Genomic DNA, 45,344 nt, shown 5'->3' with positions numbered 1-45,344 from the left:
CCGCGCACCCCCCCCAGAAAAGGCCAGGGTCTCCCCCCCTCTCTCTCCCCCCCCCCCCCCCCCCCCTCCACCTCCCCCCCCCCCCCCCCCCCCCCCCCCCCCGCGGTCCTCCTGCGCGAGGCACGCGGCGAGGGCGGGAACGCGCAGGAGGCAGGCCGGTGCGGTGGCGGCCCGGAAGGCGTCGATCGCACGCCGGGTCATCGGCAGGCCCAGGCGCAGCAGAGGCGGGTTCGCCGCGCCCGGGATCCCGCCGACGAAGGCCGCAGCGCGCCAGCCTAGGAGTGGTGGCTCCGCCGGGCCCGGGAGAGGTCGGTGCCCTGGTCCTCCTGCGGCGCGTACGGCCGGGGGTGGGCGTCGTGGGCGTCCTGGTGCGGCGGCGCGGGCCACGGGGACCAGGGCTGCGACTGCGGCGACCGCGAGGCGTCCGACCGGTGGCGGGTGGCCGGCCGGCCGGTGGGGCGTCCGGGGCGCAGGGGCCACCACAGGCCGCGGCCGAGGAGCGTGGCCAGGGCGGGCACCAGCACGATGGACAGCAGGAACGCGGAGAGCAGGATGCCGAGCGCGGTGGCGAAGCCGATCTGCTGGGTGGAGGGTTGCGGGGTCACCGCGAGGCTCGCGAAGGAGCCGGCCAGGACGAGGCCCGCCGTCGCGATGGCCGGGGCGGTGTGCCGCAGGGCGCGCGCGACCGCTGCCCGGGGCGGCCCGGGGTGGTCCATCTCCTCCCGGATCCGGTCGCTGATCAGGATGTTGTAGTCGGTGCCGAGCGCGACCACGAACAGGAACAGGACGAGGGGCAGCGTGAAGTCGACGCCCGGCTTGCCCATCGCGTGCTGGAACAGCAGGGCGGCCGCGCCGAGGGTGGCAGCGAAGCCGAGGCCGACGGAGAGCATCAGGACCACCGGTGCGAGCAGGCTGCGCAACAGCAGGAGGAGGATCACCCCGATCAGTGCCGCCGCGACGGGGAAGACCAGCCTGAGGTCGCGGCCGACCGCCGTGGAGACGTCGGCGAAGACGGCCGGGGTGCCGCCGACGTGTGCGGTCAGGTCGGCGGGCGTGCTCTGGGCGACGGCCGCGCGGATCGGGCCGGAGACCAGGTCGCGGGCCCGCTGGGACTGCGGGTCCTCGGTGAGGACCAGGTCGATCCGCGCGGCCTGCCGGCTCTCGCTCAGGACCGGCTCGGCCACCTGGCCGACGCCGGAGACCCGGGTGAGGCGCTGGGCCAGGCCGTCCAGCGCGCCGGGGGAGAGGGGGCCGGCGTTCTTGGTCTCGACGTAGACGCTGGTCGGGTCCGCCACGCCGGCGGGCAGGGCGCGGGAGATTTCGAGGGCGGTGGTCCGGGACGCGGTGCGCGGGCCGCCGCCCAGGCCGTAGTCCATCCTGATCCCGGCCAGCCCTCCGGCCAGGGCGCCCAGGAGGGCGAGCGAGGCGAGGACCACGGTCAGCGGCCGGCGGGCCACCAGGCCGGCGAACCGGGCCGCGGTGCCGTCACGGGGTTCGGACTTGAGGGCGCGAGAGGGCCAGAAGAGCTTGCGTCCGCAGGCCGCGAGCACGGCGGGCATCAGGGTGAGACTGGCCAGCAGCATGACCAGGACCGAGACCGCGACGGCCGGGCCGAGCACCCGGAACTGGCCGAAGCTCGCGACCCCGAGGGTGGCGAAGGCGGCGACGATGGTCAGCGCGGCCGAGGTGACCGCGGTGCCGACCTTCTGACCGACCTCGGCGGCGGCGGAGCGGTGGTGGCGGTCGGGTCGGGCCCGAAGCTGCTCGCGGAAGCGGAACATCAGGAACAGGAAGTAGTCGATGCCGATGCCCAGGAGCACCACGCCGATGAGGCTCGGTACGGAGGGGTCGAGCTTGATGCCGGTGAGCAGCGCGGTGCCCACGACCGCGCCGCCGGCCACGCCGCTGACGAGGGCCACCGCGATCAGCGGCAGCAGGGCGGCCAGGACGCTGCGGAACACGAGGACGTGGAGCAGCACGATCAGGGCGACGGAGCCGGTGGAGGCGATGGTCGCGAGGGTCTTCCCGTCGTCGGCGGAGTCGACCTGGTCCGCGAGCGGGCCGGTGAAGCCGGTTCGCAGGCCCTGGGCGGCGAACTCCGCCCGGGCGCTGTCCCGGAACGCCCGGAAGGTGCTTTCCAGGCCCGGGTCGGCGGGGTTTCCGGTCAGGTTGGCGGTGAGCAGCTCGAAGGTTCCGTCAGGTGCCGCCATGGCCGGGCCGACCTGGGGGATCTGCGAGTAGTCCCGCTGGAAGGGCGCCGCGTCCTCGGGCTTGGGCATGGTGACCTTGAGGCGGCTCAGGCGATTCGCCCCGGCGTCGATCTGCTCCCGGTCCGCGGGGGTTAGCGGCCGGCCGTCGGTCCGCGCGACCAGGACGGTCACCGGGTTGGCGTCGGGCTTCGTCCCGAAGCGGTCGTGGGCGATCCTCGCGGCGGCGGCCGAGTCGTAGCTCTTCGGCAGGAAGTCGGCCGTCTGGGTCTGGGTCACCCGGTAGATCAGGGTCTGGCTCAGGACGGTCAGGAGTACTCCCAGGACCGACCATACGGCGATCACCTTCCACGGATTCCTGGTGGAGAATCCGGTCAGGGCGCGGATCACGATGTCCTCCGGCTGTGGTGCTGTGGCCGGGGGGTTCCGGCACGTCTCCAGCGCATCACGGCGCACCGGGCGTTCTCGTCCGAGCGGGGGAGGAGAACACCGTCAGGACCCGGGCCCGGTCGACGGCCCCGACCAGGACCAGGGGCCTGGTCGGGGATCGGTCCCGGGTGCCTGCCCGGGGCCGGGAGCCGTTGCGAGAATGGGCCGCGGACGCCGTCCCCCCGGGGACCGCGGGCCGTTGCGGGAACGGCCCACGGCCCACGGCCCACACCGTGGCACGTGATGACAGATGACAGATGACGGATGACGGTCGCGGTGAACCGGCGAAGGCCGGCGTCGACCGGCCACGGAGAGGACCAGCACCAGCATGTCGACGCACCACCGGCCCCTGCCGCCGTCGCCGAGCGCCGACGGCCTGCCCTGGACGGCCAGTGACGCGCTGTTGGCCGTCGGGGCGGCCGTCCTGGACCTCCTCGGCTACACGATCGGCGGTCCGGACGGAAGCCGGCCGGTCTCCCTGACCGCGCTGGTCCTGCTCGTGCTGGCGGCCATGCCGCTGCTGACCAGGCGCCGCTACCCACTGGCGTCACTGGCGGGTGTGCTGGTCCTCGGCCTGGCGCTGAACCTGAGCGGGCCGGTGCCGCAGCACTTCAACTGCACGCTGTGCGTCGCGCTGTTCGCCGTGGCCCGCTCCCGCGGCATCGCGGTGGCGGCGCCGGCCGCCCTGCTGGCAGCCGGGGTGCCACTGCTGGGCCAGGGGCATCCGCTGCCCCCTCCGGCGGGGGACGTGGCGGTCAACCTGCTCGCGGCGGCGCTGGTCGTCGTCGCGGCCGAGGTGCTGAAGCGCTGGCAGCACGAGATGGAGGTCAGGCGCGGTCTGCTGGCCGACCGCGCGGTGGCACAGGAACGGCGCCGCATCGCACGGGAGTTGCACGACATCGTGGCCCATCACATCACCACCATGCAGCTGATGGCCGGCGGTGCCAGAGCGAACCTCGGGGGTGACACCGAGGTGGTGCGCGAGGCCCTGGTCACGCTGGAGCGCTCCGGGCGGACGGCGCTGCGCGAGATGCGCCAACTGCTGGACGTGCTCCGGGCCGGCGACGCGCCGGACGAGGCGGACGGGGCGCCGTCCGCGCCGCAGCCCGGTGTCGGGCACCTCGGAGGGCTCGTCGAGGAGTCCCGCAGGGCCGGTCTGCCCACGGAGTTCGCCGTCCTGGGGCAGGAGCGCCCGTTGCCGCCGAGCACCAGCCTGGCGGTGTTCCGGATCGTCCAGGAGTCCCTCACCAACACCCGCAAGCACGCCGGCCGGGCCCGGGCGCGGGTCCAGCTGGCGTACCACCCGGACCGGGTCACGGTCGAGGTGTCCGACAACGGCACCGCCGCGCCGGCCGACACCGTGGTGGGAGCGCTGACGGGGGCGGGCGGTGCGGCCGGACCGAGGGCGGGACGCACCGGGTACGGTCTGATCGGCATGCGCGAACGGGTCGCGCTGCAGGGCGGCAGCTTGGTGGCCGGCGGCGTCGACGGTGGTGGCTTCCGGGTGGTGGCCAGCCTGCCGGTGGCGCCGGCCGACGGAGAGGAACGGCTCGGATGACGGGGACCGAGGAGCGGATCAGGGTGCTGATCGCGGACGACCAGCCGCTGGTGCGGCGGGGCCTGGCCCTGATCCTGGCACCGGACCCGGCGTTCGAGGTGGTGGCCGAGGCGGACGACGGGCAGCGGGCGGTCGAGCTCGCGCACCGGCACCGGCCGCACGTCGTGGTGATGGACATCCGGATGCCGGTCCTCGACGGGGTCCAGGCGACCGAGCGGATCGCGCGGGAGCTGCCCGGGTGCCGGGTCCTGGCGCTGAGCACCTTCGACATGGACGAGTACGTGGTGGCCGCCCTGCGCGCCGGCGCCTCCGGGTTCCTGCCCAAGGACGTCTCCCCGGAGGAGCTCTCGGCGGCCGTGCGCACCGTGCACACCGGGGAGGCGGCGGTGGCGCCGCGCCTGCTCACCCGGTTGATCTCCACGTACGTCACCACGCCCCGCCTGCCGCGGTCGCCGTCGCCGCTACCGGTCTCCGACCTGGGGGAACTGACGCCGCGTGAGGTCGAGGTGTGGCAGCTGCTGGCCACCGGCCTCGACAACGCCGAGATCGCGTCGGCGATGGGCATCAGCGTCTCCACGGTCAAGAACTACATCACCAGCGTCTTCGCCAAGCTGAGTGTCCGCGACCGTGCCCAGGCGGTGATCGCGGCTTACGAGTCGGGCCTGGTGGAGGCCCGGCGCACGAACCAGGCGGGCTGAAGCGCAGCAAGGCGGGCCCCGGCGGTCACGGAGTCGTGGTGTTCCGTGACTGCCGGGGCCCGTGGGGCTGCCGCCGTCGTGGCCGGCCGGACCGCCCCGGGACCGGTGCGCGGCGCGCGTCAGCGGCAGAGGGCCGCGTCCAGCGCGTCCGCCATGTGCTTCACGCCGGCCTCGTCCGGGATGGCCGTGACCGTGATGGCGGCGGCGCGACCGTCGTCGGTGACCCCGTCGCGGGAGCGGTAGCCCGCGGTGGTCCCGCCGTGGCCCCAGAGGAGGCCGCCGCAGGAGAGCGGCTTGCTCTGCAGGCCCAGCCCGTAGCGGACGCCCGGGCCCAGGAGCTCGGCGGGGACGGTGGTGCGCATCTGGGCGAGCTGCGCCGGGGGCAGGAGCCGGCCGCCGAGGAGCGCGGTGAAGAACGCGTTGAGGTCGGTGTTGGTGGAGACGATCGCCCCTGCCGCCCACGCCGCCGAGGAGTCCATCTCGGTGTAGTCGATCGGAGGCGTGTCCGGCGAGCCGCGGTAGTAGCCGTGGGGGTGGGCCTCGTGGAGGGTGGTGTCCCCGGGTGTGGGGAAGTAGGTGTGGCGCAGGCCGATGCGGTCGATGACGCGCTTGGTGATCTCCTCGCCGACGGGCCGTCCGGTGACCTTCTGGATGAGGAGTCCGGCGACGACGTAGTTGGTGTTGCTGTACTCCCAGCTGGTACCCGCGGGGAAGCGGGCCTTCTGGGCGAGGGCCGCGTCGAGGAGGTCGCGGGGCTCGAAGTAGCGGTACTGGATCGTGGTGAAGTCCGGGAGCGCGGGGGTCTCCATGTACTCGGGCAGGCCGCTGGTGTGCTGGAGCAGCTGACGGACGGTGATCTGGCGTCCGTCGATGCCGTCGCCGCGCAGCAGGCCGGGGAGGTAGGTGTCGACGGGGGAGTCCAGGCCCACCTTTCCCTCGGCGACGAGCTGGAGGACGACGACGGCGGTGAAGGGCTTGGTGTTGCTGCCGGCGCGGATCTGGCCGTCGACGGGGACCTTGGCTCCGGTGGCGAGGTCGCCGACTCCGGCGGTGTAGGTGCGGGTGCGGCCGTCGCGGCCCTTGACGGAGGCGAGCGCGGCGGGCAGGCCGTCGTCCTTGACCAGCGCGTTCAGGCTCGACTGGACGCCGTCCGGCCTGCCGCCCGCGAACGCCGCGGTCGGTGCCAGGGCCGTGGCCGCCACGACCCCGGCGGCCAGGCAGGCCACGGCCGCCGCCAACCCGCGCCGGCCGGGGCCACGTCGGTGGGTCCGGTGGTGCTGTACGTGCTCGTTCATGGAGGAACCGTTCATGGAGGAACCGTTCATGGAGGAACTCCTCTGCCGGAGTGGGCAATCGGTGGGATGCGCGGGTTCCGCGCGCGGGTGCGCGCAGAACCCGCCGGTCGTATTGGTGCGGACGCTCAGGCCCGACTGGGGAGGGTCAGCGGCACAGGGCGGAGTCCACCGCCGCCGCCACGTGCTGCTCGGCCGCGTCACCCGGGATCACGGTCACCGCGATGCTGGCGACGCGGCCGTCATCGGTGGCGCCCCCGGCGGTGTAGTAGCCCGGAATCGTCCCGCCGTGGCCCCAGTACAGGCCGCCGCACGACAGCGGCCGGGCCGCCAGGCCCAGCCCGTAGCGGAAACCCGGAGCGACCTCGTCGGCGGGGACGGTGGTGCGCATCTGGTCGAGCTGGGCCGCCGGGAGGAGGCGACCGCCGAGCAGCGCCGCGTAGAAGCGGTTGAGGTCGCCGGTGGTGGAGACGGCGGCGCCCGCCGCCCAGCCCCAGGACGGGTCCAGTTCGGTGTAGTCGCGGAGCGAGCCGTCGGCGTCCCGGTTGTAGCCCTTGGGGTGTGCCTCGTGGATGCTCATGTCCCCCGGCGTGGGGAAGGAGGTGTGGCGCAGGCCGACGCGGTCGATGACGCGCTTGGTGATCTCCTCGCCGAGCGGCCGCCCGGTGACCTTCTGGATGATCAGGCCCGCCATCAGGTAGTTGGTGTTGCTGTACTCCCAGCGTGCGCCCGGGGCGAAGTGGGCCTTCTGGGCGAGGGCCGCGTCGAGGAGTTCACGCGGTTCGTAGTACCGCGTCGGGTCGGTGAGGATCGAGCCCTTGTCCACGTAGTCGGGCAGACCGCTGGTGTGCTGGAGCAGCTGACGGACGGTGATCTGGCGTCCGTCGATGCCGTCGCCGCGCAGCAGGCCGGGGAGGTAGGTGTCGACGGGGGAGTCCAGGCCCACCTTTCCCTCGGCGACGAGCTGGAGGACGACGACGGCGGTGAAGGGCTTGGTGTTGCTGCCGGCGCGGATCTGGCCGTCGACGGGGACCTTGGCTCCGGTGGCGAGGTCGCCGACTCCGGCGGTGTAGGTGCGGGTGCGGCCGTCGCGGCCCTTGACGGAGGCGAGCGCGGCGGGCAGGCCGTCGTCCTTGACCAGCGCGTTCAGGCTCGACTGGACGCCGTCCGGCCTGCCGCCCGCGAACGCCGCGGTCGGTGCCAGCGCCCCGGCCGTCATGACCCCGGCGGCCACGGCGGTCACGACCGCCACCACCCGGTGTCGGCTGCCCCGGCGGGAGAGCGGGAAGCGGCTGTGCATTGCGTGCTCGTACACGAGAGGACCCCTCCGATGATTGGCGCCGGTGGTTCGGCGGCCTCGATCAAGAGGACCATTCGCGGGCGGGGGAGTTCGTCCGCACCCGGGACGAGACCGCGCCCGGGAGCGGGCTCCGGGAGCCGCCCCCGGCCAGGACCGTACTCCTGGGCCACCGGTGCCGGTCGGCCTGCCCGGCCCGGCCCCCTGCGGCGGTGCCCACTCGTGGAAGCCGGGCGCGGATGGCACGATGAACCGGCCGCCACCGGGCCGGGGTTGGGGTCTTCCCGGTGGCAAGCCGAGCGTCCAGGAGATGAGGCCCATGCCCGTTGCGCGGATCACCCCTGGTGACTTCCCCACCAGCCCGCTCGCCCTGCGCTTCGCCGACCCCGCCCGGCAGGTCAAGGCCCGTGCCTTCGCCGGCGAACAGGCCGAGGCCGCCACCGAAGCGGCCGGCATGCTGGCCCGGATGTGGCACGCCGCCTCGGACGGGCCGGCCCGGGTGGCCGCGCTGGCCACCGTCCACGCCCACCTGATCGACTGGCGCTACCGTCTCGCCGTCGCGATGGGCCCGCCTCCCCCCAACGGCTTCCCCTTCGACCCGGAACGCTTCCGCACCCCGATCCGGGAGGGCGACACCAACTACGACCGCCTCGGCGACGTCGGCCGCCTGCGCGAGGGCGCCCGGTGGGACGAGGCCACGCGCACCTACACCGCGGGCCTGGCGACCCCGGCCTGGGAGGCCATGCTGCGCTACGGCCGCCTGGCCGAGCGGCGTTTCGCCACGGAGGGGGTCCGGGGCGACGTCCTCCAGAACCGGGTGCTCCTGCCGGACGGGCGGCGGATCGCCGGCAACCGCCTGCTGCGGGGCGAGGCCGCCCGCCGCATCGACGCCGAACTCGTCGCGCGCTACGCGGCCCGGGGCGTGGACACCTCCCGGCTCGAACGCGTCGGCAGCCCCCTGTACACCGCCACCCCCACCCCCCGGGACGGCGCCGCCCTGCACCGCGCCGCCCTCGACCTCCTGGCCGGCCCCGGACTCACCACCGGGGACTACCTCCTGGCCCGCTACCTGCTCTTCCAGGCCCCCCGGACCAAGAAGGGCAGCGACGCCGTGACCCGGACGTTCATCGTCGCGGTCGGCGCCGTCGCCCTTCCCGGCCGCGCGCCCGCCCTGCCCGAGGACATCGACCTGCGCTGCTACGTCCTGGGTTGGCCCCCCGGCTGAGCCGCGGTCCACGCGCACCTCGGCCGGCAGCGCTTTCCGTCGACGGCGTCGAGTCGCGCGGCGTCGAGCCGCGCGGCGCGTCGGGGCGCTCCCGGCGAGCGCGCCCCGGCGTCGCACGGGACCGGATCACCGGCAACGCCACCGCTGCCGTGACGCGCGAAGCCCGCGGATCCACGCCGGCTGACCGGCCGTCGCCGGGCCCGACCGAGCGGCGCGGCCGGAGCCACCGGACAGGGGTGGCTCCGGCCGCTGTTCACGCCGCGCCGAGCAGGGCCGCCAGGGCGGCGGCCGTCTCCGGGTGCCGGCCGAGCAGCGCGACGCCCCGCGGCTCCTCCGGCGCCGCCCAGGAGCCCTCGCAGCCCAGCAGGGCCGCGAGCGCGTCGGCCGTCTCCCGGTGGGCCAGAAGCAGGTCGGCTCCCCGTCCGGCGGCGGCCTCGGCCCGGGCGGGCGCGGGGGCGGGCGCCGGCGCGTGCCAGGGCGGGACCCAGGTGTCCAGGTCGGCCAGGCGGCCGGGGAAGATCCGGCCGGCCTCGCGGGTCAGCAGCGGCGCCAGCTCCGTCCCGCTGGTGCGCAGCGTGGCGATCAGGGTGGGCAGCCACGGCAGCAGGACGGGGTCGGGCAGGCGGGCGAAGGCGTTGGAGACGGCCTCCACGACGATGTCGACCAGGCCCGGGACCGGCTCCAGGGCGTGCAGCAGTCCGCTGAGGTAGCGCGGGTAGGCGGGCAGCATCAGCGGGTTGCCGAGCAGCGCGTCGCAGCGCTCGCGCAGTTCCTGCCGGGAGAGCCGGCCGAGGTGCACCTGGGCGCCCCACAGCAGGGCGGCCTTGGCGGGTTCCTCCGGGTGGGACTGGGCGACGGCGAGTTCGAGCTGGGTGCGGTCGCCGCCCAGGGACAGGGCCAGGCCCTCCATGCCGAACAGGAACCCGAGCGTCGCCGCGACCTGGCGCACCGTGGCCGTCTCCTCGGTGAACGCCGTCGGCAGCAGGGTGCAGTAGTGCGCGTACCCGGTCTTGGCGAACCGTTCGATCCACTCCGGCAGTTCCGGCTCGTTGGTGCGGTAGTACGCCAGCAGCTTGCGCGCCCGCCGCAGCACCTCGGGGGCGCCGTCGACGCTGCGCTCGCCGGACAGCACCTCCAGGGCCCGGGTGCCGAGTTCGTCGGCGAGGCGGCGGCTGCCGAGCAGCAGCGTGGCGTCCTCGACGGTCCGCAGGACCACGGCGGTGGTCGCGTCGGCGGCGTTGGCCTCGCGGCGCAGCCGCTGTTCGAGGACCTGCTCCAGGCTGACGCCCTCGTAGCCGAGTTCGATCAGGGCCCGCTGGTGGGTGCCGAGGGCGAGGTCCCAGGACTCCTGCACGGGCTGCTCGCCGAGCTTGCGCTCGCCCATGATCGGGCGGGCGGCGCCGTGCGGGAGCAGGTGGCGCAGCATCCACAGCACGTCCGAGCAGGCCGACAGCCGCGGGTCCGCCCTGATGTCCAGCAGGGCCCGCTTGACGCCCCGGGCCTGGAGGTCGAGGCCGAGCGGGGCGAGGCGGTCGTGCACGTCGCGGGCGAGCGGGGGGAGGGACTCGTAGCCGACCCGGCCGATCCGGTCGCCGCCCATCATGATCTCGACGAGGCGGCGCACGTCGCGCCGGCCGGGGACGCGGTCCTTCTCGATGCAGGTGACGGCCGCGTCCAGGAAGTCGTACGGGGTGGGCTTGGCCCGGTCGCGCATCCCGGCGAGCAGGATGGACGTCTCGTACACGGCGATGGCGTCGGCGGTGGAGGCGAGGTAGCCGTTGCGGCGGGCGGCGCGCACGATCTCGACGGACCAGCCGAGCAGTTCCTCCTGGTCGAGGCGGTCCAGGACGGGCGGGCGCCGCAGGAACCCGGACAGCATGTCGGCGGCGTCCGCTTCCGTCGCCGGGGCGGGGGCCGCGGCCTTCCGCGCCCGGCCGGCCTTGCCGCCGGCCTGGCCCTTGAGCCGGTAGGGCTGCACACGGGTGCGCTTGAGGTTCTTCTCCCACTGGGTGGCGGCGATGGACACCGAGCCGCCCTCCAGGCCGAACTGGGCCTCGATCGCCGCGTGGCTGGAGGGGATCAGGCCGTACTGCCACTCGGTGGCCGTGCGCGCCGGGATGGTGAAGGAGCCGGAGGAGCCGTGGACGCCGAACTCCTCGACGCGGCTGGCGGCGTGGAAGGCCCCGCAGACGTAGACGCTGTCGGCCGGGTCGGCGCCGGTGGCGGCCAGGTGCTCGCGGATGCGGGTCCACATGTACCGCTCGCGGTCCTCGTCGATGCGGACCCGGTCGGCGTCACCGGGTGCCAGGCGGCGGAAGAGGCTGCCGATCAGGAACATGACCTGCCGGTAGGTGGCGTGGTCGGCGTCGCCGAGCGGCAGCTCGACGTACTGGTGCCACCACTCCGACCAGTGCCGCACCTTGCCGTGGCGCAGCAGGTGCCGCTCCAGTTCGGCGAACCGGGGCCGCAGGTCGCCGAGTTCGACGCCGACCGCGTCGCCGTGCAGCGCGGCCTCCGGCTCGGCCGGGGTCGCGTCCGGCTCGGCGGGGGCGTCACCCGGCGCGGCCTCCGCGCGGGGCTGCCACTGGAAGACGTGGTCGCAGGAGCGGTCGACGAGGACCAGTTCGACGCCCGGGGTCTCCAGCGCGTACGCGATGGCCTGGTACTCGGCGGAGGCCTCGGTGATCGGCGCGACGACGGACAGCGGCGCCCAGTCGGCGGGGAAGCCGTCGATGCGGGTGGCGAACGCCTGGACGGCGACCGGCAGCCGGCAGTTGCGCAGTTCGGTGAGCAGCGGGGCCAGGTCCTCGCAGAGCTCCAGGAACACCGTCTTCGGCTGCTTGGCGCGCAGCCGGCGGGCCATGGCGGTGGCGGAGGCGGGGGAGTGGTGGCAGACCGGGAAGATCTCCAGCGGTTCGCGCAGCGCGCGGTCGACGTCGTCGACGAGGCCGTGGAGGATGCCGTCCAGCGCGCCGGGTCCGTCGGCGAACGCGGCCGCCGCGTCGTGGAGCTGGGCGCGCAGCGCGTCGAAGGTCCCCTGCTCGGCGGGCACCGGGGTGGTCACGTCGTTCACGCGAGCGCCTTGAGGGCGTTGAGGCCTGCCTGGTGGAACTCCGGCCACTCGCCGCCCTCCTGCTGGCCGCGCGGGCCGACGACGCCGGTGAAGTACTTGGTGAGGATGGCGGAGTCCTCGGGGGCGCGGCGGGCGAGCGAACCGACCAGTGAGGAGCCGAGGGAGCGGGCGGTCAGCGTCCGCTCGCCGAAGAAGTCGCTGTGCAGGACGGCGTCCTCCAGCACGCCGATCTGCTCGGCGGTGGACAGCGCGGACCCCAGCTTCTCGTCCTCGCCGGCGGCCTGCTGGGCGGCGTCGCGCAGGTCGCCGAAGCTGCGCAGCAGCACGTCCAGCAGGGTGGGCGGCACGTCCAGGTCGAGCTGGTGGCGGCGCAGCAGTTCCGCGGTGCGGAAGCGGACGATCTCCGCCTCGCTGGCCTTGTTGGTCACCACGGGGATGCGCACGAAGTTGAAGCGCCGCTGGAGCGCGGAGGACAGGTCGTTGACGCCGCGGTCGCGGCTGTTGGCGGTGGCGATGACCGCGAAGCCAGGCTTGGCGAACACGGTGCCCTCGGGGCCCTTGAGCTCGGGCACCGACACGTACTTCTCGGACAGGATGGAGATCAGCGCGTCCTGGACGTCGCTGGTGGAGCGGGTGAGCTCCTCGAACCGGCCGATGGTGCCGGTCTCCATCGCGGTCATGATCGGGGAGGGGATCAGCGACTCCCGGGACTGGCCCTTGGCGATCACCTGGGCGACGTTCCAGGAGTACTTGATGTGGTCCTCGGTGGTGCCGGCGGTGCCCTGCACGACCTGGGTGGAGTTGCGGCACACGGCGGCGGCCAGCAGCTCGGCCAGCCAGCTCTTGCCGGTGCCGGGGTCGCCGATCAGCAGCAGGCCGCGGTCGGAGGCCAGGGTGACGACGGCGCGCTCGACGATGCCGCGTTCGCCGAACCACTTCTGCTCGATGTCGCGGTCCAGGCCGTCGGAGCGCTCGGAGCCGAGGACGAACGTGCGGATCATCTTGGGGGACAGCCGCCAGGTGGACGGCTTGGGGCCGGTGTCGACGGATTCGAGGTAGTCGAGCTCGTCGGCGTACTTGATCTCGGCGGGGGCGCGGAGCAGGTCGGACATGTGGTCGCCTTTCTGGGCGTGCGTGCGGGCGGGCCTGCGTGGGTGCAGGCGGGTTCGGATACGGGGTGCGGGACGCCGGGCGCCCGCCGTCAGGTGAGGAAGGTCTTCAGCTCGTGGACGAGCTTGCGGATGTGGCCGGAGATCACCGGGGTGCCCTGGTCCTTGAAGCGCTCGCGGAACCACGGGTTCACGCTGCCGCGGCCCGAGCTGGTCACCGACCCGACCGGGATGAACTTCGCCCCGGAGCGGTGCACGGCGGCCATCTGGGCGAACAGCTCCTCGCCGCGCCACTCGTAGAAGTCGGAGATCCACACCACGACGGTGTTGCGCGGTTCGGCGATCCTGGGCTGGGCGAGGGCCATGGCGACGGTGCCGTCGGTGCCGCCGCCGAGGTCGGTGCGCAGCAGCGCCTCGAACGGGTCGTGCGCCCACGGGGTGAGGTCGACGGCGCGGGTGTCGTAGGCGATCAGGTGGACGTCGACCTTGGGCAGTCCGGCGAAGATCGAGGCGAGGATGGTGCAGTTGACCATTGAGTCGACCATCGATCCGGACTGGTCCACGACGACGATCAGCCGTTGCGGCGTGGTCTTGCGGGCGGTCTGCCGGTAGTAGAGGCGGTCGACGTAGAGGCGCTCGTCCTCCGGGCTCCAGTTGACGAGGTTCTTCTCGATCGTGCGCTTGAGGTCGAGGTTGCGGAACACGCGCTTGGGCGGCACCGAGCGGTCCAGCTCTCCGACGCTCGCCTTCTCCACCTCGGTGCGCAGCACCTCGGCGACCTCGTCGACGTAGCGCCGGATCAGCGCCTTGGCGTTGGCGAGCGCGGTGCCGTCGAGGTTGTCCTTGTCGCGCAGCAGCTGCTCGATCAGCGACATGCTCGGGGTAAGCCGGGAGGCGAGCGCGTTGTCGGCGAGGACCTCGCGCAGGTGCATGCGCTTGACCAGGTCCGCTTCGAGCCCGGCGAGTTCGGGGCCGATCTGCGGGATGAGCGTGGAGAGGTCCGGGCTCCCGGTGCCTCCGCCGGTGCCGGTCCCGGCAGCGGTGCCGGCGCCTCCTCCTCCGGTGCGCAGCCCGCCCGGCTTGCAGCCCAGGGCGCGCTCCAGCCAGGAGGCGTCGGACTGCCAGGCGGCGAGCTGTCCGGCCGTCACCGTGCCGGAGCCGGTGGCGAAGGTGTTGAGGAGGACCTTGGAGACCAGCGCGGCGCGGCGCACCTCGGCCGCGCGGTCGCGGCCGGTGGCGTCGGGGTGCGGGACCATCAGGCCGTCGAACTCGGCGGCCAGCGCGGGGTGGCGCTGGACGACGGAGTCGAGGGAGACGCGGGGGTCCAGCAGGGTCGCGGGCAGGCCGATGTCCTCGGTGACGGCCAGGGCGGCCGACTCCAGGGCGGGCTGCTCGGCGGGGTCGAAGAGGCGGGCCAGCAGCCGCCAGTACAGGAGTTGGCGGCGGTTCTCGTCGCGGGAGGCGTTCGCGGTCTCGGGGCCGCCGGGGGTCGCGGGTATCGGGTCGTTCACTTGCGCAGCAGCTTTCCGGCGCGCTCGCTCAGCACGGCCACGGTGGTGGCGGCGGCGCTCTCCGCCTTGGCGCCCGCCTTGTCGGTGGTGCCGCCGGCCCACGCTCCGGCGTGCACGGCGACGGTCTGGCGCTTGACGGTGGTCTCCACGGCGAGGGGCTGGAGCACGAAGGCCCCGGCGTCCCACCGGAGCAGGCCGATGCACGCGGTGGAGGCGGCGACGGCCTTCGGCGTGAGCGGCCCGGCCTCCGGGAGGCGGCCGGTGTCGACGGCGACCTCGTGCCCGGCCAGGGCGAAGACGGGTGCGCCGTCGGCCTCCCGGGCGGTGTAGCCCTCCAGGAAGACGGGCTCGGCGAGCCGTACCGGGTGGCGCTCCAGCGGTGCGGGCGGCGCCGCCACGGCGGTGGGCAGGACGACGCGGGCGGTCGCGAACGGGTCGGCGCTGACGCCCGGCCGGGCGAGGTCGTCGCGCCACAGCAGGTCGCCCTCGGCGGTGAGCGGCATGTCCGTCACCTCCATCGCGAGGCCGTCGCCGAGCGCGGCGAGCAGGGACAGGCACGGGCGCAGCAGCTGCCAGATCCCGGCGCCGAGGACGCTGTCCGGCTTGGTGGCCGACACCGACGCCCGGACCAGGCGCGGCGCCGATCCGTCGGACGGCTCCAGGACGGCGTGGACCTGCGCCTGCGCGGCGGTGGCGTGTTCGTGCAGGTCGACGCCGAGCGGCAGCAGCCGGCCGGTGACGTGCTCCACGGCGGGCGCGCCGACGGCGCCGGGCGCCGTCAGCAGCACGGCCCGTGACCACAGGTCCGCCCAGCGCCGGGCGGGGACGCGCTCCAGGTTCGCCCCCGGGCAGGAGGCCGCCAGCTCGCCGGCGAACCCGTCGAGGAGCAGGGCGAGCCGGCGCAGCGCGGGGTCCGGGAGCATCGCGGAGACGATCGGGGCGGAGGCGGACACGAGGTCGTGGTCGAGGCCGTGCCAGCCGGCGCGGGCCAGGTCGGCCAGCCAGGAGCGGGCCGCGGCGAGCAGGTTCGGTGCGCACCGCTCGCCCGGCGCGGTGGCCGGCGACGGGGCGGTGCTCCGGCCGGTGGCCTCGTCGACGGCGCCGCGCAGCGCGTCGTGGGCCGCCCCGAGCAGCGCGGTGCGGGCAGCGGCCAGGGCGAGCAGGTGGTCCTCGTCCGCGGTGCCGGCGCGGGCCTTGTCCACGGCCTCGGTGACGAGGGCGGACAGCGGGGAGGCCGCGAGGGCCGCCGCGAGGTCGCCGAGCGCCTCCGCCTGGGCGGGCTGGGGGCGCAGCAGGCCGTCCGTCAGCACCCGGTCGAAGGCGTCGACGACGGCGAGGGCCTCGTCGAGGCCGCCGATCGGGGAGGAGAGGAGGTCGACGCGCATCACGCCACCGCCCGCGTCGTCGGGAACCAGTGCAGCTCCGGGACGGGCGTGGTGACCGGTTCGAACTCCAGGTACCGGAGGTGGTTCAGGAAGCGGGCGAACACCGCCGGGGCCGGGGAGGTCTCGGCCTTGACCGGGTGGGCGGCGGCCATGGCGCGGGTGAGGTCCGCGGCGCCGGGGGCCTCGGCGGCCTCCTCGGTGCCGGCGTCGATCCGCAGGTAGCGGGCGACGCGCTCGCCGCCGAACTGGAGCACCGCGTCGTCCACCAGGGTGACCAGGTGCTTGCAGAAGCCGCCGCGCAGGCCGCCGCAGGGCCGGTTGTTGTTGGTGCTGCACGAGAACTCGTGGCTGCCGGCGGCGATGGCGGACACGTAGACCCGGCTGATGTCCGAACCGCTGGACACCACGCCCTGAAGGCGTCCGTCGGCCAGCTCCACGAACGGGACCTTGGCGAGCTTGCGGGGGCGCGCGGGCGGGACCACCCGGGCCGTACTCGAATGCTCCCAGGCAGGCGAAAGCACACCGTCTCCTCAGGATTGGGGATGAACGCCGCTCGGCGGCGCTTCTGGTGAGGAACATAGCGGTGGTCACTGACAGCCCGCCGGTTCGGTCCGGGGGCGGCCCCGGGTCTCGCGGGCCTGGTCATGCCGCGTGCAGGCCGAGTTCCACCGCCGCGAGGACGGTGTTCGCCTGATGGGCCGCCTGGTGTGCCACCGGGATCCAGGTGGGGCGGAAGCGCCGCTCGTACGCGTCCGTCCACTCCCTCAGCAGGGCGTCGAGTCGCCCGGCCGCCGGCGCGGTGCGCCCGTCGGCCGGGCCGAGGGCGCGGCGCAGCAGGGCGGCGGTGCGCACCGGTAGGCGGTGGGACCACAGGTCGATGCCGTCGAGGCGGGCCTGTGTCAGAAGGCCGGGCCGCAGGAGGCGTTCTCCGCCGGCGCTCGGGTCCCACTGGTCGGAGAGTTCGCGTAGGGCGGTCAGCGGGGTGCGGGCGGCGCGCAGCAGGGGCGAGTCGGGGAGGTGGGGGCCGGCGGCGTCGAGGAGTTCGGTGATCAGGTGGCCGTGGTGGCGCAGCCGGTCGGCGCAGGCGCTCAGGTGGGCGCGGGCGTCGGGGGCCGGGCGGGCCGGGTCGGGGTGGGCGGCCCAGAGGGGGACTTCGACGATGAGGGTGTCGCCGCCGTGGCGCCGGGGGGCGAACCAGGGGGTGGCCAGGACGCCCGGGCCGGTGGAGTCGGGCGCGGTGGAGCCGGGCGCGGTGGAATCCGTCGCGGTGGAGCCCCGCTCGCCGGCCGCCGGGCCGCCGGGGGCGGTGAGCATGCCGGTGGTGCTCTCCTGGCGGTCGATGTCGTCGGGGTCCATGACGAACACGCCGGGTCCGGGCTCGCGCAGCCGGAACGTGTCGAAGGAACCGGAGTCGACGGGGATGCCGAGGGCGGCGGCGGACTCGGCGAAGGGCGCGGCGAGGCCGGGCAGGTCGCGGGTGGTCTGGACGAAGGTGCCGCCGACGTCGGTGGAGTGGAGGGAGAACTGGAGGCGGGGCCGGAGTTCGTCGATCAGGTCGAGGACGGCGCGGCTCTCGGGCAGGTCGACGCCGACCGCCGGGGCCCATTCGGGCTGCTCCTCGGCGGCGGGGCGGAAGAACGTCGCGAAGTACTCGGGCAGGGTGCGGGCGTGCCGGCTGTCCTCGGCGAGGTGCGCGCCGTCGGGGTCGAGGCAGAGCAGGAAGTTCCAGGTGACGGCGGAGCGGGTGGCCGGCCGGGCCAGGACGCGGTGGGCCAGTTCGACGATGCTCGCGCGGGCGGAGAACTCGTCGGCGTGGGCGCCGGCGACGACCAGCACGTGGTCGTCGCCGCGGCCCACGGTCAGCAGCGGCAGGGGGCGCCCGGCGCGGGAGGTGCCGAGCGTGCGCACGGAGCAGCGGTCCGGGTGCCGGGCGGCCAAGTGGTGTGCGCTGTCGGCGAGTTCGTCCAGGCCTGGGTAGCGGCCGTCGAGGACGGCCTTGCCCGCGGTGGTCGAAGCGTCGGTGAACACGGTGGCCTCCCAGGGGCGTACGGCGGTCCTGGGGTACCGCCTACCTCCTGGGCGCGGCCGTCAACCTCGCCCCGCCTGCCTCGCCGTCCCCTGCCCGAGGCCCCCGCCGGTCGGCCGTCCGCCGGGGGGCTACCGAGCGGTGAGGCGGTGGCTGAGGAAGTCCAGGTAGGGGGAGCCGTAGGCGTCCGCGAGGTCGTCGAGGTCGATCATCGGCGGGATGTCGATGACGGGCTGGCGCTCGACGAGGAAGGCCACCGTCTCGTGGATGATCCTGGTGTCGTCGACGTGGGCGTCGGCGATCTGCGGCAGGCCAAGGATGCCGTCGGTGACCCTGATCCTGGTCTCGGCCTCGGCGGCCCCCTCGCGGACCCGGACCAGGTGTTCGTGGTCGCCCAAGGGCTCGACCTGGATCTCGACTCCCATGGCAGTCTCCGCCTTCCGTTCCATGTGGTCCGGGCCGTCAGGCCGCGGCTGTGTGGATGCTAACGCCCGGTGGGCGCGGCGAGGGCATCAGCTGCTCGCCCGCCCGACCGGCGCGTCGGCGGCTGCGGCTGCGGCTGCCGCTGCGGCTGCGGGGCGGACGGGGAGGCCCGGTGCGGTGGCTCGGGTGGAACGGTGGGCAGGGGTCTCAGGGCATGGCGACGGGCAGGAAACGGCTGCGGCCGGCCGCGCCGAGCCAGATCGCGGAGGGCTTGGGGGTGCGGACGAAGGTCTCCCGGTCGACGGCGATCAGGCCGAAGGTGGGGGCGAAGCTGCCCCACTCGTAGTTGTCCAGGGCGCTCCAGTGGAAGTAGCCGCGCACGTCGACGCCGTCGGCCATCGCGGCGGCCATGCCCTCCAGCGCGCCCGCCGTGTAGGCGACGCGGCGGGTGTCGTCGGCGGTGGCGATGCCGTTCTCGGTGACGATCAGCGGCACGCCGGGCGCGGTGGCGGCGGTGTGCCGCAGCGCGTCGCCGAGCGCGCCGGGGTAGAACTCCCAGCCCATGAGGGTGCGTTCGGCGTCCGTGGGCACCGGAAGCGGTCCGTCGGGGCCGATCAGGGTACGGGTGTAGGCCTGCACGCCGAGCCAGTCGTCGCTGCGGGCGGCCTCCAGGAAGACGTCCTCCAGCGGACGGAGGTAGGCCTCGCGGGCGGCCTCGCCGCCGGGCAGCGCGTGGCTCACCTGGCTGGCCACCGACCAGCCGGTCCGCACGTGCGGGGCCCGGGACTTGACCGCCTCGACGGCCAGCCGGTGGGCCCGGATCAGGGCCTCGGTGGCCCGTTCGTCCGGCGCCGGGAGGCCGGCGGTCGGGAGGGAGAGCCCGGCCGCGTCGGCCTTGCCGAGCATCAGGTCGAACAGCGGGACCTTGAGGGCGACCATGTTGGGCTCGTTGACGGTGCAGACGTGGTCGACGCCCTCGGCGTAGACCGGCGCCGCGGCCTCGGCGTAGCGGGCGAAGAGTTCGCCGGAGTCGGCGGCGAGCCAGCCGCCGCGCCCGGCGAACCAGCGGGGCGAGGTGAAGTGGTGCAGGGTCACCATCGGCCGCAGGCCTCGCTCGTGGGCGCCCTCCACCATGCGGCGGTAGTGGGCGATGGCCGCCTGGGAGAACTGCCCGGGGGCGGGCTCGATCCGGGCCCACTCGATGCTGAACCGGTAGTCGGTGAAGCCGAGTCCGGCGAGCAGGTCCATGTCCTCGCGCCAGCGGTGGTAGCTGTCGCAGGCGTCACCGCTGGGCTCCTTGATGAGGCCGCGGAGGCCACCGGAGGTGCTCTGCTCCATCAGCCACCAGTCGCTGTTGGTGTTCCCGCCCTCGGTCTGGTGGGCGGCGGTGGAGGCTCCCCAGAGGAAGTCCTCGGGCAGGGTGGTGCGGTGGGCGGAGGGCACGGTTTCTCCTTGCGCGGTCGTGCGGGTCATGTGGGTCATGCGGGTCGTGCGGGTCGTGCGGGGCGGTTCCGGGGGTGACGGGCCGGGCCTCACCATAAGCGCGAAAACATGACAGGACAACGGTTTCGCTGATGAAAACTTGATGGCGAAAGGTATTCGGACCCCGGGCCGCGCCGTCCGTCCCGGTCGCCCTCCTCGACCCCGGCCGGAACTGACGGACCGTCGAACAAATCGCGGCGCCGCTGGTAGAAAGGAAGTCGCCGGCAGGGTCGACACAGGGGGTGGAGCCGGGGAGTGACGGCATCAGAACCCGGCCACGGGCCCACCGGCATCCGCAACGTCGTCACCGACAGCACGGTCCACTACCTGGTGCAGGTTGGCGTGCTCAACGGCGAGCTGCACCTCACCGTGCCGCCCCGCGCCGAGCCGCCGCCGACACCGCTCGGCCTCGCCGAGGAGCGGCTCGCCCGCAGCCTGCTGTACCAGTGGCGGGCCGAGGCCGACGCCTGGGACATGGCCGACCCCGAACCGCTGGCCGTCCGCTGGGTGCACAGCCGTACCGCGCTCGGGCCGGGGACGGAGCTCGGCGGGCGCGGTGACCGGGTCGGCACGATGGCGGGGGCCCTGCTCGGACTCGACCGCCGCCGCCTGCTGATCCTCGGCGGGGCCGGCGCGGGCAAGACGACCCTCGCCGTGCTGCTCACCCTGGAACTGCTCGCCCGCCGGCTCACCCGCGGCGAGGACGTCCCGGTGCCCGTCATGCTCTCGCTGGAGTCCTGGGACGCCGAGCGGGTCAACTTCCACGACTGGCTGATCGGCCGGATCACCGAGGACCACCCCGGTCTGCCCCGGGTGGACGGGCTCCACCCCGCCCGCCGGCTGGTGAGCGAACGCCGACTGCTGCCCGTCCTGGACAGCCTCGACGAGCTGCCCGAACACCGGCGGATCGCCGTGCTCGGCGCCCTCGGGCGCCAGCTGGGCCAGGAGGGCGGGGTGGTGCTGATCTGCCGGACCGAGCCCTACCGCGAGCTGGTGGCGACCCAGCGGGACGTGCTGCGGGTGGACTCGGCGATCGAGGCACTGCCGCTCGACCCGGCCGACGTCGCGTCCTACCTGCACCGCGCCCGGCAGCCCTCGCGCGCCGCGCAGTGGGCGCCGCTGCTCCACGAACTACGCTCGGCGCCCGACGGCCCGGTGAGCCGGGCGCTGTCGACGCCGCTGATGGTGTGGCTGCTGCGGCGCGGCTACGAGTGGGCGCCGGCGGACCCGGGCGAGCTGGTGGATCGCGGGCGCTTCGCGACGGCCTGGCAGGTGGAACAGCACCTGCTCGACCGGATCGTGCCCGCGTCCTTCCCGCCGCTGCCGCCGGCGCCCGACCGGCTGCATCCGCCCCGGCGGTGGGAACCGGACCGGGCGCGGGCCTGGCTCTCCTTCCTCGCCCGGCTGATGAACCGCCAGCAGACCGCCGAACTGGCCTGGTGGCGGCTGTTCGGCGCACCGCTGCCGCGGGTGCTGGCGGCGCCCGCGCTGATCGCGGTGGGGATCGCCCTGTCGGTGGTGTTCGACCTGCTGCTGCGGTCCGTGGGCCCCCGCCACCCCGTCGGCCTCGGCGTCGGCGTCGGCCTCGGCGTGGCCCTCGCGGGGGCGGTCCGGACGGCCGGGCAGGCGTGGTTCGGGGACGAGGCCTCGACGCCCCGGCGGCGGGCCGATCCGCTGCGCTTCGCCAGGGCCCTCCGCTCGGCCGGCCGCAACGGGAGACTGGGCCGGGCCTGGCGGCTCACGGTGGTGATCGGCGGGCCGCCGGTGATCCTCGCCCTGGGCCTGTGCCAGCTCCTGGCACCGGCGACGGGGGGAATCGCGCTGGTGGGGGCCGTGCTGCTGGCCGCCTACCTGATGATCGTGCTGGCGGCCCCCTCGGACACCGTGGACGCGGCGACCCCCGACGCGCTGCTGCGCTCGGAGCGGACCTCGGTCCTGGTGACGACGGCCGTCCTCGCGCCGCTGCTCGCCCTCGGGGTCGGACTGATGGACTGGTCGCGGGCCCGGACCTACCAGTACGCCCAGGTGGACTGGACCTACGCGCTGGCGACCTGGTGCGGGGCCGGCGCGACGTTCCTGCTGCTCAGCCCGTGGAGCCGGTGGCTGCTGGCGCGGTGCTCGCTGGCACTGGCGGGCCGGCTGCCCTGGCCGCTGATGACCTTCCTGCGGGACGCCCACCGGGCCGGCCTGCTCCAGCGGACCGCCGGGACGTACCGCTTCCGCAACCTGCGGCTCCAGCAGCACCTGGCCGCCAGGCCCGGGCCGGGAGGCCACACCGGTCCCGGGGGCCCGGGGATCCCCGCTCCCCGGGTGGCGCCTGGCGGGGCGACGCCGGACGGGGCGGCGTCGGGCGAGGTGCCGCCGGGCGGGATGGCGTCGGGCGGGATGGCGTCGGGCGGGGCGACGATGGCCGCGACCGACCCGCTCGGCCTGACGTCCCTGCCGCCGGCCTCGACCTGGCGGGGCGTCACCGTGCGGCGCGAGCCGGGATCGTACCTGCTCAGCGGCCGGATCCGCACGGTCATGCTCGCGCACTGGGGCCCGATCGGTGCCCTGCTGGGCCTCCACCTGGTGCGGACCACGGTGACCGGCACCTGGGACCGGTTGGTGTCCTGGAGCCCGATAGCCGCGCTGCCCGCCCTCGGCGTGCTGGTGATGCTGATCAGCCTCCTGCCCCGGCGGCGGATCGAACTGCACGTCACCGACACGTTCATCGCCGCCCGGCGGGGCAGGCACCGGTGCCGCTACGAGTGGCGCGACGTGGACGAGGTGGCCGTCCGCCGGGTGTACGTCCGCGGCCGTGACGTCCGCACCCACGGTCTCCACGTCCGGCTGCGGCCGGGCGCGCCCGTTCCCCCGGAGCGCTACCGGGGGACGGACGGGTGGTACCTGGTGCAGTCCATGGGCATCGGCCGGGCACTGCCGCCGGACCTCGCGCAGGCGCTGGCCGAGCTCGCCGGCGGCCGCTGGCGGCCGTAGCGCGGGCCGGGGTCCTCACCCCGGCCCGCGTTGGCAGCACCGCCTCCGATCGGGCGGTACCGGCTACTTGACGGCGCGCAGCGCGTTGACGACGCCGTGGCCGTAGAAGCCGTTGACGCGCTTGCCGCCCGCGCAGATGGCGTCCGCGGTGCCGGCGCCGGTCCCGTCGGTCCCGGCGGTCCCGCCGTTCCCTGCGGCCGGGGCGGTCGGGCATCCCGGGTTGTCCGCCTGGGCCTTGAGCATGGCCTGCAACTGCTCCGGCGTCGCGTTCGGATGGGCGGACTTCAGCAGCGCGGCCACGCCCGAGACGTGGGGAGTGGCCATGGAGGTGCCCTGCTCGTAGCCGTACCGGTTGTTCGGCAGCGTCGACAGGACGCCGCCCGAGCCGGACGGGGTGTCCGAGGCCTGGTACTGGTCCCCGCCCGGCGCGGCGACGTCGATCACGCCGAGGCCGTAGTTGGAGTAGTACGCCTTCGTGCCCTTGGCGCCGGTCGCGCCGACCGTGACGACGCCCGGCAGCTGCGCGGGCAGGTCCCAGCACTTGTGCGGGTCGACCGTGCGGCTCGCCGGGGTGGAGTCGTTGGGGCTGCCGCCGTCGGTGAAGCCGTCGGAGGCCAGGTCGTGGTTGGCGTTGCCGGCCCCGGCGACGTTGAGGGTGCCCTTGCGCCGGGCGTAGAGCTGGGCGCGGTCGACCGCGTCGATGATGGCCTTCTGGTCGGGGTCGTCCAGGCAGTTGTACTGCCACGGGTCCACGTAGTAGCTGTTGTTGGTGATCTGCACGCCGTGGTCGGCGGCGAACACGAAGGCGCAGACGACGCTCTCGGCGTAGATCAGCTGGCGCGGGGTGGGCTGGGAGACCGTGATGCCGGAGACCTTCACCCCGGGCGCCACGCCCGCGACGCCGATGCCGTTGCGGGCCGCGGCTATCGTGCCCGCCACGTGGGTGCCGTGGAAGTAGTCCGGGTCCACCGGCCGCCAGGCGCCGTACGTGGTGTCGGCCTTGCCGCTGGCGCAGCTCGCGGACTGCGAGGGGGAGAAGTTCGGGGCGAGGTCCGGGTGGGTGTCGTCGACGCCTGTGTCGATCACGGCGACCGTGACGTCCGCGCTGCCCGGGTTGATCCTCGCGGCCTGGTCCGCGCCGATCGCCCGCAGGGCCCACTGCTCGGCTTCGAGGGGCTCGGCGCCGCCGCCGGACGCCTTCGCGATGCTCGCGGCCTCGGCCTCGGAGAGGCGCCGCACCGAGCCCGCGTCGACCGCCCCCGCCGGGCTCAGCGGCGCGGTCCGGGTGGCACCCGCCGACTGCACCCCGGGCACCGCGCGCATGCGCTCGGCGAAGTCGGGGGTCGCCGAGTGGGCGACGATGACGCCGATCCCGTCGTAGGTGACGACGATGGTGCCGCCGGCCGCGGCGACGGCCCGTTGCACCGCTGCGATCGTGTGACGGTCGGTCCTGGTGTTGACGACGTACGCCAGGGAGTTCGCGCCCTCGGCCTGCGCGGCGGACCGCGCCCGGGGCGCCGCCGAGGCCGGCGCGGGCAGGGCTCCGAGCGAGGCGGTCAGCGACAGCACGATCGGTGCGGCCAGGCCGAGCCGGAGTAAGGAACCTATTCGAGCCATGTGCTCTCCACATCATCCGGGTGCGGGACCCGGCCGGGAACGGAGTGCCGGCCGGGCTGGTACGGGACGGGTGGTGCAGGAGTGAAGCTAACCCGCCGTCTCGCCGACCAGCAATGACCTTGCACGGACTCCCGGCGGCCCGGATCGGCCGGGGCGGGGACCCGTCGTCGACGCCGGGGCCCGGCCCGCTCGGCATCGGTACGGACCCTCCAACCACGCCGCTGGGACAGCGACTTCGGTGCCGGTCAGGCCGCCGAACAGAAGACGCTGGTGTCGTGTCGGCCGGTGCGCCCGGCATCGGCGCTGGCTATTCGGACAGCGGCCACAAGGCGGTGACGTAGAACGGAGATCGAGGAGATCGAAGGTTCGATCGCGGGAGCCGTGCCGGTATTCTTCCGATATCCCACCGAGAATGCGGGCTCATCAGCCGTGCTTCGTGAATACGCCGGCCGTGACCGCCCCAGACCGCCTGGCACGGCGTCAGGAGCTTGCGTTATTGTATGCCCGTTAAGTGGCGACGCGCTGATCTCGATTCCCGATGGCCGGCCACATCATGCCAAGCGATCCACGGAAAGACGAAATTCGACCATTGGCGCGGCGGCGAGGCCGGTGAAGGAGCAGACCGCACACCAACGGGCCTGCGAACATAGCGGGTTGTCGCCGCGGCCCCGTTTGATGGCGGGGCCGGGGCCGGGGGGCCGCATCGAACCTGACGCTGCTGCTCGCCCGCACGTGGCCGCCTCATCCGCTTTTCCTCGTCGTCGCATCCGCCAGTTGTGAAAGAGATTCCAGTGCCCCGTCGCAGCCGCCCCACCGCCATCGTGCTGGCCGCACTGCCGCTGCTCCTCGCCGGATGCTCCAGCGCGGCGCCGAGGGCCGGGGACGGCGTGCCGGCCGGATCGGCCGGCACGCCGTCGGCAAGTACACCGTTCGAATCCGCGTCCGCAGCTCCCTCCGGCGTACCGGTGCTCCAGTCGGCCAACGACAAGCCACTGCCGCTCGACCCCTATCTCCTGAACGCGGATCAACTGGCGACGCTCAGCAGCGCGCAGGACAGGCTGCTGTCACGCTGCCTGGCGCGCTTCGGTTTCAGTGACAACCACACACCCGTTCCCATGCGGCGAGACAGCGACGCCCCGAAGACCCGCGTCGACGGCCACTACGGGCGTCAGAGCGCGGAGTTGATGGCGAAGTGGGGCTACCACCCCGAAGGCGGGGCCCGCCCCAGCCCGGTCGCCCCGACTGAGCGGACGCAGGCGCCGTCCGCGGAGCAGCGGATCGTGCTGACGGGATCATCGGATGCCGGTCAGATGTACGGACGGGGCGGTCAGTCGATCGGCGGCCAGACGGTGCCCGATCACGGCTGCTTCGGTGAGGTGGCTCAGCAGCTCACGGGGGCCGTCGATGGCCAGCTGGGCGATGCCAAGGTCGCCCAGGACCTGAAGTTCGAGACGCTGAAGAATTCCCGGGACGATGCACGCACCCGTGCGACCTTCGCCAAGTGGTCGTCCTGCATGAAGGCCGACGGCTACGACTATCCCGATCCGCTGGCGGCGTCGGGCGATCCGGAATGGTCCAGGACCCCCATGCCGACGCAGCCGGAACTGCAGGTGGCCACCGCGGATTCGGCCTGCCGGAGCCAGGCCAATGTGGTGGGCGTCTGGTACACGGTGGACTTCGGCTACGAGGAGCAGGCGATTAAGGACAATGCCGCTGCCATGGCGGAAGCCAGGAAGAGCATCGAGGCCCAGCTCGCGGCGGCGACGAAGGCGCTGGCCGACTGACGGGCACCGGCCCGGCCGTCGTCGCGATGGCACCGTGACCGGATCGTCGTGCGCCCCCGTCCCCGCAGGTCAGCGGCTGGCCTGATGGCAGGATGAGCAATATGATGATCAATCAGATGAACGCCACACTTATTGTCTTTAGCGTCATATCAGGGAAGGATTTTCGATGCGTTTCAAGAAGGCCATAGCCGCAGTTGCCATGGCGGGCGGCGTCCTGGCCGGTGGGCTGGCCACCGCCGCACCTGCGACGGCTGCCTCTTGCCCCAATGCGCCGGGCGGGATCTGCCTGTACTACAACTCCGCGGCGAACGGCCACGGAGCCTCGGTGGAGGTCGAGATCAATGACTGGTCCTACCAGCCGTACACCTTCGCCTGTGACAGCCTGACCGGGAACTGCAACGGTGCGGGGCAGACCGCCTACAACAAGGCGGCTTCGGTGAAGAACTTCAGCGCCCACGCCTACGTGGTGTATTACAACAGCGGCTGGGACTGCAGCTACGCCTGCCAGACGATTCCCAGGGGGACCTTCCCCGACCTGAACCCGACCATGAAGAACAACAACGCTTCGGGGCAGTGGGTCTTCTAGCCGATACTGCCGGCCTCGCCGACCCCTCCGGCGTGTGACCGCCGCGCAGAACGCCCTCCTCCGGGTCGGACAGGCCGATGGTGACGTCCACCTGGACGTCACCATCGACGGTTTCCACCTGCTGCTCGACAGCGCCCCGCCGAACGCGGCCCCGAGTCACGGCCCCGCCGGCCCGCCTGCCTGCTGCCCGGCCTCACCACCCGGCGCCGTCCGGAAGCCACGCCATGGCGCCGCACGGTACCCCTCGCCGCGGTCGGACGGTCGGCACCGCACGGACGTAGGCGGGCTCGACTCTGCGGCAGGCGCCTCAGAACGGCGGCAGGCGGCGGACGAACACGTCCTGGTTGTCGTTGGTGTCCCCGGGGACGAGCGTGCCGTCCTTGGAGACGAACAGGACCGTGCCGCCGGTGGCGTCCACGGCGGGGGCGGAGGAGGCGCCGGGGGTCTGCGAGCCGTCCGGGGCCACGCTCACCCGTTCCGTGCGGCCGGTCCACAGGTCGTGGCGGAAGATGTCGGCGACGCCGTTGGTGTCCCCGGGCACCAGGTTCTCGGCGTCGGAGGCGAAGACGACCCACCGGCCGTCGAGGCCCATGGCGCCGTTGCGCGAGGAGCGCGTGGTCGTGGTGCCGGGCAGCGGGGTGCTGACCTTCGTCACGGTGCCCCGGCGCAGGTCCCGGACGTACAGCTCCAGGTGGGAGTCGCGGCCGCCCGGCGGGCCGCCGGGCTCGTCGAGGGTGAAGACGGCGTGGCGCCCGTCGGCGCTGAGCGTCCCGCCGAAGTCGCCCAGGCGGCGCAGCGCGCCGTCGGCGTCGACGCTGGCGCCGCGGATGCGGCCGGTGTGGGCGTCGTAGACGTAGTACGGGTCGTAGTGGGGCGCGGCGAGCCCCGGCGGGGTGCCGGCGGGCGACGGCGGCGGGGAGGCGGGCCCGTCCGGGGCGAGGAGGTTGGTGGCCGCCGAGCTGAAGCCGATGGTGGCGCCGTCCGCGCTGATCGCCACCGAGCCGGAGCTCGCGTTGGCCGGGGAGCCGTCCGCGCCGACGGTGATCAGGGTGGTGGTGCCGGTCCGGCGGTCGGTGACGAAGTCGTTCCAGCTCCACGGCCGGTAGGCGGCGCCGGGCACCAGGTCGGTGCGGGTGGAGTTGAAGGCCACGTACCGGCCGTCCCAGCTGAGGACGGGGTCGAAGGAGTTGCGGCCGCTCTGGTCGGAGGCCGGGTCGCCGGTGGTGATCAGCTCGGTGCGGCCGGTGCGCAGGTCCCGGACGTAGACGTTGGCGATCCGGGCGGGGTGCTCCCCGGGGGCGACGCCGCTCGCCTCGGTGCTGAACGCGACGTACCGGCCGTCGCCGCTGATCGCCCCGCCGCTGGTGTACCCGGCCAGCTGGGAGCCGTCGTCGGCGAGGTTGACGCGCTCGGTGTGCCGGGTCCACAAGTCCCGTACGAAGAGGTCGCGTCGGCCGTTGGTGTCGCCGGGTACCAGGTTGTCGGCCTCGGACATGAAGAGTGCGTACCGGCCGTCCCCGCTCAGGCCGAGCGTCTTCGACCAGCCGTTGGACCGCGCCCCGTCGAGGCCCATGCTCACCAACTCGGCGCCGCCCCACCCGGGGGCGGCCTGCGCGGGCACCGCCGCCGTCCCGGCCAGGAGCGCGGCGGCGAGGGCGCAGCCGGCGCGTATCAGGCGGCCGGCCTTGCTGTTCGGCTGTTTCACGATGGTCTGTCCTCCCCTGTGACGAGGCCGGACGGCACCCCTCGGCCCCCGCGTCCCGGCTCGGAAGAGCCGGCCGCCGCCGGGTCCGGTCCGTCGACGACCCCGGTCGATGATTGGCGTGGACCCGCCAATGAGGCCAGTCTGCACGAGAACCGGAGAGTCTGTGGGGCTTTCGTGAAGCCGGCGCCCGGGGGCTGCCCGGAACGTGCCCGGGCAGCCCCCGTCGCAAGGGGACCGTCAGGCCGGGTGGGTCCGCCGGCCGCCGGGCCGTCAGCCGTTCTTCAGCGAGCGGACGTAGACGTGCCAGTCGGAGCCCGTGCCGCCCGGGATCAGGTCGGAGCTGTTGTCGCCGAACAGCACCGTCCTGCCGTTGTCGGTCACGAAGGGATCGCCCGCGGCGCCGTCCTTGGGCGTGCCGTCGGCGGCCGTGGTGAGCAGCTCGGTGCGCCCGGTCCGCAGGTCCTGCCGGTACAGGTCGTAGCGTGCCTGGCCGGCCCGGATGATCGTGTCGGAGCAGCCGCCGGAGAAGTAGATCCACCGGTCGTCGGCGGTGATGGCCGCGGACGGGTCCGCCCAGCAGATCGCGTCCGGGTTGGCGGAGGTCCTGACGGCCTGGACCCGCTTCGTCCTCAGGTCGGTGACGAAGAGTTCGGTACGGGCCTTGCCGCCCGGCAGCGGGGTCGCGCTGAGGGCGTAGGCGGCGTAGCGGCCGTCGGGGCTGAGGCGCAGGGTCGGGGCCGCCGCGCCGGGCGTCCCGTCGGGGTCGAGGCCCGCGACGACGGTGGTGCCGCTGTCGAGGTCGGTGGCGTAGAGGGTGGTGAAGCGCAGCCGGGCCAGGTCGGGGGTGCCGCCGTCCGTCGCCGGCAGGAGGTTCCTGGCCTTGGAGGTGTAGCCGACCGTCCGGCCGTCGCGGCTGATCGTCGGGTGCTCCGAGTCGCCGTTGGCGGCCTGCCCGTCGATTCCGGCGCTGACCAGGCGGGTGGCGCCGGTGACGCGGTCGGTGACGTAGACGTTCCGCGTGTTCGGCGCGACGGGCGCCCCCGCCACGAGGTCGGTGCGGGTCGACACGAAGGCGATGCGCCGGCCGTCGGCGCTGATGGCCGGCTGGTAGGAGCTACGGTCTTCCGCGTCGGACGCGGTGCCGTTGGTGACGGCGCTGGTGCGGCCCTTCACCCGGTCGCGGACGTAGACGTTGAACACCCCGTTCGCCTCGGCGGAGAACACGACGTAGCGGCCGTCGCCGCTGATGCCCGCCTCCTCGGCGAGCGAGGTCAGCGCGGTGCCGTCGTCGGCGCGGCTGACCAGCTCGGTGCGGCCGGTCCGCAGGTCGCGGACGTACAGGCCGAAGCCGGGGTTCGCGTCGGCCACCAGGTTCGTCGCGGACGAGCTGAACAGCGCGAAGTGGCCGTTGCCGCTGATGCCCAGGCTCGTCGACTGCTGGTCCGCCCGGGCGCCGTCCACGCCGAGGTCGACCTGGGCGACGGGGCCCCACACCGGAGCGGCCTGGGCCGGTGCGGCGGTGACGGTGACGGCGGCGGCCACCGCGAACAGGGCGGCGGCACGCGCCAGTCGGCGGCCGCGGGTCGTTCGGTTCTTCGGTTCCATGGTGCTGCGTCCTCCCCGGATGGTCGGTCCGGCCCGCCTGTGCTCCCCGTCGGCGGGCCCGGGGAAGAGCCAAGCGCCGGACGCCGCCGACCGTCAACGGTTCGGACGGAAACCGGCCGAGAATACGTCGTGGAGCCCTGGACGGATCATTCGTCCAGGGCTCCACGACCGTGTTCACCGCCGGCGCCCGGCTGTCGTGCCCGACCGTCTACAAGTACGTCGGGAGCAAGTACGTCGGGAGCAAGGAGGAGGCGATCGTCACGGTCGTCCGCTCCCGGCTGGAGCGGGCCGCCGAGGCGGCCCGCGAGGCCGCCGGAGCCGAGGACGCGCCCGAGGGCCAGGTCCTCGCCGTGCTCACGGCGAAGCTGGAGGTCGCCATCCGGCTCTGGCACGACAGCCCCGCCCACGCGGCGGAACTGCTCTCCGCCGCCACGGAGCAGGCCCCCGGCCTGGTCACCGACTACACCGACGGCCTGGCCGCCCTCCTGATGTCGGCGCTCGCCCAGGCCGCCCTCGGCACCGACACCGCCCGGCAGGCCGCAGCCGTCCTGCTCACCTTCACCCGCGGCCTGGAGGAGGACCTGCGCGACCCCGACACCGTCCGCCGCGAACTGCGCGCCGGCGTCCGGATGAGCACCCGCGGGGCACTCGCCCGCCCCGCCTCCACCACCCCGGCCTGACCCCCGCAGGCCACCTGCGAGAGGCACCACCGTGACCGGCGCCACCCCGACCCAGTACCGCGACCAGCAGGCCTGGCGCGACCTCCAGCAGTTCCTGCCCGAGCGGCTGCGCCTGACCGACGCCACCGCGCCCGGGGAGGAGTACTGGAACTGACCATCGCCGACTTCGGCACCAAGCACACCGGCTGAACCGCGCACCGCCGGTCACCCGCCCGCCCGGTTCCGCCACGGGGCGCCGTGGTTCGCATACGAGATTCCGAATGCGCCGGAAGGCGCCCGCCGCGGGCACCTGATCAGATGACACCCGGGCGAGGGCGGCGCGCCGCGCGGGCTCCGGCTGGCTAGCGTCGCGCGCATTCCCACCGCCTCGCGGCGCGCGTCCGTGCCGTGAGCCGATCCCTGGAGCGACCACCATGCGCCGTACCACCGCCGGAGCCGCCGTCAGAGCCGCCGCCGGAGCCGTCGTCCTGTCGGCCTCCTTCACCGCCCAGGCCGTCGCGGCGCCCGCCGAGATCGTCGCCCCCAACGCCAGGGCCGCCGCCGAGGTGGACGCCAACGGCGGGCTGGAACGGCAGAAGAACGTGGTCGACAGCTTCGCGTACGGCCCGGGCGTCTACTGCGTCATCGTCGACCCGGCGGCCGGGATCAACCTGTCCACCGCCCTGATCCTGGCCAACGGCGGACCGGGGACCACCAGCGTCTCGACGCTCGGCAAGCCCACCACGTCGTGCGGCAACCGGCGGGACGCCGTCACCGTGGTCACCCTCAAGGACGGCCAGCCCACGCGCTCCGGCTTCACCATCGCGATCCTGTAGCCGTCCGCCCTGTGGTCCACCCCCCACCGCCCGAGCGGGCAGGCAGCCTGCTCGGGCGACCGCACAAAGCGCCGGATCGACCGGAGAGCAGAGTCACTCGATGGGCTGATTGCGGATCCGGCCGCCGGGTGGCACTGGCCGACGGCCGCGAGGTGCTGCCATCGTTCGGAGATCACCAGCGAGGGGCCTCATGACCGATACGACCGACACCTCGACGAGGACGGCCGCTGATCGCGTGCCGCCCGCCCGCCTCTTCCTGGGGGTCGGGCGCCGTACGAGTTCCGCCGGGATTCCGGGTTCGGCCGGGACCGCCGGTTCCGCCGGGATTCCGAGAAGAGCCGAGGCCGTGGGCACCACGGGGGCGGCGAGCACCGCCGAGGCCGTGGGCACCGCCGGGGCCGCGAGTTCCACCGAGGCCACGAGCACTGCGGGGACTCCGAGTTCAGCCGGGCCCGCGACCGCCGTCGGGCCCGCTGGTTCCGCCGGGAGGGCGAACACCGCCGAGACGCTGCCGAGCGCCTACGCCCCGCTGGTGTCCCTGATCCGGGAGTCCATGGAGGCCGGGAACTCGGATCTCGCGACCCACCTGGCCGAGGAACTGCACCGCCGTGTCGCCCTGGAGCGCGGTGCCCGGCACCCGGAGGCGCTGCGCGCGCAGGAGGTGCAGGCGTACGTCGCGGCCGTCGGCGGCGACCCCCGGCGGGCGGCCGACCTGTTCGCCGGGGCCGCCGCCGCGTGGGCCGGGCTGGGCGCGTCGGAGCAGTGGGCGGCCTCGCGCAACGCGGAGGTCTGCCGGCGCCGGGCGGAGGCGGTGGCGGCGGCCGAGTCCGCGGAGTTCCCCGCCGCCCGGCGCCTGCCCCTCTCGCCGTCCCTCCTTCCGTCCTTCCCGCCGTCGCTGGCCCGCGCCTTCGGGCGCGGAACCGTCGTCGCGGTCGTCCTGGCGACGGCCCTGGTCACGGGAGCGACGGAGGTCGGCCCGCTGGCCAACCTCACGGTGGGCCCCCGGACGGCGGCCGACGAGCAGCCGATGGTGCCCGCCCTGGTGGCCGCACTGGAGTTCTCCGCGCCGCCGGTCGCGCCGCCGGCCGCGCCCGACCCGGGCTCCGCGGCGGACCCGGCGGAGCCGGCGGCGGAGGAGCCCGCCGCCGAGCCGGACGCCGTTTCCGCCGACGAACCGGAGGCACCGGCCGCCGACGCGGGCGGCGGACAGGGCCCCCGGGCCGGGCGGCGGCACGACGCCCCGGCCGCCCACCCCCGGCCGAAGCCCGCCCCCGACCCCGGCGCCCCGTCCGGCGACCAGGGCGCCGACGCGGCGCAGCTGTGCGCCACCGCCCGGACGTACGGCGCCCAGTACCTCGGCTCCCTCGTCGACCTGTGCCGGCGCGCCGCCGCCGTGTCGGGCAAGCGGTCACTCGCCCCCGACCTCGCCGTCCGGGAGGGGCCGGCCATCCGCTCCGAGTGAGCGTCGCGGCCCGGAGTGCCCGTCCGTTCCACCGGAGCCTCGGCGGGCCGTCGGGCCCGCGTGCTCACACCGGCAGGCCGTCGCGGCGGAGCACCCGCCCGAGCACCCGGTGGACGTCCTCGGAGACCGTCGCCACCAGGTCGGCGCCGAAGACGCGGAGGGAGTTCTCCCGGGGGTGTCCGAAGGTGCCGAAGCGCAGGTCCTCGGCGAGGAGGACGGAGTAGTCGCCGTCCGGGACGGGGCTGAGCGGCCAGCCCTCCCGTGCCCGCCCTTCGAGGGCCCGGGGGAGGAACACGTCGGTGGCCGGGAGGTCGGGGCGGAGCCGGTAGCAGGTGTGCTGCCAGTCCAGGATCCAGAGCGACTCCCCGGGCCGGCAGCGCTCTGTCAGCCCGTCCTGCACCGCGTCGGCCAGGCGGTCGAGCTTCCGGTCGCCGGGGTCGTCGTCCAGCGCGCCGAGGCTCCAGGTGACCGACGGCGAGGGCTCCGTGATGCCGGGGAACACGTGGACGCTGGGCCGGAAGCCGAACCCGGTGTGGAAGCGGTCCCAGATGTCGGTGTGCTCACGGCCGTTGAGCCGCCGCAGGGCTTCGCTGGTCACCGGGCGACCCTACCGCTCGGCCGCCGCGCCCCGGCCTGGACGTCCGGTCGCGGTCCCCGGGCCCGCGCATCGCGGCGCGGCGGCCCCCGTGGGGGAGTGCGGTGCGACATGCCGCGTTCGGAGCAGTGTCGTCGACTGCCCCGGCCGGCCGGGACACGCTGTGGTCCTCGATCGTGCCGAGCGCCCGTCACCGGCCGTGCCCGTCCTGCCGGACGAAAGGAAGGTCCCCGTGCGCACGAGCGCCCTCCTCCTGGTCTCCGCCGCCTCGACGGCGCTGGCCCTGTCCCTCCTGGGCGGCGCGCCGCCCGCCCCGGCCGCCCGGGTCGCGTCCCCCGCACCCGCCGAAACGGCCCCGGCCGCGCCGGCCGGGGCCGTCGGCTCGTTCACGGTCAGCGCCCAGGAGTGCGGGTCCTGGGGCTGCGAGTACGCGCCGCCCTACCTCGTCCTGGACGACCCGGCCGGCTGCCACCCCGTCCCGCCCGCCCCCGCGACGATCAGCTCGCGGTGGACGCGGTGGTGGAACGGCACGGGCCGGAGCGCGTACCTGTTCACCGACGGCGCCTGCACCGGGGTGGCCGACGCGGCCCTGGACGGGAGGTCCGCGATCGAGTTCGGCCAGGCCCCGTACCGCTCGGTCCGCTTCGGCTGAGCGGTACGGGGCGGCCGTGGACGCCGGGCGGCGCCCCGGGTCACGCCCGCGTCGTCCCGGTCCGTGCGGGGCAGAGGAAGAACAGTTCCGGGTCGCCCTCGTCAAGGCCGTGGAGGAGCCCGACCGGCTTCCACCCGGCCCGTTGCAGCAGCCGCTGCATCGGCAGGTTGGAGACGTTGGTCGAGGTGAACAGCTTCGGGGTCCCGCACGAGGCCGCCGCGGCGTCCAGCAGCCGACGGCCGACTCCCCTGCCGCGGGCGGCCGGTGAGACCATCAGCATCGTGACGAAGCCGTTCTCGAAGAACGTGTACTCGGTCACGCAGTAGCCGAGCGGGCCGGACGGCCCGTCCGCCACGACCACCAGGCCCTGGCCGCACCACCGCCGGATGCCGGCCGCTCGTTCCTCGTCGCCTCCGGCCGCGACCGAATCGATGGCGATCAGCGCGTCCGCCTCCGACTCCAGGGCGCGGCGCACGACGATTCGGTCAAGGTCTGCTGCGTCCATGGGGGGCATACTGCCAGGTCACGAGCCCGGCGGTCGGAACAGCGTCCGCAGCGCCAGGTCGGCCACCTGGTGCAGCTGTTCGCGGGTGCGGCCGCTCGCCGCCTGCACGGCGATGCCGTCGGTGACGGTGTGGACCAGCCGGGCCAGGGCCTGCGGATCGCAGTCCGCCGGCAGGTCGTCGGCCTGCTCGAAGCGACGGCGCAGCGCGGCCTCGCCGGCCATCCGCCGGGCGATCACCTCCTGGCGGACCGGTTCGGAGTCCGGGGCGCAGGCGTGGACGCTGTTGACGCTCAGGCAGCCGTGGGGCGTGTGCGACCCGGTGGTCAGCTCGACGGCCCCGAGGAGCAGCCGTTCGACGACGGCCCGCGCGGTGGGTGCCTCCAGGGCTTCGGCGGCGAAGGCTCCGGGGCTGGTGAAGTAGCGGTCGAGGGTCTGGCGGAACAGCTGTTCCTTGTTGCCGAAGGTCGCGTAGAGGCTGGTCCGGTTGATGCCCATCGCCGCGGTCAGGTCCGACAGGGACGTCCCCTCGTACCCCTGGCGCCAGAAGACCTCCAGCGCCCGGTCGAGCGCGGTGTCCGGGTCGAAGGCGCGTGGGCGACCGCCTGGCATTCCGTACCTCCCGAGTTTCTTACCCGTCGGTACGTTACCCCTTGAACTCCGGCTCCGTTCGGCCTAGTTTCGGATCGGTCGGTACAAAACTGGGGAGGGCACATGATCAGGGTCGGGGTCGTCGGAGCCGGTGGCTGGGCCGAGGAGTCGCATCTGCCCGCACTCGCCGCACTGGCCGGGTTCCGGGTGACCGCCGTCGCGACGACCAGACAGGCCAGCGCCGACGCCGCGGCGGCCGCCCACGGCGTACCGCTCGCCTTCGCCGACGCCGGGGTCCTCGCCGCCCATCCGGACGTGGACCTGGTCGTGGTGTCGGTCAAGACGCCCGGGCACGCTCCGGTGATCAGGGCCGCGCTGGCGGCGGGCAAACACGTGTTCTCCGAATGGCCGCTGGGCGTGGACGTCACGGAGGCGGAGGACCTCGCCCGGGCGGCCGGCGCGGCCGGTGTCGTCCACGCGGTGAACCTCCAGGGGCACCACTCCCCGGACGCCCGGTACGTCGCCGACCTGGTCGCCGCCGGTGCGATCGGCCGGCTCGAATCGGCCGTCCTGGTCGCCGCCGGCGACCCGCTGGGCGGCCCCCGGATCGCGCCGGAGCTGGCCTGGTCCACCAACCCGGCCGCGGGCACCTCACTCCTGACCGTCATGGCCGGCCACTTCCTGGCCACCCTGGACCGGATGGCGGGCCGGCTGGCCGAGGTGTCCGCGCGGCTGCCCCGCCCGTACGACCAGGTCGAGGTCACGGGCACCGGACGGACGGTGCCCAACGGCGTGCCCGCCCAGGTGCTGCTCCACGGCGTCCTGGAGAGCGGCGCCACCGCGTCCGTCGCCGTGCACGGCGGCAGCGGGAGCCCGGAGGGGTTCCTCGTCAAGCTCGTCGGCTCCGAGGGCGTCCTGACGGCCACCGCCGCCCGGCCGGGCCGCTACCTGCACTGGACCGACTGGGACATCCGGGTCGGTGGCGAGCGGGTGGCGGTGCCCGGCGACTACCGGACCGTCCCCTTCGACCCCGCCGCCGGACCGGTCGCCAACGTCGCGGCCGTCTACCAGGAGATCGCCCGGGCGATCACGGAGGGGCGCGGCGCCCACCCGGACTTCCACGCCGCCGCGGCCCATCACCGGGTGCTCGCGGCCGTCGAACGCGCGGCGGAGAGCGGCGTCGCGCAGAAGGTCCGCTGACGGCTCCGGCGGTCGGTGCCGACGGTGACGGTCGGCGTGGAGGCCGGGCGTCGCCTGCCGATCCGCCGGGGTGAGGATCCTGCTGATCCGGGGCAGACGCCTGGGTGTGGCGGCGGCTGCGCTGCCCGCGCGGGCCGGACCGGCCGCTCACCGGACCGGCCTGCTCGGCTCGCGCCCTGCCCGACCCGCACTGCCCCGGACGCTGGAAGGAAGCCGCCATGAGCCCACGGATCGCCTACCGGCGGATCTACGAGGAAGCCTCGCCCCAGGACGGGCGGAGGGTGCTAGTCGACCGGGTCTGGCCGCGCGGGATGACGAAGGAGGACGCCGGGCTGGACGAGTGGCTGCGCGACGTCGCCCCATCGACCGAACTGCGCCGCTGGTACGGCCACGACCCGGAGCGCTTCGCCGAGTTCCGCCGCCGTTACCGGGCCGAGCTGCGGGACGCGCGACACCGCGAGGCGGCCGGGCACCTGCGTGAGCTCGCCGCCCACGACGGGCTCACGCTGCTGACCGCCACCAAGGACGCGGACCACAGCCAGGCCGCCGTCCTCGCCGAGTGGCTGGCCCAGGGGAGACGCTGACGACCGGCGCCGGCCCCGGGCCGCCGTCGCCGCACCCGCCCGGGCCCGGTGCGGGCGCCGCGCGGGTCCGCGTCTCGCGGGTCCGGGGTTGCGCGGGCCCTCACCGGTCCACGCCTCCCATCACCGGGTCGATGCTCGCCACCGAGACGACGACGTCGGCCACCTGGCCCCCCTCGCACATCGCGGCCATCGTCTCCAGGTTGGTGAACGACGGATCGCGGAAGTGCACCCGGTACGGCCGCGTGCCGCCGTCGGAGACCACGTGCGCGCCCAGCTCGCCCCTGGCGGACTCGACCGCCGTGTAGGCCTGCCCCGCCGGGACCCGGAAGCCCTCCGTCACCAGCTTGAAGTGGTGGATCAGCGCCTCCATGGACTCGCCCATGATCTTGCGGACGTGGTCGAGGGAGTTGCCCAACCCGTCCGGCCCGACGGCCAGTTGGGCGGGCCAGGCGATCTTCCTGTCGGCCACCATGACCGGGCCGGGGGCCAGCCGGTCCAGGCACTGCTCGACGATCCGCAGTGACTGGCGCATCTCCTCCAGCCGGATCAGGAACCGGCCGTAGGCGTCCGCGCTGTCGGCGGTCGCGACCTCGAACTCGTAGTCCTGGTATCCGCAGTAGGGCTCGCTCCTGCGCAGGTCGTGCGGCAGGCCGGTGGCCCGCAGGATCGGGCCGGTGGCACCGAGGGCCAGGCAGCCGGGCAGGTCCAGGAAGCCGACGCCGACCAGCCGGGCCCGGAAGGCCGGGTTGTGGGTCGCCAGCTTGTCGTACTCCGGGATCCGCGAGCGCAGCAGTTCCACGCCCTGGCGGATCTGGTCCGGCGCGCCCGGGGGCAGGTCCTGGGCGAGGCCGCCCGGCCGGACGTAGCCGTGGTTCATGCGCAGGCCCGTCACCAGTTCGAGGATGTCGAGGACGACCTCGCGGTCCCGGAAGCCGTAGACCATCAGCGTGGTGGAGCCGATCTCCATCCCGCCGGCGGCCAGCGCCACCAGGTGCGAGGAGATCCGGTTGAGCTCCATCATCAGCACCCGGATGACGCTCGCCCGCTCCGGGACCTGCTCGGTGATCCCGAGCAGCTTCTCCACCGCCAGGCAGTAGGCCGTCTCGTTGAACAGCGGCATCAGGTAGTCCATGCGGGTCACGAAGGTGGTGCCCTGGACCCAGTTGCGGAACTCCATGTTCTTCTCGATGCCGGTGTGGAGGTAGCCGATGCCGCAGCGGGCCTCCTTCACCGTCTCGCCGTCGATCTCCAGCACCAGGCGCAGCACGCCGTGGGTGGAGGGGTGCTGGGGGCCCATGTTGACGATGACGCGTTCGTCGTCGGCCCGGCCGACCGCCTCGGCCACCTCGCCCCAGTCGCCGCCGGTGACGGTGAAGACCCGGCCCTCCGTCGTGTCCCGCGCTTCTGCCGACTCGTGCTCGATGTCGCTCATCAGCCGTCCGACCTCCGCCCCGATCACCCGCCGCGACAGGGGCACCTGGGCGTGTCTCGGCGGCATGGGCTGCTCCAGTCCAGGATCGCGCAGATCCGCCGTGAACACCCGGCCGGGACCGGCAGACCCGGCGGGCCCGGCCGGACCGGCAGCGCACCGGCCGGGGCCGCACGTCAGGGAACGGCCGCGCGCGTCATGACTCCTCGGGGAGCGCGGGGCTGCCGTACTCTTCGAGCGCGTCGATCACGGTCGGCAGGTCCAGCGGGGCGTCCACGCTGCCGGGGCCCTTCGCCCGGGCGGACGAGAACCGGCCGTCCGGGGAGAACTCCACCCGCAGTGTCCAGTCGAGCAGTGAGAACCGCATCGCCCCGTCCTGGTCGCGCACGACCCGCCAGCCGTAGCGGCGGGCGGTCGCCTCCAGGTGGGGGGCGTCACGGCTCGCCGGTGCGGGCTCGGGTCGCGTCATGGCACCGATGCTCGCGTGACCGGCGCCCCGCCGCCAGCCGCCGTGTCGCCCCGGCCGCAGGCTCCGCGCGGAGGCGGCGCCGGACCGGCCGGGTGCTGCTCCGCGTCCCACGACCCGCTGCGGCCCGTACGGGGGGCGGCGCCCCCTCCCGCGCGAGAGCGTCAGGAGGTGACCAGGGCGACCAGGAACCCGTCGTACCCCTTGGAACCGACGGTCTGGAGCGCGGTGGCCTCCAGGCGGGGGTGTTCGCCGATCATCTCGGCGAAGCGCCGCACGCCCCGGACCCGCGGGTCGTCGCTGTCCGGGTCGGCCACCGCGCCGTCGCGGACCACGTTGTCCCCGACGATCAGGCTGCCGGGGCGGGTGAGCCGCAGCGCCCACTCCAGGTACTCCGGGTTGGACGGCTTGTCGGCGTCGATGAAGACCAGGTCGAACGGCTCGGCGCGGCCCGCCTCCACCTCCTTGGCCAGCAGCGGCAGAGTGCGCGCCGCCAGGCCCTCGCGCAGCTCGACGACCCCGCCGAGCCCGGCGCGGGCGATGCTCGCGGCGGCGGTCGCCGCGCACACCGGGTCGGCCTCCAGGGTGACCAGGCGCCCGCCCTCGGGCAGGGCGCGGGCCAGCCAGATGGTGCTGTAGCCGCCGAGGGTGCCGATCTCCAGCACCCGGCGCGCGCCGCCGAGGCGGGCCAGCAGGTGCAGCAGCTTGCCCTGGTTGGGCGCGACCTCGTGCGCGGGCAGTCCGGCCGCGGCGGCGTCCCGGCGGGCCGCGAGCAGCGCGTCGTCCTCCTCGACCAGATGGCCCTCGAAGTAGGCGTCGACCGCCGTCCAGGTCTGCTGCGACATAGTGAGTTCCTTTTTAAGACTTACTGATCGGCCGGCATGACACTACACCCGCCGGCGCCGCGCACCACGGGCGCCCCCGAGCGTGCGCGACGGGCCGCCGGGAGCCGGCGGCACCGGCTCCGGCGCGCGCCCCCGGCTGCCCCCGCGCGCCGTACCGCCCGGAGTGATGCCGCGTCAGGATGTGCGCGGTCGTATCCGCCGATGCAGGAGGGCAGCATGGGAGAGCACTCGAAGCCGCCGCAGGACCCGAGCCAGGGGACGCCGCCGCCGAACAACGCCGACAGCAAGGTCACCACGCCGCCGCCGGGCAACGGCAAGCACAAGAAGTGACGGCGAGCGGCGGCCTGGGCGGCCGGTACCGGGAGCGTATGGAGAGGCAGTTGGAGCAGCGCGGGGCGTGGCCGGCCGACTCGCCGTGGCTGCGTGAGGCCTTCGCCGCCTTGCCGCGTGAGCGGTTCGCGCCGGGCCGGCTGTGGCGGTGGGACGGCCAGGCCTATGTGCCGGTGGAACTCGCGGACGATCCGGACGGGTGGTTCGGCGAGCTGTACTGCGATGCCGACGCGCCGGCCGTGACCCAGCTGACCGACGGCCGGCCCTCCTCATCGCTGTCCGCGCCCTCCGTGGTCGCGGACATGCTGGACAGCCTCCGGCTCGAACCCGGCCACCGGGTGTGGGACATCGGCACCGGCCAGGGCTGGACGGCGGCGCTGAGCGCCTGGCGGGCCGGGCCCGGCCGGGTGGTCTCCACCGAGATCGACGGGCGACTGGCCGGATTCGCCCGCGGCCGGCTCGCGGCGGCCGGCCTGGAGGTCGAGGTCACCGTGGCCGACGGCACGGCCACCGGCCCGCCCGGCGGCGGCCGGGTCGACCGGATCCACGCCACCTACGCCGTCGAGGTCGTGCCCTGGTCCTGGGTGGCGGCGGTACGGCCGGGCGGGCGGATCGTCTACCCCTGGGGACGACTGGGGTACGTGGCCCTCACCGTCGCCGACGACGGGGCCGCCGCGCACGGCTGGGTTCACGGCTTGGCGCAGTTCATGGGCGACCGTACCGGCCGGGCACAGGCGAGCAGCGGGCCCGCCGCCCACGCCGCGGTGCGCGGCGACGCGGAGCCCGAGGCCCGCCGGGCCCTGGACCGGGACCCGGCCGCCCTGGAGAGGGACTGGCACCTGCGGTTCGCGCTGCGCGTCGCCGTGCCGGACGCCGTGGTGGTCACCGGGCAGGGCGAGGGCGCGCCGGTCGTCCTGGTCCACGACGGGGACGGCTCGTGGGCCGAGATCCGCCCGGACACGGGCGGCCGTCCGATGCTGTGGCAGGGCGGCCCGCGCCGCATCGGCGACGAGGTGCTGGCCGCCTGGTGCCGGTGGGAGGAGCTCGGACGCCCGGACCTGCACGACTACGGCGTCACCGTCACCCCCGACGCCCAGTGGGCGTGGCAGGGCGACCCGGACACCGGCCCGCGGTGGCCGATCGGGCCCCTGCTCCCCGCCACGCGGTGACCTTCCCGGCGATCCGGGCCGTTGGCCGCGCGTTCGATTCGTAGGGCCGCTCGGGTTGAGTGGCCCCGCCAGGCGGGTGCGGTGATCAGTCGCCCGGCGGACACGCCCGGTTTGGAACGGAGATGGTTTTCATAACCATCACCTGACCTGGTGGCCGGGAGCGCGTCGTGACGCCCTGTCGGGCGTTCCCGGCCTCCCTACGAAAGGAACCCACGTGATCGCCAAGCTTGGTATGGGGCTGGCCGGTGCTACGACCGCCGTCACCCTCCTGGGTATCGGCAGTCCGGCCCTGGCGGTGCCCGCCGACGGAATGGGCCCCGCGTGTGCCAAGCACCCGACCCACTGCGGCAAGGAGCCCTCCGTCGCACCGAGTGCCGGACCATCGGCCACGGCGGTGCCCCGGCCCGCCGACCCCGGGGTCCTCCAGCCCTCCGCCTCGGCGGCTCCCCGGCCGGTCGACCCGGCGGTCCTCCAGCCCTCCACCTCGGCGACGCCCAAGCCCGACGACCCCCTGGCGTTCGGGGATCCGCTGGCCGCGCTCACGACGGACCCGACGACCGCCCGTCCGGGAAGCGCCCTGCGGGTGCGCACCGCGGCGCCCTGCGCGAGCGGGCCGGAGACCGCCGTCTCACCCGCGTTCGCGGCGGCGGTCCTGCTGGCGCCCTCCAGCCCCGGCGGCGAGGCCGTCATCCTGCCGACCGTGGCTCCGGGGAGCTACCCCATCACCGCCACCTGCGGCGGCGTCACCGTCGCCGTCGGCACCATCACCGTCGCGCGCCCGACCGCCCTGCCCGCGGGCGGCGGTTGGGGCGCGGACCACGGCGGCACCGGCTCCGCCGTGGCCGTGGCCGCCTACGGCGCGCTCGCGCTGACCGGCGGCGTCGTCACCCTCGCCGCACTGCGACGGGTCCGTCGCCGGATCGGCCGGAGTACGGCCAGTGCCTGATCGCCGGCCGCGCCGGGTCCGACGGGTCTGCGAAGCCCTGTCAGGCGCGCTGCTGTTCGTCGCCCTGGCCGGAGCCGCCCGGAACGCCTTCCTCGTTCCCGGGCCAGGCCCGTCGGCCCCGGCGCGGCCCGCCCCCCGCGCACCGTCCTCCGACGTCGCCACCCCCGCGCCCACCCCCACCGGCACCGCCACCGCCACCGCCGGGGGACGTCCCGCCGATGCCCACGCCCCGCTGCCGCCCTCCACGCCGTTGCGCGTGGGCATCGCCTCCATCAAGCTCGACGCCGCCCTGCTGGCGCTGGGCACCGATCCCAAGGGCAGCCCCGAACTGCCGCCCTACACCATGCCGGAGACGGCGGCCTGGCTGCGCGACACCCCGACACCGGGCGCCGTCGGGGCGGCCGTGCTGGCCGGCCACGTCGACACCCCGACCGGACCGGCGGTGTTCTGGAAGCTGTCCGCCGTCCCCGCCGGCTCGACCGTCGACATCACCCGCGTCGACGGTTCCACCGCGACCTTCACGGTGGACCGGGTCAAGGCCTTCCCGCGCAGCAGCTTCCCGGCCGGTCTCGTCTACGCCCCCACCGCCGCCGCGGAGTTGCGCATCGTCACCTGCGGCGGCACCTACGACCGCGCCCGCCACGAGTACTCCGACAACGTGGTCCTCTTCGCCCACCTCACGGGTGCGCACTGACGGCGCCGCTCTTCGAGACCCGCCGCCGCACCCGGCGCCCTCAGCGCGTGGAGGGCTCAGCGGGCGAAGCGCTCAGCGTGGGGAGGGCGGGCGGCGGCGTCCGGCCGGTCGGGAAAACCCGTCGACAGGCGGGTGCCCGAGCCGCTGTGATGGTCCGGCCGCCCGCCGTAAGGAGCGGGCCCGTCCCAGGAGTTGACCGTGGCGACCGGGAGAGCCGTGGAGCACCGACCCGCGATCGACGCCGCACTGGTCAGGCGCCTGGTCGACGCGCAGTTCCCGCAGTGGGCCGGGCTGCCGCTCCGGCCGATCGACCAGCCCGGCTCGGACCACGTGATCCACCGGCTGGGCGGGGAACTGTCCGTCCGGCTGCCCCGCCACCAGGACGCCATCGGCCAGGCCGCCAAGGAGTACGCGTGGCTCCCCAGGCTCGCCCCGCACCTGCCGCTGGCCGTCCCGGTGCCGGTGGCGGTGGGCGAGCCGGGCTTCGGCTATCCCTGGCCGTGGGCGGTGTCCCGCTGGCTGGACGGCGAGGTGGCGACGGCCGAGGCCCTGGCCGACTCGCCCGAGGCCGCCGTCGGCCTGGCACGGTTCCTCACCGCGCTCCAGGGCGTCGCGGTCGAGGACGCCGGCGACGAACTCGTCGGTGAGGCGCTGGCGGACCGGGACGGTGGGACGCGGGCCGCCATCGCCGAGGTCGCGGGCGTCTTCGACGCCACGGCGATGACGCGGCTGTGGGACGCAGCGCTGGGCGCCCCCGCGTGGGACCGCCCGCCGGTCTGGTTCCACGGCGACTTCCACACGGGCAACCTGCTGACCACCGACGGCCGCCTCAGCGCGGTCATCGACTTCGGCGGGCTCGGCACCGGCGACCCGGCCTGCGACCTCACCATCGCCTTCACCCTGATGTCCGCCGGCGTCCGGGCGGCCTTCCGCGACGCCCTCGGCGTCGACGACGCCACCTGGGCACGGGGCCGGGGCTGGGCCCTGGCCACCGGCCTGAACGCCTACACCTCCTACGCCGCCGTCGACGCCCGGGTCGCCGCGCAGACCACCCGTCAGATCACCGAGGCCCTGATCGGGTAGCGCCGAGGCAGGGCAGACGACCGAGGCAGTCGCGAACACGTCCGCGCGATCGGGAATCCGCCCGAATGCCGTTCCGGCCTGGGGATTTGAGGGGAGGCCACTGTCGGTGCCCGGCGCCGACCGGGCCCGGGGCGGGCACGCTCACCCGGGTCATTCCCCCGGATCCTCCGTCACGGGCAGGCACTCGGTGAGCAGGTCGACGACATCACGCCAGGCCCGCCGCGCGTGCCGTGCGTGGTAGCCGACGCCGGGGACTGTGGGGTGGTCGACCGGCGGGTGGTGGAAGGCGTGCAGGGCGCCGCCGTAGACCGTGAGGCGCCAGTCGATGCCCGCGGCCTGCATCTCGGCGGCGAACGCCTCCCGTTGTGCGGGCGCCATGATCGGGTCTTCCGACCCGACCCCGGCCCACACCGGGCAGCGGATGTGCGCCGCCTCGCCCGGCCGGCCCGTGGTCACCGCGTTGACCGTCCCGATCGCGCGCAGGCCGACGCCGTCGCGTCCGAGTTCCAGCCCGATGGCGCCCCCGGTGCCGTAGCCGATGGCGGCGATCCGGTCGGGGTCGGTCCGCGGTTCGGCGCGCAGCACGTCGAGCGCCGCGTGGCCGATGCCCCGCATCCGGTCGGGATCGGCGAGGAGCGGCAGGCAACGGGCCAGCATCTCCCCGGGGTCGCTGAAGTAGCGCCCGCCGTGGAGGTCGAAGGCCAGCGCGACGTATCCGAGCTCGGCGAGAGCATCGGCCCGGCGGCGCTCGACGTCGCTGAGCCCCGTGCCCTCCGGACCGACCAGCACCGCGGGCCGGCGGCCGGCACCGGCCGGGAGCGCGAGGTGCCCGATCATCGTCAAACCGTCGGCCCGGTACTCGACCGTGCGGGTCGTCATCGTCGTCATGAGACGGACTGTAGTGATCGTCGAGCCCGGTCCGGCTGGTGTTCTGCCGCCGGCAGATGGGCGCGGGTGTCCACGCCGGGGCCCGCGCGGCCGCCGAGCGGCGGGAGCGGGAGTGGGAGGCGCAGGAGCAGTGCGGGCGCGAGGTGGGTGAGCGCACCGAGGAGCCCCCGTTCCGAGGGGTCACCTCAGAACGGGGGCTCCTCGGAACGGGGGCGTCCCCGCGCGGTCCCACCGAGGGCAGGACCGGCGGCCGGCGGAGTCCGCGCGGCGCGCCGGGCCCGGCCTGGTTCTTAGAAGTCATCTCATTTGGGCTTGTAGGCTGCTCGGGTGACGATCGTGGAGCGCTTGGTGCCGGACGAGCTGTGGGAGCTGTTCCAGTTGGTGGTGCCGGCGGCGCCGAGGCGGCCGCAGGGCGGTGGTCG

At 74.6% G+C, this 45,344-nt stretch carries 38 protein-coding genes; 17 read left to right on the top strand and 21 right to left on the bottom strand.

The features are described from left to right. Positions 1 to 275: 275 nt before the first annotated feature. Positions 276 to 2,597, bottom strand: coding sequence for an MMPL family transporter (locus tag ACZ55U_RS33015; RefSeq protein ID WP_465532141.1), 2,322 nt, complete (start codon positions 2,595 to 2,597; stop codon positions 276 to 278). A gap of 367 nt (positions 2,598 to 2,964) precedes the next feature. Here ACZ55U_RS33015 and ACZ55U_RS33010 point away from each other — a divergent pair, with 367 nt between their 5' ends. After that, positions 2,965 to 4,194 carry a sensor histidine kinase gene (locus ACZ55U_RS33010; RefSeq protein ID WP_465532139.1) on the top strand — a complete coding sequence of 410 codons (1,230 nt, stop codon included), beginning with the start codon at positions 2,965 to 2,967 and terminating at the stop codon, positions 4,192 to 4,194. Continuing rightward, positions 4,191 to 4,892, top strand: a complete 702-nt coding sequence (locus ACZ55U_RS33005) for a response regulator transcription factor (RefSeq protein WP_465532137.1) — start codon at positions 4,191 to 4,193, stop codon at positions 4,890 to 4,892. Before ACZ55U_RS33010 ends, ACZ55U_RS33005 begins: the two co-directional genes overlap by 4 nt. 119 nt (positions 4,893 to 5,011) lie before the next feature. On the opposite strand, the gene ACZ55U_RS33000 is transcribed toward ACZ55U_RS33005, so the two are convergent. Continuing rightward, the gene (locus tag ACZ55U_RS33000) at positions 5,012 to 6,187 is read right to left on the bottom strand and encodes a serine hydrolase domain-containing protein (RefSeq protein WP_465532135.1); all 1,176 of its coding nucleotides are present in this window, start codon (positions 6,185 to 6,187) and stop codon (positions 5,012 to 5,014) included. A gap of 145 nt (positions 6,188 to 6,332) precedes the next feature. Then, positions 6,333 to 7,484 (bottom strand): serine hydrolase domain-containing protein, encoded by a 1,152-nt coding sequence (locus ACZ55U_RS32995; RefSeq protein WP_465532147.1) that lies wholly within the window; start codon positions 7,482 to 7,484, stop codon positions 6,333 to 6,335. Between the two features lie 316 nt (positions 7,485 to 7,800). Between ACZ55U_RS32995 and ACZ55U_RS32990 the strand changes: the two genes are divergently transcribed. Further along, positions 7,801 to 8,706, top strand: coding sequence for a hypothetical protein (locus ACZ55U_RS32990; RefSeq protein ID WP_465532133.1), 906 nt, complete (start codon positions 7,801 to 7,803; stop codon positions 8,704 to 8,706). Between the two features lie 253 nt (positions 8,707 to 8,959). Here the strand turns inward: ACZ55U_RS32990 and ACZ55U_RS32985 are convergent, their stop codons facing one another. The 8 genes from ACZ55U_RS32985 to ACZ55U_RS32950 all read right to left on the bottom strand — a co-directional run bounded on the left by ACZ55U_RS32985 (position 8,960) and on the right by ACZ55U_RS32950 (position 19,706). Continuing rightward, positions 8,960 to 11,779, bottom strand: coding sequence for a DUF5682 family protein (locus ACZ55U_RS32985; RefSeq protein WP_465532131.1), 2,820 nt, complete (start codon positions 11,777 to 11,779; stop codon positions 8,960 to 8,962). Beyond that, positions 11,776 to 12,891 (bottom strand): ATP-binding protein, encoded by a 1,116-nt coding sequence (locus ACZ55U_RS32980; protein WP_465532129.1) that lies wholly within the window; start codon positions 12,889 to 12,891, stop codon positions 11,776 to 11,778. The genes ACZ55U_RS32985 and ACZ55U_RS32980 overlap by 4 nt, the downstream gene beginning before the upstream one ends. A gap of 89 nt (positions 12,892 to 12,980) precedes the next feature. Then, positions 12,981 to 14,399 (bottom strand): VWA domain-containing protein, encoded by a 1,419-nt coding sequence (locus tag ACZ55U_RS32975; RefSeq protein ID WP_465532127.1) that lies wholly within the window; start codon positions 14,397 to 14,399, stop codon positions 12,981 to 12,983. Beyond that, on the bottom strand, positions 14,396 to 15,814 hold the full coding sequence (locus tag ACZ55U_RS32970; RefSeq protein WP_465532145.1) for a hypothetical protein: 1,419 nt from the start codon (positions 15,812 to 15,814) through the stop codon (positions 14,396 to 14,398). Before ACZ55U_RS32970 ends, ACZ55U_RS32975 begins: the two co-directional genes overlap by 4 nt. Further along, positions 15,784 to 16,305 carry a hypothetical protein gene (locus tag ACZ55U_RS32965; RefSeq protein WP_465532125.1) on the bottom strand — a complete coding sequence of 174 codons (522 nt, stop codon included), beginning with the start codon at positions 16,303 to 16,305 and terminating at the stop codon, positions 15,784 to 15,786. The genes ACZ55U_RS32970 and ACZ55U_RS32965 overlap by 31 nt, the downstream gene beginning before the upstream one ends. Positions 16,306 to 16,426: 121 nt before the next feature. Then, positions 16,427 to 17,812: a M14 family zinc carboxypeptidase gene (locus ACZ55U_RS32960; RefSeq protein WP_465532123.1), complete on the bottom strand. Its 1,386-nt coding sequence runs from the start codon at positions 17,810 to 17,812 to the stop codon at positions 16,427 to 16,429. Between the two features lie 129 nt (positions 17,813 to 17,941). Further along, positions 17,942 to 18,235: a hypothetical protein gene (locus ACZ55U_RS32955; protein ID WP_465532121.1), complete on the bottom strand. Its 294-nt coding sequence runs from the start codon at positions 18,233 to 18,235 to the stop codon at positions 17,942 to 17,944. A gap of 205 nt (positions 18,236 to 18,440) precedes the next feature. Further along, positions 18,441 to 19,706, bottom strand: coding sequence for a glycoside hydrolase family 1 protein (locus ACZ55U_RS32950; RefSeq protein WP_465532119.1), 1,266 nt, complete (start codon positions 19,704 to 19,706; stop codon positions 18,441 to 18,443). Between the two features lie 264 nt (positions 19,707 to 19,970). On the opposite strand from ACZ55U_RS32950, the gene ACZ55U_RS32945 reads away from it, so the two are divergent. Continuing rightward, entirely contained in the window at positions 19,971 to 22,694 is a 2,724-nt protein-coding gene (locus tag ACZ55U_RS32945) for an NACHT domain-containing protein (protein WP_465532117.1), read from the top strand. Between the two features lie 63 nt (positions 22,695 to 22,757). Here the strand turns inward: ACZ55U_RS32945 and ACZ55U_RS32940 are convergent, their stop codons facing one another. Further along, on the bottom strand, positions 22,758 to 24,311 hold the full coding sequence (locus ACZ55U_RS32940; protein WP_465532115.1) for a S8 family serine peptidase: 1,554 nt from the start codon (positions 24,309 to 24,311) through the stop codon (positions 22,758 to 22,760). Between the two features lie 791 nt (positions 24,312 to 25,102). On the opposite strand from ACZ55U_RS32940, the gene ACZ55U_RS32935 reads away from it, so the two are divergent. Next, positions 25,103 to 26,095, top strand: coding sequence for a hypothetical protein (locus ACZ55U_RS32935; RefSeq protein ID WP_465532113.1), 993 nt, complete (start codon positions 25,103 to 25,105; stop codon positions 26,093 to 26,095). Between the two features lie 166 nt (positions 26,096 to 26,261). Then, complete coding sequence (locus tag ACZ55U_RS32930) at positions 26,262 to 26,681, top strand: hypothetical protein (RefSeq protein ID WP_465532111.1); 420 nt, start codon at positions 26,262 to 26,264, stop codon at positions 26,679 to 26,681. 307 nt (positions 26,682 to 26,988) lie between these two features. Here ACZ55U_RS32930 and ACZ55U_RS32925 read toward each other — a convergent pair whose 3' ends face one another. After that, positions 26,989 to 28,386 carry a TolB family protein gene (locus ACZ55U_RS32925; RefSeq protein ID WP_465532109.1) on the bottom strand — a complete coding sequence of 466 codons (1,398 nt, stop codon included), beginning with the start codon at positions 28,384 to 28,386 and terminating at the stop codon, positions 26,989 to 26,991. Positions 28,387 to 28,656: 270 nt separating this feature from the next. Continuing rightward, positions 28,657 to 29,991, bottom strand: coding sequence for a hypothetical protein (locus ACZ55U_RS32920; protein WP_465532107.1), 1,335 nt, complete (start codon positions 29,989 to 29,991; stop codon positions 28,657 to 28,659). 170 nt (positions 29,992 to 30,161) lie between these two features. Between ACZ55U_RS32920 and ACZ55U_RS32915 the strand changes: the two genes are divergently transcribed. The 4 genes from ACZ55U_RS32915 to ACZ55U_RS32900 all read left to right on the top strand — a co-directional run bounded on the left by ACZ55U_RS32915 (position 30,162) and on the right by ACZ55U_RS32900 (position 32,948). Continuing rightward, on the top strand, positions 30,162 to 30,671 hold the full coding sequence (locus tag ACZ55U_RS32915) for a hypothetical protein (protein WP_465532105.1): 510 nt from the start codon (positions 30,162 to 30,164) through the stop codon (positions 30,669 to 30,671). Between the two features lie 31 nt (positions 30,672 to 30,702). Beyond that, positions 30,703 to 30,825 carry a hypothetical protein gene (locus ACZ55U_RS32910; protein WP_465532103.1) on the top strand — a complete coding sequence of 41 codons (123 nt, stop codon included), beginning with the start codon at positions 30,703 to 30,705 and terminating at the stop codon, positions 30,823 to 30,825. A 259-nt stretch (positions 30,826 to 31,084) separates the two neighbouring features. After that, entirely contained in the window at positions 31,085 to 31,486 is a 402-nt protein-coding gene (locus tag ACZ55U_RS32905) for a hypothetical protein (RefSeq protein WP_465532101.1), read from the top strand. Between the two features lie 346 nt (positions 31,487 to 31,832). Next, positions 31,833 to 32,948: a hypothetical protein gene (locus tag ACZ55U_RS32900; protein ID WP_465532099.1), complete on the top strand. Its 1,116-nt coding sequence runs from the start codon at positions 31,833 to 31,835 to the stop codon at positions 32,946 to 32,948. Positions 32,949 to 33,012: 64 nt separating this feature from the next. Here the strand turns inward: ACZ55U_RS32900 and ACZ55U_RS32895 are convergent, their stop codons facing one another. After that, a complete protein-coding gene (locus ACZ55U_RS32895) occupies positions 33,013 to 33,546 on the bottom strand; it encodes a DUF2716 domain-containing protein (RefSeq protein ID WP_465532097.1) in 534 nt (177 codons plus the stop codon). A 229-nt stretch (positions 33,547 to 33,775) separates the two neighbouring features. Between ACZ55U_RS32895 and ACZ55U_RS32890 the strand changes: the two genes are divergently transcribed. Then, positions 33,776 to 34,195 carry a hypothetical protein gene (locus tag ACZ55U_RS32890; RefSeq protein ID WP_465532095.1) on the top strand — a complete coding sequence of 140 codons (420 nt, stop codon included), beginning with the start codon at positions 33,776 to 33,778 and terminating at the stop codon, positions 34,193 to 34,195. A 40-nt stretch (positions 34,196 to 34,235) separates the two neighbouring features. Here ACZ55U_RS32890 and ACZ55U_RS32885 read toward each other — a convergent pair whose 3' ends face one another. Next, complete coding sequence (locus ACZ55U_RS32885; RefSeq protein ID WP_465532093.1) at positions 34,236 to 34,700, bottom strand: GNAT family N-acetyltransferase; 465 nt, start codon at positions 34,698 to 34,700, stop codon at positions 34,236 to 34,238. Positions 34,701 to 34,718: 18 nt separating this feature from the next. Further along, positions 34,719 to 35,309 carry a TetR/AcrR family transcriptional regulator gene (locus tag ACZ55U_RS32880; RefSeq protein WP_465532091.1) on the bottom strand — a complete coding sequence of 197 codons (591 nt, stop codon included), beginning with the start codon at positions 35,307 to 35,309 and terminating at the stop codon, positions 34,719 to 34,721. Between the two features lie 102 nt (positions 35,310 to 35,411). Here ACZ55U_RS32880 and ACZ55U_RS32875 point away from each other — a divergent pair, with 102 nt between their 5' ends. Both ACZ55U_RS32875 and ACZ55U_RS32870 read left to right on the top strand, forming a co-directional pair. Further along, on the top strand, positions 35,412 to 36,488 hold the full coding sequence (locus ACZ55U_RS32875) for a Gfo/Idh/MocA family protein (protein WP_465532089.1): 1,077 nt from the start codon (positions 35,412 to 35,414) through the stop codon (positions 36,486 to 36,488). A gap of 218 nt (positions 36,489 to 36,706) precedes the next feature. Next, positions 36,707 to 37,072, top strand: a complete 366-nt coding sequence (locus ACZ55U_RS32870) for a DUF488 domain-containing protein (RefSeq protein WP_465532087.1) — start codon at positions 36,707 to 36,709, stop codon at positions 37,070 to 37,072. A 100-nt stretch (positions 37,073 to 37,172) separates the two neighbouring features. On the opposite strand, the gene ACZ55U_RS32865 is transcribed toward ACZ55U_RS32870, so the two are convergent. The 3 genes from ACZ55U_RS32865 to ACZ55U_RS32855 form a co-directional block, all read right to left on the bottom strand. Next, positions 37,173 to 38,504 (bottom strand): NADH-quinone oxidoreductase subunit D, encoded by a 1,332-nt coding sequence (locus ACZ55U_RS32865; protein ID WP_465532143.1) that lies wholly within the window; start codon positions 38,502 to 38,504, stop codon positions 37,173 to 37,175. Positions 38,505 to 38,697: 193 nt separating this feature from the next. Next, the gene (locus ACZ55U_RS32860) at positions 38,698 to 38,970 is read right to left on the bottom strand and encodes a hypothetical protein (RefSeq protein ID WP_465532085.1); all 273 of its coding nucleotides are present in this window, start codon (positions 38,968 to 38,970) and stop codon (positions 38,698 to 38,700) included. Between the two features lie 161 nt (positions 38,971 to 39,131). After that, a complete protein-coding gene (locus ACZ55U_RS32855; RefSeq protein ID WP_465532083.1) occupies positions 39,132 to 39,812 on the bottom strand; it encodes an O-methyltransferase in 681 nt (226 codons plus the stop codon). A 368-nt stretch (positions 39,813 to 40,180) separates the two neighbouring features. On the opposite strand from ACZ55U_RS32855, the gene ACZ55U_RS32850 reads away from it, so the two are divergent. The 4 genes from ACZ55U_RS32850 to ACZ55U_RS32835 all read left to right on the top strand — a co-directional run bounded on the left by ACZ55U_RS32850 (position 40,181) and on the right by ACZ55U_RS32835 (position 44,034). Further along, complete coding sequence (locus ACZ55U_RS32850) at positions 40,181 to 41,311, top strand: methyltransferase domain-containing protein (protein WP_465532081.1); 1,131 nt, start codon at positions 40,181 to 40,183, stop codon at positions 41,309 to 41,311. Positions 41,312 to 41,525: 214 nt separating this feature from the next. Further along, positions 41,526 to 42,257 (top strand): hypothetical protein, encoded by a 732-nt coding sequence (locus ACZ55U_RS32845; RefSeq protein ID WP_465532079.1) that lies wholly within the window; start codon positions 41,526 to 41,528, stop codon positions 42,255 to 42,257. After that, a complete protein-coding gene (locus ACZ55U_RS32840) occupies positions 42,250 to 42,951 on the top strand; it encodes a class F sortase (RefSeq protein WP_465532077.1) in 702 nt (233 codons plus the stop codon). Before ACZ55U_RS32845 ends, ACZ55U_RS32840 begins: the two co-directional genes overlap by 8 nt. A gap of 198 nt (positions 42,952 to 43,149) precedes the next feature. Next, a complete protein-coding gene (locus ACZ55U_RS32835) occupies positions 43,150 to 44,034 on the top strand; it encodes an aminoglycoside phosphotransferase family protein (RefSeq protein ID WP_465532075.1) in 885 nt (294 codons plus the stop codon). Positions 44,035 to 44,184: 150 nt separating this feature from the next. Here ACZ55U_RS32835 and ACZ55U_RS32830 read toward each other — a convergent pair whose 3' ends face one another. Continuing rightward, the gene (locus ACZ55U_RS32830; protein ID WP_465532073.1) at positions 44,185 to 44,922 is read right to left on the bottom strand and encodes a dienelactone hydrolase family protein; all 738 of its coding nucleotides are present in this window, start codon (positions 44,920 to 44,922) and stop codon (positions 44,185 to 44,187) included. Positions 44,923 to 45,344 lie beyond the last annotated feature (422 nt).

It is taken from the genome of Kitasatospora sp. NPDC034533 (assembly GCF_055575155.1).
This window is presented reverse-complemented; position numbering and strand designations above follow the sequence as displayed.

Coding starts and splice junctions, on each gene's coding strand:
- ACZ55U_RS33000 (WP_465532135.1), bottom strand. CDS start 6,187: ATGAACGAGCACGTACAGCACCACCGGACCCACCGACGTGGCCCCGGC.
- ACZ55U_RS32885 (WP_465532093.1), bottom strand. CDS start 34,700: ATGGACGCAGCAGACCTTGACCGAATCGTCGTGCGCCGCGCCCTGGAG.
- ACZ55U_RS33005 (WP_465532137.1), top strand. CDS start 4,191: ATGACGGGGACCGAGGAGCGGATCAGGGTGCTGATCGCGGACGACCAG.
- ACZ55U_RS32850 (WP_465532081.1), top strand. CDS start 40,181: ATGGAGAGGCAGTTGGAGCAGCGCGGGGCGTGGCCGGCCGACTCGCCG.
- ACZ55U_RS32860 (WP_465532085.1), bottom strand. CDS start 38,970: ATGACGCGACCCGAGCCCGCACCGGCGAGCCGTGACGCCCCCCACCTG.
- ACZ55U_RS32865 (WP_465532143.1), bottom strand. CDS start 38,504: ATGAGCGACATCGAGCACGAGTCGGCAGAAGCGCGGGACACGACGGAG.
- ACZ55U_RS32930 (WP_465532111.1), top strand. CDS start 26,262: ATGCGTTTCAAGAAGGCCATAGCCGCAGTTGCCATGGCGGGCGGCGTC.
- ACZ55U_RS32830 (WP_465532073.1), bottom strand. CDS start 44,922: ATGACGACGATGACGACCCGCACGGTCGAGTACCGGGCCGACGGTTTG.
- ACZ55U_RS32990 (WP_465532133.1), top strand. CDS start 7,801: ATGCCCGTTGCGCGGATCACCCCTGGTGACTTCCCCACCAGCCCGCTC.
- ACZ55U_RS33010 (WP_465532139.1), top strand. CDS start 2,965: ATGTCGACGCACCACCGGCCCCTGCCGCCGTCGCCGAGCGCCGACGGC.
- ACZ55U_RS32920 (WP_465532107.1), bottom strand. CDS start 29,991: ATGGAACCGAAGAACCGAACGACCCGCGGCCGCCGACTGGCGCGTGCC.
- ACZ55U_RS32955 (WP_465532121.1), bottom strand. CDS start 18,235: ATGGGAGTCGAGATCCAGGTCGAGCCCTTGGGCGACCACGAACACCTG.
- ACZ55U_RS32855 (WP_465532083.1), bottom strand. CDS start 39,812: ATGTCGCAGCAGACCTGGACGGCGGTCGACGCCTACTTCGAGGGCCAT.
- ACZ55U_RS32995 (WP_465532147.1), bottom strand. CDS start 7,484: ATGCACAGCCGCTTCCCGCTCTCCCGCCGGGGCAGCCGACACCGGGTG.
- ACZ55U_RS32880 (WP_465532091.1), bottom strand. CDS start 35,309: ATGCCAGGCGGTCGCCCACGCGCCTTCGACCCGGACACCGCGCTCGAC.
- ACZ55U_RS32905 (WP_465532101.1), top strand. CDS start 31,085: ATGCGCCGTACCACCGCCGGAGCCGCCGTCAGAGCCGCCGCCGGAGCC.
- ACZ55U_RS32870 (WP_465532087.1), top strand. CDS start 36,707: ATGAGCCCACGGATCGCCTACCGGCGGATCTACGAGGAAGCCTCGCCC.
- ACZ55U_RS32875 (WP_465532089.1), top strand. CDS start 35,412: ATGATCAGGGTCGGGGTCGTCGGAGCCGGTGGCTGGGCCGAGGAGTCG.
- ACZ55U_RS32980 (WP_465532129.1), bottom strand. CDS start 12,891: ATGTCCGACCTGCTCCGCGCCCCCGCCGAGATCAAGTACGCCGACGAG.
- ACZ55U_RS32950 (WP_465532119.1), bottom strand. CDS start 19,706: ATGACCCGCACGACCGCGCAAGGAGAAACCGTGCCCTCCGCCCACCGC.
- ACZ55U_RS32940 (WP_465532115.1), bottom strand. CDS start 24,311: ATGGCTCGAATAGGTTCCTTACTCCGGCTCGGCCTGGCCGCACCGATC.